The 56,254-nt window shown below is 68.6% G+C and carries 49 protein-coding genes (1 of these 49 cut by a window edge); 21 read left to right on the top strand and 28 right to left on the bottom strand.

The window, feature by feature from the left end; translation table 11 throughout:
* Positions 1 to 383: the 5' portion of an endonuclease/exonuclease/phosphatase family protein gene (locus tag L0977_RS03950; RefSeq protein ID WP_234263433.1), read on the bottom strand. 673 nt of this gene lie to the left of the window's left edge; only the first 383 of its 1,056 coding nucleotides appear in the window; its start codon is at positions 381 to 383; its stop codon lies beyond the left edge, outside the window.
* Between the two features lie 186 nt (positions 384 to 569).
* Between L0977_RS03950 and fdhD the strand changes: the two genes are divergently transcribed.
* Entirely contained in the window at positions 570 to 1,418 is an 849-nt protein-coding gene (fdhD, locus tag L0977_RS03945) for a formate dehydrogenase accessory sulfurtransferase FdhD (RefSeq protein WP_234263432.1), read from the top strand.
* Positions 1,419 to 1,523: 105 nt separating this feature from the next.
* Here the strand turns inward: fdhD and L0977_RS03940 are convergent, their stop codons facing one another.
* A complete protein-coding gene (locus L0977_RS03940; protein WP_234263431.1) occupies positions 1,524 to 3,278 on the bottom strand; it encodes a DEAD/DEAH box helicase in 1,755 nt (584 codons plus the stop codon).
* 278 nt (positions 3,279 to 3,556) lie between these two features.
* Between L0977_RS03940 and L0977_RS03935 the strand changes: the two genes are divergently transcribed.
* Both L0977_RS03935 and ettA read left to right on the top strand, forming a co-directional pair.
* Positions 3,557 to 4,141 (top strand): hypothetical protein, encoded by a 585-nt coding sequence (locus L0977_RS03935; protein ID WP_234263430.1) that lies wholly within the window; start codon positions 3,557 to 3,559, stop codon positions 4,139 to 4,141.
* Positions 4,142 to 4,244: 103 nt separating this feature from the next.
* Positions 4,245 to 5,909 carry an energy-dependent translational throttle protein EttA gene (gene ettA / locus L0977_RS03930; protein ID WP_234263429.1) on the top strand — a complete coding sequence of 555 codons (1,665 nt, stop codon included), beginning with the start codon at positions 4,245 to 4,247 and terminating at the stop codon, positions 5,907 to 5,909.
* Positions 5,910 to 5,915: 6 nt separating this feature from the next.
* Here the strand turns inward: ettA and L0977_RS03925 are convergent, their stop codons facing one another.
* Entirely contained in the window at positions 5,916 to 6,599 is a 684-nt protein-coding gene (locus L0977_RS03925; protein WP_234263428.1) for a sigma factor, read from the bottom strand.
* Between the two features lie 27 nt (positions 6,600 to 6,626).
* Between L0977_RS03925 and L0977_RS03920 the strand changes: the two genes are divergently transcribed.
* On the top strand, positions 6,627 to 7,181 hold the full coding sequence (locus L0977_RS03920; RefSeq protein WP_234263427.1) for a DUF1415 domain-containing protein: 555 nt from the start codon (positions 6,627 to 6,629) through the stop codon (positions 7,179 to 7,181).
* A gap of 120 nt (positions 7,182 to 7,301) precedes the next feature.
* Positions 7,302 to 9,389, top strand: coding sequence for a DUF1631 family protein (locus L0977_RS03915; RefSeq protein ID WP_234263426.1), 2,088 nt, complete (start codon positions 7,302 to 7,304; stop codon positions 9,387 to 9,389).
* A 14-nt stretch (positions 9,390 to 9,403) separates the two neighbouring features.
* Here the strand turns inward: L0977_RS03915 and L0977_RS03910 are convergent, their stop codons facing one another.
* The 4 genes from L0977_RS03910 to L0977_RS03895 form a co-directional block, all read right to left on the bottom strand.
* On the bottom strand, positions 9,404 to 10,732 hold the full coding sequence (locus L0977_RS03910) for a TAXI family TRAP transporter solute-binding subunit (protein WP_234263425.1): 1,329 nt from the start codon (positions 10,730 to 10,732) through the stop codon (positions 9,404 to 9,406).
* Between the two features lie 69 nt (positions 10,733 to 10,801).
* A complete protein-coding gene (locus tag L0977_RS03905; protein WP_234263423.1) occupies positions 10,802 to 12,382 on the bottom strand; it encodes a methyl-accepting chemotaxis protein in 1,581 nt (526 codons plus the stop codon).
* 133 nt (positions 12,383 to 12,515) lie between these two features.
* A complete protein-coding gene (locus L0977_RS03900; protein WP_234263422.1) occupies positions 12,516 to 12,992 on the bottom strand; it encodes a DUF411 domain-containing protein in 477 nt (158 codons plus the stop codon).
* Positions 12,993 to 13,035: 43 nt separating this feature from the next.
* Entirely contained in the window at positions 13,036 to 13,335 is a 300-nt protein-coding gene (locus L0977_RS03895) for a hypothetical protein (protein ID WP_234263420.1), read from the bottom strand.
* Between the two features lie 167 nt (positions 13,336 to 13,502).
* Between L0977_RS03895 and L0977_RS03890 the strand changes: the two genes are divergently transcribed.
* Together L0977_RS03890 and L0977_RS03885 are read left to right on the top strand one after the other, a co-directional pair.
* Positions 13,503 to 15,197 (top strand): long-chain fatty acid--CoA ligase, encoded by a 1,695-nt coding sequence (locus L0977_RS03890; protein ID WP_234263635.1) that lies wholly within the window; start codon positions 13,503 to 13,505, stop codon positions 15,195 to 15,197.
* A 57-nt stretch (positions 15,198 to 15,254) separates the two neighbouring features.
* Entirely contained in the window at positions 15,255 to 15,524 is a 270-nt protein-coding gene (locus L0977_RS03885) for a hypothetical protein (RefSeq protein WP_234263419.1), read from the top strand.
* 7 nt (positions 15,525 to 15,531) lie between these two features.
* On the opposite strand, the gene L0977_RS03880 is transcribed toward L0977_RS03885, so the two are convergent.
* Both L0977_RS03880 and L0977_RS03875 read right to left on the bottom strand, forming a co-directional pair.
* Complete coding sequence (locus L0977_RS03880; protein ID WP_234263417.1) at positions 15,532 to 16,413, bottom strand: DUF2189 domain-containing protein; 882 nt, start codon at positions 16,411 to 16,413, stop codon at positions 15,532 to 15,534.
* Between the two features lie 88 nt (positions 16,414 to 16,501).
* Entirely contained in the window at positions 16,502 to 16,945 is a 444-nt protein-coding gene (locus tag L0977_RS03875) for a bacteriohemerythrin (RefSeq protein ID WP_234263415.1), read from the bottom strand.
* Between the two features lie 144 nt (positions 16,946 to 17,089).
* Here L0977_RS03875 and L0977_RS03870 point away from each other — a divergent pair, with 144 nt between their 5' ends.
* Positions 17,090 to 17,833, top strand: coding sequence for a 2OG-Fe dioxygenase family protein (locus tag L0977_RS03870; protein WP_234263413.1), 744 nt, complete (start codon positions 17,090 to 17,092; stop codon positions 17,831 to 17,833).
* A gap of 45 nt (positions 17,834 to 17,878) precedes the next feature.
* Here L0977_RS03870 and L0977_RS03865 read toward each other — a convergent pair whose 3' ends face one another.
* From L0977_RS03865 to L0977_RS03850, 4 genes are all read right to left on the bottom strand, one after another.
* On the bottom strand, positions 17,879 to 18,154 hold the full coding sequence (locus tag L0977_RS03865) for a DUF1232 domain-containing protein (protein WP_234263412.1): 276 nt from the start codon (positions 18,152 to 18,154) through the stop codon (positions 17,879 to 17,881).
* A 155-nt stretch (positions 18,155 to 18,309) separates the two neighbouring features.
* Positions 18,310 to 19,494 carry a beta-ketothiolase BktB gene (bktB, locus tag L0977_RS03860; RefSeq protein WP_234263410.1) on the bottom strand — a complete coding sequence of 395 codons (1,185 nt, stop codon included), beginning with the start codon at positions 19,492 to 19,494 and terminating at the stop codon, positions 18,310 to 18,312.
* An 88-nt stretch (positions 19,495 to 19,582) separates the two neighbouring features.
* Positions 19,583 to 20,332, bottom strand: coding sequence for a FadR/GntR family transcriptional regulator (locus L0977_RS03855; protein ID WP_234263408.1), 750 nt, complete (start codon positions 20,330 to 20,332; stop codon positions 19,583 to 19,585).
* On the bottom strand, positions 20,329 to 21,270 hold the full coding sequence (locus L0977_RS03850; protein WP_234263406.1) for an NAD(P)-dependent oxidoreductase: 942 nt from the start codon (positions 21,268 to 21,270) through the stop codon (positions 20,329 to 20,331). The genes L0977_RS03855 and L0977_RS03850 overlap by 4 nt, the downstream gene beginning before the upstream one ends.
* Before the next feature lie 63 nt (positions 21,271 to 21,333).
* Here L0977_RS03850 and L0977_RS03845 point away from each other — a divergent pair, with 63 nt between their 5' ends.
* The 3 genes from L0977_RS03845 to L0977_RS03835 all read left to right on the top strand — a co-directional run bounded on the left by L0977_RS03845 (position 21,334) and on the right by L0977_RS03835 (position 24,368).
* Positions 21,334 to 22,119: an HpcH/HpaI aldolase family protein gene (locus tag L0977_RS03845; protein ID WP_234263405.1), complete on the top strand. Its 786-nt coding sequence runs from the start codon at positions 21,334 to 21,336 to the stop codon at positions 22,117 to 22,119.
* Between the two features lie 222 nt (positions 22,120 to 22,341).
* Positions 22,342 to 23,334, top strand: a complete 993-nt coding sequence (denD, locus tag L0977_RS03840) for a D-erythronate dehydrogenase (RefSeq protein ID WP_234263403.1) — start codon at positions 22,342 to 22,344, stop codon at positions 23,332 to 23,334.
* A gap of 47 nt (positions 23,335 to 23,381) precedes the next feature.
* Positions 23,382 to 24,368 carry a Bug family tripartite tricarboxylate transporter substrate binding protein gene (locus tag L0977_RS03835; protein ID WP_234263402.1) on the top strand — a complete coding sequence of 329 codons (987 nt, stop codon included), beginning with the start codon at positions 23,382 to 23,384 and terminating at the stop codon, positions 24,366 to 24,368.
* A gap of 46 nt (positions 24,369 to 24,414) precedes the next feature.
* Here L0977_RS03835 and L0977_RS03830 read toward each other — a convergent pair whose 3' ends face one another.
* The 5 genes from L0977_RS03830 to L0977_RS03810 are packed head-to-tail and all read right to left on the bottom strand — an operon-like array spanning position 24,415 to position 27,548.
* Complete coding sequence (locus L0977_RS03830) at positions 24,415 to 25,182, bottom strand: SDR family NAD(P)-dependent oxidoreductase (protein WP_234263400.1); 768 nt, start codon at positions 25,180 to 25,182, stop codon at positions 24,415 to 24,417.
* A 22-nt stretch (positions 25,183 to 25,204) separates the two neighbouring features.
* Positions 25,205 to 25,855, bottom strand: a complete 651-nt coding sequence (locus L0977_RS03825; RefSeq protein ID WP_234263398.1) for an RluA family pseudouridine synthase — start codon at positions 25,853 to 25,855, stop codon at positions 25,205 to 25,207.
* Positions 25,855 to 26,355 carry a HugZ family pyridoxamine 5'-phosphate oxidase gene (locus tag L0977_RS03820; RefSeq protein WP_234263396.1) on the bottom strand — a complete coding sequence of 167 codons (501 nt, stop codon included), beginning with the start codon at positions 26,353 to 26,355 and terminating at the stop codon, positions 25,855 to 25,857. Before L0977_RS03820 ends, L0977_RS03825 begins: the two co-directional genes overlap by 1 nt.
* 8 nt (positions 26,356 to 26,363) lie before the next feature.
* Positions 26,364 to 26,969 carry an OmpA family protein gene (locus tag L0977_RS03815; protein WP_234263395.1) on the bottom strand — a complete coding sequence of 202 codons (606 nt, stop codon included), beginning with the start codon at positions 26,967 to 26,969 and terminating at the stop codon, positions 26,364 to 26,366.
* A 51-nt stretch (positions 26,970 to 27,020) separates the two neighbouring features.
* Positions 27,021 to 27,548 carry a FecR family protein gene (locus L0977_RS03810; protein ID WP_234263393.1) on the bottom strand — a complete coding sequence of 176 codons (528 nt, stop codon included), beginning with the start codon at positions 27,546 to 27,548 and terminating at the stop codon, positions 27,021 to 27,023.
* A gap of 156 nt (positions 27,549 to 27,704) precedes the next feature.
* Here L0977_RS03810 and L0977_RS03805 point away from each other — a divergent pair, with 156 nt between their 5' ends.
* Both L0977_RS03805 and gshA read left to right on the top strand, forming a co-directional pair.
* Complete coding sequence (locus L0977_RS03805; protein WP_234263392.1) at positions 27,705 to 28,670, top strand: tRNA dihydrouridine synthase; 966 nt, start codon at positions 27,705 to 27,707, stop codon at positions 28,668 to 28,670.
* Between the two features lie 179 nt (positions 28,671 to 28,849).
* Complete coding sequence (gene gshA, locus L0977_RS03800) at positions 28,850 to 30,415, top strand: glutamate--cysteine ligase (RefSeq protein WP_234263391.1); 1,566 nt, start codon at positions 28,850 to 28,852, stop codon at positions 30,413 to 30,415.
* A 16-nt stretch (positions 30,416 to 30,431) separates the two neighbouring features.
* Here gshA and L0977_RS03795 read toward each other — a convergent pair whose 3' ends face one another.
* Positions 30,432 to 30,719: a 2Fe-2S iron-sulfur cluster-binding protein gene (locus L0977_RS03795; RefSeq protein ID WP_442786607.1), complete on the bottom strand. Its 288-nt coding sequence runs from the start codon at positions 30,717 to 30,719 to the stop codon at positions 30,432 to 30,434.
* A 359-nt stretch (positions 30,720 to 31,078) separates the two neighbouring features.
* Here L0977_RS03795 and ylqF point away from each other — a divergent pair, with 359 nt between their 5' ends.
* Positions 31,079 to 32,062 carry a ribosome biogenesis GTPase YlqF gene (gene ylqF / locus L0977_RS03790; RefSeq protein ID WP_234263390.1) on the top strand — a complete coding sequence of 328 codons (984 nt, stop codon included), beginning with the start codon at positions 31,079 to 31,081 and terminating at the stop codon, positions 32,060 to 32,062.
* A 9-nt stretch (positions 32,063 to 32,071) separates the two neighbouring features.
* Here ylqF and L0977_RS03785 read toward each other — a convergent pair whose 3' ends face one another.
* The 3 genes from L0977_RS03785 to L0977_RS03775 form a co-directional block, all read right to left on the bottom strand.
* Positions 32,072 to 33,061: a transglutaminase family protein gene (locus L0977_RS03785; RefSeq protein WP_234263389.1), complete on the bottom strand. Its 990-nt coding sequence runs from the start codon at positions 33,059 to 33,061 to the stop codon at positions 32,072 to 32,074.
* Positions 33,062 to 33,065: 4 nt separating this feature from the next.
* On the bottom strand, positions 33,066 to 35,654 hold the full coding sequence (locus tag L0977_RS03780) for a circularly permuted type 2 ATP-grasp protein (RefSeq protein ID WP_442786606.1): 2,589 nt from the start codon (positions 35,652 to 35,654) through the stop codon (positions 33,066 to 33,068).
* A gap of 102 nt (positions 35,655 to 35,756) precedes the next feature.
* Entirely contained in the window at positions 35,757 to 39,263 is a 3,507-nt protein-coding gene (locus L0977_RS03775) for a transglutaminase family protein (RefSeq protein ID WP_234263387.1), read from the bottom strand.
* Between the two features lie 175 nt (positions 39,264 to 39,438).
* Here L0977_RS03775 and L0977_RS03770 point away from each other — a divergent pair, with 175 nt between their 5' ends.
* From L0977_RS03770 to L0977_RS03760, 3 genes are all read left to right on the top strand, one after another.
* Positions 39,439 to 41,892, top strand: a complete 2,454-nt coding sequence (locus L0977_RS03770) for a DNA internalization-related competence protein ComEC/Rec2 (RefSeq protein WP_234263386.1) — start codon at positions 39,439 to 39,441, stop codon at positions 41,890 to 41,892.
* A 130-nt stretch (positions 41,893 to 42,022) separates the two neighbouring features.
* Positions 42,023 to 43,471, top strand: coding sequence for a circularly permuted type 2 ATP-grasp protein (locus tag L0977_RS03765; RefSeq protein WP_234263385.1), 1,449 nt, complete (start codon positions 42,023 to 42,025; stop codon positions 43,469 to 43,471).
* Positions 43,472 to 43,474: 3 nt separating this feature from the next.
* On the top strand, positions 43,475 to 44,437 hold the full coding sequence (locus tag L0977_RS03760; RefSeq protein ID WP_234263384.1) for an alpha-E domain-containing protein: 963 nt from the start codon (positions 43,475 to 43,477) through the stop codon (positions 44,435 to 44,437).
* 78 nt (positions 44,438 to 44,515) lie between these two features.
* Here the strand turns inward: L0977_RS03760 and L0977_RS03755 are convergent, their stop codons facing one another.
* Genes L0977_RS03755 through L0977_RS03735 form a run of 5 tightly spaced genes read right to left on the bottom strand, consistent with a single transcriptional unit; the run spans position 44,516 to position 50,155 of the window.
* Positions 44,516 to 45,100 carry a DUF2062 domain-containing protein gene (locus tag L0977_RS03755; protein WP_234263382.1) on the bottom strand — a complete coding sequence of 195 codons (585 nt, stop codon included), beginning with the start codon at positions 45,098 to 45,100 and terminating at the stop codon, positions 44,516 to 44,518.
* 51 nt (positions 45,101 to 45,151) lie between these two features.
* Complete coding sequence (mltB, locus tag L0977_RS03750) at positions 45,152 to 46,261, bottom strand: lytic murein transglycosylase B (protein ID WP_442786605.1); 1,110 nt, start codon at positions 46,259 to 46,261, stop codon at positions 45,152 to 45,154.
* Positions 46,261 to 48,264 carry a transglutaminase family protein gene (locus L0977_RS03745; protein WP_234263380.1) on the bottom strand — a complete coding sequence of 668 codons (2,004 nt, stop codon included), beginning with the start codon at positions 48,262 to 48,264 and terminating at the stop codon, positions 46,261 to 46,263. The genes mltB and L0977_RS03745 overlap by 1 nt, the downstream gene beginning before the upstream one ends.
* Positions 48,258 to 49,238, bottom strand: coding sequence for a DUF58 domain-containing protein (locus tag L0977_RS03740; RefSeq protein WP_234263379.1), 981 nt, complete (start codon positions 49,236 to 49,238; stop codon positions 48,258 to 48,260). Before L0977_RS03740 ends, L0977_RS03745 begins: the two co-directional genes overlap by 7 nt.
* A complete protein-coding gene (locus L0977_RS03735; RefSeq protein WP_234263377.1) occupies positions 49,235 to 50,155 on the bottom strand; it encodes an AAA family ATPase in 921 nt (306 codons plus the stop codon). Before L0977_RS03735 ends, L0977_RS03740 begins: the two co-directional genes overlap by 4 nt.
* A gap of 27 nt (positions 50,156 to 50,182) precedes the next feature.
* On the opposite strand from L0977_RS03735, the gene L0977_RS03730 reads away from it, so the two are divergent.
* The 3 genes from L0977_RS03730 to L0977_RS03720 are packed head-to-tail and all read left to right on the top strand — an operon-like array spanning position 50,183 to position 53,290.
* Complete coding sequence (locus L0977_RS03730; RefSeq protein ID WP_234263375.1) at positions 50,183 to 51,136, top strand: histone deacetylase family protein; 954 nt, start codon at positions 50,183 to 50,185, stop codon at positions 51,134 to 51,136.
* Positions 51,137 to 51,188: 52 nt separating this feature from the next.
* On the top strand, positions 51,189 to 51,968 hold the full coding sequence (locus tag L0977_RS03725; RefSeq protein ID WP_234263374.1) for an enoyl-CoA hydratase: 780 nt from the start codon (positions 51,189 to 51,191) through the stop codon (positions 51,966 to 51,968).
* Between the two features lie 8 nt (positions 51,969 to 51,976).
* A complete protein-coding gene (locus tag L0977_RS03720; RefSeq protein WP_234263372.1) occupies positions 51,977 to 53,290 on the top strand; it encodes a mechanosensitive ion channel family protein in 1,314 nt (437 codons plus the stop codon).
* A gap of 3 nt (positions 53,291 to 53,293) precedes the next feature.
* On the opposite strand, the gene L0977_RS03715 is transcribed toward L0977_RS03720, so the two are convergent.
* A complete protein-coding gene (locus L0977_RS03715; protein WP_234263370.1) occupies positions 53,294 to 55,066 on the bottom strand; it encodes a TRAP transporter large permease subunit in 1,773 nt (590 codons plus the stop codon).
* 330 nt (positions 55,067 to 55,396) lie between these two features.
* Between L0977_RS03715 and L0977_RS03710 the strand changes: the two genes are divergently transcribed.
* Positions 55,397 to 56,152, top strand: coding sequence for an electron transfer flavoprotein subunit beta/FixA family protein (locus L0977_RS03710; protein ID WP_234263369.1), 756 nt, complete (start codon positions 55,397 to 55,399; stop codon positions 56,150 to 56,152).
* The last annotated feature ends 102 nt before the right edge of the window (positions 56,153 to 56,254 follow it).

Genomic DNA, 56,254 nt, shown 5'->3' with positions numbered 1-56,254 from the left:
TCGACCAGCGATTCGGTGTGCGCCACTTTCAGCCGGGTGGCCAGGCCGACGCGCGGCGTGCCCTGTGCACCGTGCTGCCCCGGACCGTTTTCAGCCCCGGGCACACCGACGAAGCCATATTGCAGCCCGCTGCGGGCGATGGCGGCGCGCAGGGCCACTTCGTCCCACACTTCCTGCACCGCCAGCACATCGGCATTGAGGGTGCGAAAGCGCTCGCCGAGCCAGTTCACCTTGCGCTCGAACTCTTCCTGCCGGTAAGGGCTCTGGCCATCGTAAAAGTGGCGCCCGGGCTGCGCCAGGTTGAGCACGTTGGCCGTGGCCACCATTAGGGTGGCCCAGCGAGGAGGCAGGGATTCGTCGGGGGTGGGGGTGGCAGCGGGCATGCAAAAGGTGGTGAAAAGGGGCGGCGGGGCAGGCCAGCGTGCAGGGGCACTGGGTTACCCTATGCCTCACCAGCATACACACCCGCACTTTCGTGCCGGCGCGGTGTGCATGGCGCCGGCCGGGCATCGTGAAGAAGCCGTGCGGCGATCCTGGCGAGTGTCCCCGCGTCGATCTCTGGAGACAGCATGACAACCCTTGAAGGCGCCCTCCCGGGCGAGAGCACGCCCGAAGGCGTCCGCGCAGCCCGTGTGGTTGCGTGGCGCGGTGGGCAGGCCGTTTCGCGCGGCGACTGGCTGGCCGAAGAGACGCCTGTGGCGCTGGTGTTCAATGGCATTTCGCACGCCGTGATGCTGGCCACGCCGGCCGATCTGGAGGCGTTTGCGCTCGGTTTCGCGCTGACCGAAGGGCTGGTGCGCGATGCGAGCGAGGTCTATGGCATCGAGGCAGAACCCACCTGTGATGGCATCGAGGTTCGGCTCGAGGTGGCTGCCGAATGCGAGTGGCGGCTCAAGGAGCGGCGTCGCAACCTGGCGGGCCGAACCGGCTGCGGCCTGTGTGGCACGGAAAGTCTGGACCAGGTCCGCCGCACGCTGCCAAGTGCATTGCCCCCTCTGGCGGTACCGCCCCAGGTACCGGGGCGGGCGCAGCGGTTGTTGCGCGAGCGCCAGGCACGCCAGGCGTTGACGGGTGCGGTGCACGCGGCGGCCTGGTGCGATGCCGAGGGCCACATCCTGCAGGTGTGCGAAGACATCGGTCGCCACAACGCGCTGGACAAGCTCGCCGGGGCGATGAGTCGCGCAGGCATCGACCCGGCCCAGGGCTGGGTGCTGGTGACCAGCCGTGCCAGTTTCGAGATGGTGCAGAAGACCGCCATGATCGGAGCCGGGCTGCTGGTGGCGGTTTCGGCGCCCACCACGGCGGCCGTGGACCTGGCCGAGCGGGCAGGGCTGGCGCTGGCTGGTTTTGCGCGGGGCGATGACTTTGTGGCCTACACCTACCCGGAGCGCTTCGGCCTGATGGCCGAGGCGGGTTGAGCGGCCAAGCCCGACGTTTTTTGGGGCGCCGTCAAGCCCTGGACCGAGATGGCCGGCGAGCGGCCGCCAGCAAAAAGCCCCGCGAGCGGGGCTTTTTGAAGGGGGTCAGCCGATGCGGCCGTAGCTGGTGCGCAGCGGATCGGCACCGCCGCCGTTGCCACCCTGGCCACCACCACGGGGGCCTTTGTTGTTCTTCTTGTGCTTGCTGGTGCGCATCGAGTCGATGCTGGTGCGCAGCGGGTCAGGCTGACCGCCGGGAGCGGCCGCGCGGGGGCGCGGGTCGCGGATGCGCAACTGGCCCAGGTGGGCGTTGGGTCCGGGCTGGCGCTCGGGCCGGCCGCCTTCGTCGTCGTGGTCGCGCGGCGGACGCGGGGCACGGTCCTGGCGTGGCGGGTGCTGGCTGCCGGCCTGGGTTTGCGGGCCCTGGCCCTGACCATTGCCTCCGCGGCGGCGACGGCGGCGGCGGCCTTCACCGCTGCCCTCGCCGTGTCCCTGCGGGCCCTGGGCATCCGGATGGTTTTCGGCCGCAGCCTTGGGCGGTCGTTGACCGCGGGGCTTGGGCTGGCCTTCGGTGGCTTTCTTCTCGCGGATGCGCTGCATCATGTCCTGGCGAGCAGCCTTGGCGGCCGCGGCCATCACATCGCGGCTGGGCGGCTTGCCGGCACCACCCCACAGGGTCTGGCGGCCCATGGCGATGGGCTCGGCGCGTTCACCCTCTTCGGGCATGAACTGCTCGAAGATCTCCACCGGAATCTCCTGCTTGGTGAAGCGTTCGATTTCCTGCATGAAACCTTCTTCGTCCAGGCAGACCAGGCTGACGGCCTGGCCTTCCTTGCCGGCCCGGCCGGTGCGGCCGATGCGGTGGACGTAGTCCTCGGGGACGTTGGGGATTTCGTAGTTGACGACGTGCGGCAGATCGTCGATGTCGATGCCGCGGGCGGCGATGTCGGTGGCCACCAGCGCGCGGATGTCACCACTCTTGAAACCGGCCAGTGCCTGGGTGCGGGCGCCCTGGCTCTTGTTGCCGTGCAGCGCCATGGCCTTGATGCCGTTCTTCGTCAGGTAATCGGCCACGTTGTTGGCGCCGAACTTGGTGCGGGTGAACACCAGCACCTGGCTCCAGTTGTGCTGCTGGATGATGTGGACCAGCAGTTCCTTCTTGCGGCCGCGGCCCACCGGGTGGATCACCTGGGCGATGCGCTGCACGGTGGTGTTGCGCGGTGTGACCTGGATGCTCTGCGGGTCGCGCAGCAGGCTGTTGGCGAGTTCGCGGATGTCGTCGCTGAATGTGGCCGAGAACAGCAGACTCTGCTTGTCGCGGGGCAGCAGCGCCAGCACCTTCTTCACGTCGTGGATAAAGCCCATGTCGAGCATGCGGTCGGCTTCGTCGAGCACCAGCACCTGCACGGCTGACAGGTCCAGGAAGCCCTGGTCCTGCAGGTCGAGCAGGCGTCCGGGCGTGGCCACCAGCACGTCGACGCCTTTCTTGAGGGCGTTGATCTGCGGGTTCATGCCCACGCCACCGAAAACCACGGTGGAGTTGAGCGACAGGTGCTTGCCATAGGTGCGCACCGATTCTTCGACCTGTGCGGCGAGTTCGCGCGTGGGGGTCAGCACCAGGGCGCGGACACCGACACCGCCGAAGCGGCTGGTGGCGCGCTCACCTTGCGACAGGCGTTGCAGCAGCGGCAGGGTGAAGGCGGCGGTCTTGCCGGTGCCGGTCTGTGCGCCGGCCAGCAGATCGCGACCGGAGAGCACGGCCGGAATGGCTTCGCGCTGGATGGGTGTGGGGGTTTCGTAACCCTGTTCACGGACCGCTTGCACGATGGCCGGGGCCAGGTTCAGTTCTTCAAAGTTCATTGGCAGTTGGGGCGCCCGTCCAGGGCGCTGGGGGGCATCGGCCACTTCCGCAGGCGGGCTGCGGTCCAGAACGGGCAGATGAGGTTCGTCGTATCGGCGGCCGCCTTGGGTGGGGCAGCAACCACAGCGTGTGCGCTGGCGCCAGGCCGACTGGAGGACCCGACAGGCGCTATTGTCGCACGGCTGGGGCCTTCCGGTCCGGCGCGCGTGTTTTTCGGCCTCTACACTGCGCTTCTGGACCACCGCATTGACCGGCTACCGGCAGAGAATTTCCCACCGTGACCACCACCACTTTCGGCTACGACGCCCTGCAGGACCGCATCTGGATGCGCTCGCACGACCTGGATCAGACGGTGTGGCTGACCCGCCGCATGGTGTCGAGCATGTTGGGCCCACTGCTCAAGGCGTTCGAGACCGCCACGCCCGGCCAGCAGGGGGGTGCACCGGCGGCGCAGCGGGTGGCCATTGAGCACCGGCTGGCGCTGCACGAGGTAGCGCCGGGTCAGCCGCCGGCGCGGCTGACGGCCTCGCGGGTCACGCCGGGTGCCAACGCCGATCCGCAGTTGCGCCTGTGCCAACGCATCGTCACGCGCTCGGGCAGCCAGTCGGTGTTCCTGCGTTTTGAAACCGGGGCCGAGCCGCTGGAGCTGAAGCTGGGGCGGCGTGGCATGCACCTGTGGCTGCGCGGCTTGGCCATGGTGCTGCGCCAGACGCAATGGGGCCTGCCCCCTTTGCCGGACTGGCTCCACGAAGGCGTGATGCCGCCAGCGTTGCAAGGGCTGGTCGATCGGGCCGGTCAGTCGGCACCTCCGCCCCCCGAGTCTGCGCCGCCTGCGGCCCCCGCGTCACCGGGCGATAATTGAGCCCAGCACGCCGGCACCGCCCGCACGGGTGGCGTCGCCGGACCGGCCGCCGGCCCCTTGGGCCCGGCTTCCTCGGCTTTCCGATTTCTCTTCTCAGACCGCCATGGCCCAATACGTCTTTTCCATGAACCGCGTCTCCAAGACCGTGCCGCCCAAGCGGCAGATCTTGAAAGACATTTCGCTCAGCTTCTTCCCTGGCGCCAAGATCGGCGTGCTCGGCCTCAACGGTTCGGGCAAGTCCACGCTGCTCAAGATCATGGCCGGCGTGGACAAGGAGATCGAGGGCGAAGCCATTCCGATGCCGGGCATCCAGATCGGTTACCTGCCGCAGGAGCCCCAACTCGACCCCGAGCAGACCGTGCGCCAGGCGGTGGAAGAGGGCATCGGCGGTGCGCTCAAGGCCAAGGCCCGCCTGGAAGAGGTGTACGCTGCCTATGCCGAAGAAGACGCCGACTTCGACGCGCTGGCCGCTGAACAGGCCGAGCTGGAGGCCATCATCGCGGCCAGCGGTTCCGAGAATTCGGACCTGCAGCTGGAGCTGGCCGCCGATGCGCTGAACCTGCCGCCCTGGGACGCGATGATCAAGAACCTGTCCGGGGGTGAAAAACGCCGCGTGGCCTTGTGCCGCCTGCTGCTGAGCAAGCCCGACATGCTGCTGCTCGACGAGCCGACCAACCACTTGGACGCCGAGTCCGTGCACTGGCTGGAGCAGTTCCTGCAGCGTTTCCCCGGCACCGTGGTGGCCATCACCCACGACCGCTACTTCCTGGACAACGCCGCCGAGTGGATTCTCGAACTCGACCGCGGCCACGGCATTCCCTGGAAGGGCAACTATTCGGAGTGGCTGGACCAGAAGGGCAAGCGCCTGGACCAGGAACAGAAGGCCGAAGACGCCCACCGCAAGGCCATGAAGGAAGAACTGGAATGGGTGCGCAAGAACGCCAAGGGCCGCCAGGCCAAGAGCAAGGCGCGTCTGGCCCGCTTCGAGGAACTGAGCGACGTCGAATACCAGAAGCGCAACGAGACCAGCGAAATCTTCATCCCCGTGGCCGAGCGCCTGGGGGCGCAGGTCATCGAGTTCAACGGCGTCACCAAATCCTTCGGCGACCGTGTGCTGATCGAAAACCTGAGCTTCAAGCTGCCGGCCGGTGCCATCGTCGGCATCATCGGCCCCAACGGCGCGGGCAAGTCCACGCTGTTCCGCATGATCCAGGGCGTGGAAAAGCCCGACGCGGGCGAGATCGTCATCGGCCAGACGGCCAAGCTGGCGTTTGTCGACCAGAGCCGCGAATCGCTGGAAGGCGACAAGAGCGTGTGGGAAGACGTCTCGGGCGGCCTGGACAACATCACCGTGGGCAAGTTCGTCATGCCCAGCCGCGCCTACATCGGCCGCTTCAACTTCAAGGGCAACGACCAGCAGAAGCTGGTCAAAAACCTCTCGGGCGGTGAACGCGGCCGCCTCCACCTGGCCAAGACCCTGGCCCAGGGTGGCAACGTGCTGATGCTCGACGAACCCTCGAACGACCTCGACGTCGAAACCCTGCGCGCGCTGGAAGAGGCGCTGCTGGAATTCGCCGGTTCGGCCATGGTGATTTCCCACGACCGCTGGTTCCTCGACCGCATCTGCACCCACATCCTGGCCTACGAGGGTGATAGTCAGTGGTACTTCTACGACGGCAACTTCACCGAGTACGAAGCCGACAAGAAGAAGCGCCTGGGTGAAGAAGGCGCGCGGCCCAAGCGCGCGCGCTTCAAGTCGTTGAAGTAACCGGCCTCAGCAGGCGACCGGCTGACGCGGGTCCGCCTCTTCCAGTGCCAGCGGCCAGGCCTGTCGCACCCTGCGGGGCACCGCCCGGGCGGTCACCGGCGACGCCAGGATGGCGTACAAGGGCGCCGGACTGTGCGTCTGCAAGGCCCGCAGGCACAGGGCATGGAGCGCGTCGGCGGTGGCACGCTCACCGGGCTCGTGCTTGCCAGGGACCGCTCGCAGGCGCGCCAGGGACCGGTGCACCGACTGCCGGCAAGCCGCCTCGTTTTTGCCGGTGCGTGCCGCGATGGCGGCATGGCTTTCGCCGAACACTTCCCGCAGCAGCAGGGGGCGGCGGCTGCCTGGTGTGCGTTCGGCCAGTTGCTGTGCCGACGGCGCCAGATCGGGCATGGCGGCGGCCACGGGCTGTCCGGTGTCGCGCTGGCGCTTGCGCGGGGTGTCGATGGCCACGTGCCTCAAGACGGCGGTGAGCCAGGCCAGCGGCACCTCGAGCTGGGCTGGCGCCGAGGTGAGGGCGCGCAGATAGGCTTCGTGCACCGCGTCTTCGGCGTCCGCCGGATGGCCCAGCAAGCCGCGGGCTATGTTCAGCAGGTGGCGGTGATCGTCTGCCGAGAGAGCGGCAGGGGCGGCCAACTGGTGTCGAGCATCATCGAGCGCCGCTCGGACCTCCGGCACGATGGGCAGTAACATTGCCTGCCCCATTTGTTGACTGGCCCCATGACCGCACCCGATGACACCCTTGTGATGGAAAACACCTGCCGCTGGATCGAAAAAGCGGTGATCGGGCTCAACCTGTGTCCGTTCGCGCGGTCGGTGTACGTGAAGAACCAGGTGCGCATCGTGGTCAGCCACGCGCGGCACCTGGATGCGTTTCTGGACGACCTCGACCGCGAGCTGGACTTGCTGGCTCACACGCCGGCCGAAGAGGTGGACACCACGCTGCTGGTGCACCCCACGCTGTTCCCGGACTTTTTCGTCTTCAACGACTTCCTGAACGTGGTCGACGATGTGGTGGCCGAGCACGAGCTGGAAGGGGTGATCCAGGTCGCGAGCTTTCACCCGGCGTTCCAGTTCGAGGATGCGGCCGCCGACGACATCGGCAACTTCACCAACCGCTCGCCCTATCCGACCTTGCACCTGTTGCGCGAAGACAGTGTGGAGCGCGCCGTGGCGTCCGAAGGAGGCGATGCCGATCAGATCGTGGCACGCAACCTGCGGACCTTGCAGACGCTGGGAGCGCCTGGCTGGGAGGCCTTGTTGGCCCGGGATTGAGCACCGAGCCTGCCCAAGGCGGCTCAAACTGCCAACTATTTGGTGATTTGTGGCAGTCTGGAGACGATTTTTGGTAAGAGTGTGAGAAGCTTCATGGTTTTGTGCTTGCCGCCATAGACCATGACCGCCTTGTCGCCCATTTACCAGAAGAGCCTCAACGAGGCGCTGGTGCTGGCGCGCGACTGGATTCCCGCCTGGCTGATGCAGTTGTATGCCGCGCTGGAGCAGCGGGAAGCGGCAACCGTTTCGCCTCTGGAGAAACAGCTGCTCGGTCAGTCCCGGCGGGCGCTGCAGCAGCACCGGGACATGGTCGCCACCCGTTTCCTGGAAGCCCTGGGGCGGGCACTGAGCGGCGAGCTGACCCCCCAATCCCTGCAGGGGCCGAGGAGTCTGCAGGCGCTCAGCTTCGACGAACTGGAGCTGATGGACGACCGGCAGGTCAACGACACGGTGGAACTGGCACGGGTGCAGCAACTTGTGCGCATGTCGGCCGACGAGGCGCTGGTCGCCCTGAGCGCCCGCCTGAGCGCGGCCCAGGGCCTGTCGGTCATCCGGCACGAGGCCAACCCCCTGCGGCCGGACGTGGTGGTGGCCGCGCTGATGCAGGCGTTGCGCACGATGCATCTCGACGAAGCGGTGCGCACGCGCTGGCTGCATGCCGGCGCGGTGTCGCTGGGGGAGCAGCTGCAGGCCTACTACCAGGAACTCTCGCGCCGGCTGGACCGCTGGGGCATCGAGCCCGCGAGTTACGCGGTCGTTCAGTCACCCGCGGCGAAGGCGGGTGTGGCGCGCGCCGCAGGCGTGTCGGCGAGCCCGCGCGCCGAGAGCGTGACGACGGCGGCCGTGCCGGGGCAGGCGCCGGTGCTGACCCTGGACCACCTGCACCAGTTGCTGGTGGGGAATCTGGAGCACCCAGACGCTGCGGGTGAAACCGGCAACGCCATGACGCGCACGCTCGCGGCCGAGGTGGTGTCGCAGCTGTTGCGCCGCATTGCCGATGACCACCGCCTGCTGCCACCGGTGCGCGAAATGATCGAGCGCCTGAAACCCGCCTTGCTGGAGTTGGCCCGCACCGATCCGCGGTTCTTTGCCGACCGCCAGAATCCGGCCCGGCGCCTGCTGGACCTGATCACCGCGCGGGGCCTGGCGTTCACCAGCGACCAGGATTCGACCTTCGCACCGTTTGCGCTGTCGGTCATGGCGGTGGTGCAGGGCCTGGAGGCGCCGGGAACGCAGCTGTCGCAGCGGTTTGCCCAGCAACTGCAGCAGCTGGAACAGGCGCTGGCTGCCGACGCAGGCAGCCGGGGGCGGGCCGTGCAATCGCTCGTGCGTGCCGAGCAACGCAACCTCATGGCGAAACGGGTGGCCCACGAAATCGAGGGGCGCAACGATTTCGCCCGCGCACCCGGGGTGGTGCGCCGTTTTCTGCAGGGCCCCTGGGCGCAGGTGGTGGCGCAGGCCCGTCTTGATGCCGAGATCGCCGGCGGTGCCTCGCCCCGGGGCGCCGCAGCGCAGCGCTACATGGACATCCTGCCCGATCTGCTGTGGTCGGCGCAGATCGTCCAGGCCAGCCGCAACCGGCCCCGCCTGATCAAGCTGATACCGGCGCTGCTGAAAACCTTGCGCGAGGGGCTGGAGAGCATCGACTACCCGCGGACGCAGTCCGAGGGGTTCTTCCAGGCGCTGATGGGACTGCACGAAGCGGCCTACAAGGCGGTGCCGACCGAGGCGGGCGACTCGATACAGAGCCGGCATTCCCACTCGGGCTATCCGGATGAAGCCTCCGCCTGGCTGCAGCCGGCCGAGGCCCGCGACACGGGGTTCATCGACGATCTGACCATCGAGACGCAGCCGGATTTCCTTGAAACCGAGCCCATGCCCATGCCGCGCGACCTGGCCGACGTCAAGGCCGATCAGGCGCGCGAACAAGGGCAGGTGCCACTGTCCGTGGGCGCCTGGGTCGATCTGCTGGACGGGGACCGCGTGGTGCGCTGCCAACTGACCTGGGCTTCGCCCCACGCCACGATGTTCCTGTTCCACGCGGTGGATGGGCGCACCATTTCCCTGACCCGGCGCGGCCTGGACCGCCTGCTGGCGTCCAGCCGCCTGCACGTGGTGGCCGACCACGGGGTGGTCGACGACGCACTGGACAACGTGGCGCGCCAGGCGGCGATCAATTCGGGGCAGTCGCGCAGCGGCCCGCACTGAGGCCGCGGCCTGCCTCAGGCCGGCGCCTGCTGCCGCAGCTTCTGACGCACCAGCTGGATGTTGTTGCGCAGCGCGTACAGCTCGTCGGCGTATGACAGGGGCACCACGATCTTGCCCACCCGCGCTTCCATTTCGGCCAGTTGTTCGAGCAAGGTGTCGGGTGCCGTTTCGCCTTCTTCGTGGCGCTGTTCGATGTCGCGCAGCTCGGCATACCAGCGGAACACCCGCGAGCGGATGCGGAAGGTGTAGAGCGGCGGCACGATGCGCGAGAGCGGTAGCGCCAGCGCGATGATCAGGCCCATGGCCACCCACATGCGTTCCACCAGATTGGCCAGCCAGAACGGCAGGTAACGCTGCAGGAACGGCGGGCCGTTGCGGATGGCGCGGACGGCCTCGGGCGAGAGCGGCACCTCGCTGTGTTCGAGGTTGGGGTACTCGCGGGCGCGGTTGAACCAGCTGCCCCCGCCATGCAGCGTGGTGGCGGTCTGCGCAAACAGTTGCAGGATCGCCGGGTGGGTGCGGGCCCCGGCCAGCAGGCTGGTGGTCGAGGCCACCAGGTGCATGTCCTGCGCCGGGATGTCTTTGGCCAGATCCACCACGCCCTGCGGCATGACCACGGGCGTCAGATAACCGAAGCGCCGGGCATAGGCTTCGCTCTGCGCGAAGTTGAGCAGCCGCACGCCCGGCGTCTGCAGCAGCATCTGCACCATGAGCGATTCGGGGGCCGAGGCGAACACCAGCGCGTCGATGCGCGCGTCCAGAAAGGCCACGGTGGCGGGGGTCTGCTCCAGCTGGCTGAGGGTCAGGTCGCTGCGGTTGATGCGGTTGACGTCCAGCAGCGTGCTGAACAGCCGGGGCACGCCGCTGCCCGGGGTGCCCACATTGACATGCCAGCCGCGCAGTTCGGACAGGTGGTCGATGGTGTCGGCGCCGTGCAGGCGCCGCGCGGCCTCTTCGCGGTAGAACAGCCACAGGGGTTCGACAAACAGGCTGCCCAGCGAAACGATGGATTCTTCGTCGTCATAGCCGATGTCGGCGCTGCCGCCCTGCACGAACCCGATGTCGGCCTTGCCGCTGCGGATCAGCTCCAGGTTGGCCGAGGAGCCCTCCGAGGGCATCAGCTGCACGTCGATGCCATAGCGCGCCAGCGCGTCGGCGTAGCGTTTGCCGAAAGCCTCGTACGCGCTTTGCTCCGGGCCGGTGGCCAGGATCACGCGCTTGGGCGGGTTGGGGTCCAGCCACGCATAGGCCAGAGCAAGCAGGGCCACCGTCAGCAGCGCGAACGGGCCGATCGAGATCAGCAGATCGCGCAGCGACAGCAGCGTGTAGCGGATGTGGGGCATGCGCGGACATTAGCACGCCCGCCTGTACCGGGCATGAACGGCCGGGTGGCGGCTTTGTGTCGGCTTGTGTCAGGCGCTGGCCCGGCGGGTTTCGAGTTTGAAGATGCCGACCGAAGCCTCCAGGTCGCTTGCCCGCTGCTGCAGCGAGCTGGCGGCAGCGGCCAGTTCTTCGACCATGGCCGAGTTTTGCTGGGTCAGGCCGTCCATTTGGCTCACCGCATGGTTGATCTGGGCGATGCCCTGCGCCTGCTCGTGGCTGGCATGGGTGATCTCGGCGATCCGCTGCTGCACCTGTTCAACCGCTCGCATCAGGCCGCCCATGGTCTGGCCGGCGCTGTCGACCTGGACCCGACCGCGTGCGACCTGGTCGGTCGACGTGTCGATCAGCGTCTTGATTTCCTTGGCCGCCGTCAGGGTGCGCTGAGCGAGCTGGCGGACTTCGTTGGCCACGACGGCAAAGCCGCGCCCCTGCTCGCCGGCGCGCGCGGCCTCGACCGCCGCATTGAGCGCCAGGATGTTGGTCTGGAACGAGATGCCGTCGATCACCTGGATGATTTCCCCGATGCGATGCGACGAGCGGCTGATGTCGTGCATGGTGTCGATGACTTCGCTCACCGCCTGGTTCGAGCGGTGGGCCACGTCGGTGGCCTGGCTGGCCAAGCGCGCGGCCTCGCCCGCGGAGACCGTGCTTTGCTGCACCGTGCTGTTCATCTCGTCCATGGACGCGGCGGTCTGCTCCAGGCTGGATGCCTGTGTTTCCGTGCGGGCCGAAAGATCGTGGTTGCCGGCGGCGATCTCGCTGGAGGCGAGCTGCATGCCTTCGACCTCCGTGCGCACATCCGACACCACGGCCTGGAGGTTCACATTCAGCTGGTTCAGCGCGCGTGTCAGCTCGCCGAGCTCGCCGGTGTGCCGCTGCTCCAGGCGCACGGTCAGGTCACCGGCGGCCATGCGGTTGGCGAAGGACACGGAGGCCTGCATCGGTTTGATCAGCAGGTGGCGCATGAATGCCGCGGCCATGACCGCCACGACGACCGTCCCGGCCATCAGTGCGTGGCGGGTCGCTGGGCCGCGTCCCGCCGCCATCAGGCCCAGCCACTGGGCACCCAGGGCCAGCGCCACAGTCGTCGCGCTCAGTTGCTGGATCAGCGCCGCGCGGCGCCAGCGTTCCAGCCGGCCGCGCCAGCCCGTGTGAACAGGCTGGCCCCGGTGCAAGGCCAGGCGGGGTTTGCGGCGATCGGCTTCTGCATGCAGCCGCGCATAAAGGGCTTCGGCGGCCCTGATCTGGGCCTGCGTCGGTTTGGTGCGCACCGACATGTACCCCACGGGCTGACCGTTTTCGATCACGGGGGTGGCATTGGCCTGGACCCAGTAGAAATCACCGTTTTTGCGCCGGTTCTTCACCGCGGCCGACCAGGGGTGGCCGGATTTCAGGGAGTTCCACATGTCGCGGAAGGCCTCGGGCGGCATGTCCGGGTGGCGGATCAGGTTGTGCGGCTGCCCGATCAGCTCTTCCCGCGTGAAGCCACTGACCGCGATGAAAGCCGGGTTGCAGTAGGTGATGACCCCGCGAAGGTTGGTTGTGGATACCAGCGTGGCGCCGTCGGGAATCTCGAATTCCTGCGTGGTGACGGGTAGGTTCTGGCGCATCGTGTTCCTCCTGGGATTTCTGGATACCCGCCTGGGCATCCGGGTATACCCATGTGAGCATCGTCACATTTGCACCAAAATTGAGTTTCTGGCGGACGTGCGGTATCCGCCAGAGAGGACCGATCGGTACCAGTCAGCCGCCTGTCGCGCGCTGGCCTGGATAGCGCCGGTAGATCCGGCCGCTGCCATCGGCCTGGACCAACACCACGTCGTAGGCGTCCTGCCGGCCGCCGTAGACGGCGCCGTCCATGCCAGGGCTGCCGATCGGCATGCCGGGCACGGCCAGCCCGATCGCACGGGGTTGCTCGGCCAGCAGCGCATGGATGTCCCGCGCCGGGACATGCCCCTCGATCACATAGCCACCGACGCGGGCGGTGTGGCAGGAAGCAAATTGGGCCGGCATGCCCAGGCGTTGCCGCATCGCGGTGTTGCCAGTTTCGAACACCTGGGTCTCGAACCCCGATTGCTGCAGGTGGGCGATCCAGTCCTCGCAGCAGCCGCATTGCGGATCCTTCCAGACCTGGATGGTGGGCCGCTGCTTCGGGGTGGCGGCGCAGACCGGGGCGGAAAGGGCACTGGCGAGGGCCAGGAGAAAAGGGCGTCGCTGCATGGGGTGCTCCGTGGGTTTTGAAAGGGGGGGGCGGACGGGTCGATCACGCCCCGGTCAACTGGTTCCGCGCCTTGTCCAGCCACAGTTGCAGGTTGTCTGCCAGATCACGTTGGCTGAACGAGCAGCTTTCTTCGGTGAAAAGGGCACCGGCTTCCAGGCGGTCGAGCAAGTGTTGCAGCACCGTATCGAAGCGTGCCGGCAGAGCAGCGCGCAGCGCGGACGATGCACGGGCCTGGTCGGTAAAGGCGTGGACCGGCAGATCGCCGGCCTGCAGCCGCTGCAGTGCCTGTTCGAGTTGCTGCCAGTCGTGCAACGCGGGCGAGATGGGTGGAGCCGTTTTCATCGCCCTGAGCGTAGCAGTTGGGGCCGTTCTGCGGCCCGATACCTGAGGGTCGAGAACGGCCGTCCCGGTGGCGACAAGGGCAGTTGGCCCGCAGAGGCACCCGGTCTATGCTTGATCCGCCTTCGGGCCTTGCAGAAATACCTATTAAGGAGACATCGCTCATGGACATGCCGGTCCGCGCCCATCACCGCTTCTGGCCCCTGCGACTGCCGCACGCCATCGAAACCCCGGCCACCTCGCTCTGGTTCAACCTGGCGGTGAGCGCACAGCGCTACCCCGACAAGCCGGCGCTGGTGTTCTTTGACCGGCAGACCTCCTACCGCGAGCTGCACGACCAGGCCGAACGGCTGGCGGCCCACCTGCATGCCCGGGGGGTGCAGGCGGGCGATCGCGTGATCCTGTTCATGCAGAACTGCCCGCAGTGGATCGTGGCCTACTACGCCATCCTGCGGGCCAACGCGGTGGTCGTGCCGGTCAACCCCATGAACCGCGCCGAAGAACTCAAGCACTACATCACCGACCCCGATGCGCGGGTCGCCATCTGTGCGGCCGATCTGGCGGGCGACCTGCTCAAGGCCAGTGCCGATCTGCCACCGGTGCAGCAACTGACCCACATGGTGGTGGCGCACTACCACGATGCCATCGGGCCGCAGGCCGACATTCCCCCGGCCTGGGCCGAGTGGCTCGGGACACGGCACCCACTCCCGTCGTGGACGGGTGGCAGTGCGACCGACTGGGCCGAGGCGCTCGCCTGCACCGAGCCTGCGCCGGTGCACGATCGCCAGCCGTCCGACCTGTGCGTGCTGCCCTATACCAGCGGCACCACCGGCCTGCCCAAGGGCTGCATGCACACACACGCTTCGCTCATGCACAACGCGGTGGCCTGCCAGCTCTGGACCGGTGGGTCGGCGGCCAACGTGTCGCTGGTGGTGGTGCCCATGTTCCACATCACCGGCATGGTGGTGGGCATGCACTCGGGCATCTACACGGGGGCCACCCTGGTGCTGATGCCGCGTTGGGACCGCGAACTCGCCGGCCGGCTGATTTCGGCCTGGAAGGTCACACACTGGAGCAACATCCCGACGATGGTGATCGATCTGCTGGCCAGCCCGCGCTTTGACCAGTACGACCTGTCCAGCCTGGTTTTCATCGGCGGCGGCGGTGCGGCCATGCCGCAAGCCGTGGCCCAGCGCCTGCTGGAACAGTTCGGGCTGCGTTACGCCGAAGGCTATGGCCTGACCGAGACGGCTGCCCCCTCACACAACAACCCGCCCGATGCACCCAAGCAGCAGTGTCTGGGCGTCCCGTTCCTGAGTGTGGACGCGCGGGTGGTGGACCCGGACACCCTGCAGGAGATGCCCGTGGGTGAAGCCGGGGAGATCATCATCCGAGGCCCCTCCGTCTTCAGCGGCTACTGGAAGCGGCCCGATGCGACCGAAGCCGCCTTCATCGAATTCGGCGGTCAGCGCTATTTCCGTTCGGGCGATCTGGGGCGGGTGGACGAGGATGGCTACTTCTTCATCACCGACCGCCTCAAGCGCATGATCAACGCCAGCGGCTTCAAGGTCTGGCCGGCCGAGGTCGAAGCGCTGATGTTCCGGCATCCGGCGATTGCCGAGGCCTGTGTCATCGGCACGCGCGACGCCTACCGAGGCGAAAGCGTCAAGGCCGTGGTGGTGTTGCGCGACGCGGCGCGGGGGCAGGTGACCGAGCAGCAGATCATCGACTGGTGCCGCGAGAACATGGCGGTCTACAAGATGCCGCGCGTGGTGCAGTTTGTCGACGCGCTGCCCAAGAGTGGCAGCGGCAAGGTCATGTGGCGCCTGCTGCAGGAGCAGGAGCAGGAGCAGGAGCCGGCCTGAGGCCGTGGCCCATCGGCGACCGCGACGGACGCTCGCGCCGATGGCGACAATCGGGGCATGTCCGAGCTGATCATTGCCCTGCGCCGCTTCTGGCAGCCCCGCCACCCGCTGTTCTGGCTGGCGGTGACGCTGCAGTTGCTGTCGTCCTTCATGACGACGGCGCTCTACGTCCGGGACATCGAGGGGCCGCTGCGCTGGGTGCTGTCCGTGTGTGCTGTGATCAACACCCTCGCGAGCTGGTGGCTGTTCGCGCGGATCTGGCGCGAAGCCGCGCCGCCTGCGGCTGAGTCCGGCATGGTGGAGCCGGTCGAACGGCCACTGCGATAAGGGCGGGTTACCGCCCCGGTGCTGAGCTGGTGGCGCCCTCGGACGGCACGATATGGCGGTAGGCATGCCAGGTGGCATGCCCGATCACCGGGCCGACGATGATCAGGCCCAGGAACGCTGGCAGCATGGCCAGGCCGATGCTCAGCGTGACCAGGGCACCCCATTGCAGCATCACGCCCGGGTTCTGCAGGCAGGCCCGGATGCTGGTCAGGCCAGCCGACACCGCATCAACCTGCCGGTCCATGATCAGGGGAATGGAGATCACGCTGGTCACGAAGATCAGGCCGGCGAAAACAGCACCCACCACGGCGTAGGTGATCAGGAAACCGATGTTTTCCGGGTCGACCAGCATGGCCAGCAGATTGGCTTTTTCCGGCATCGTGTTGAAGCTCACCGCAAACACCACCAGCGCCGCGCGGCCCCAGAGCATTTCCAGGATCAGCAGCACCCCCGCGAAAATGGCCATGGTGCCCTTGGTGGGCCGCCAGGCGGCGAGCGATGCCCGCAGCGATGGCCGGCGGTCGTGCGTCTGCATGGCCTTGCTGGCGTCGTACAGGCCCAGGCACAGGAACGGGCCCATGAGCAGGAACCCAGCACTGAGGGCCAGCACGTACTCGGGTGCTTTCTGGAACACCGCCAGCAGCGCGTGGCCCATGGCAAAAAAACACAGGCCGTAGAAAAGTCCGATACGCGGGCAGCGGCGAAAGTCTTCCCAGCCCAGTTGCAGCCACCGCCAGGGGTCGCTGGCGCGCAACTCGGCCAGCTTCCAGTGGAACACCGAGTTTTCGTCGACGGTGGGGGGGGAAGCCGGGTCGCTGGCGGGCCCGGGGACGACGGTGTCAGGTTCGCGATCGGGCGCGCCCGGCACGGCGTGGATGGCATCGGCCATGGCAATCTCCTCTTGCAGGAGCAATATAGCCAGCGGCGGAGCCGGGTTTCACATGGTTTTCCCCATGCCGAGAGCGAGCAGATAGCGGTCAGGCGGCGTCGCGCCAGCCCGGGTCTTTCGCCGGCGAGGCCTGGTTGACTTTTGGGGGCTGGACGCGGCGCATGTGCAGCGCCAGGGCGGCGTCCAGCGACTGGGTGTGTTTGGCGAACCAGACAGCCAGTTCGCCCGCCATTTCGCGCACCGATGCATAGTCGGCAGCGCGGGCCAAAGCGGTGCCCTCCCGCAGCACGTTGAGCACCACACGGTGCTGCACGATGTGGTTGTCGGCGTTGGGGAAGCGGGTGCGGCGCATCCAGTCGTCTTCCATCTTGAAATGCGCGGTGGTGTGTTCGACCACGGCGCTCCAGGTATTGACCAGTTCATCATCCGGGGCCGCCTGGGCGCGCGCGAGCAGGTCCACGAACCCCCGGTGGACGGTGTCCATCGGTTCGTATTCCAGCAGCAGGGCATCGGTCCATTGCACGGTGTTCATGGCAGTCTTCTCTCGGTACGGCCCCAAGCTTGACAGCGGAGTGCTGTTGCGCTTTTGATCCAGCGCAGAAACTGCGTTCTGAAGGGCCGGTACCGGAGAGGACCCGGTCTGCGGGGGCGCGAAGCCGTCGGTACACTGCAACACATGCACGCCCAAGAGTTCCAGCCACCGTACACCCCGATCGCCTATGGCGTTACCACCCTTCGCCAGAATGGATATGCCTTGCTGCATGCTGCCGATGTCCAGGCGTGGCTGGCGGCGACCGCGGACGAACTGGGGGCGGTGCACGCGGGCTGGAACGCATTGCCGGCCGATGCCTATCTCAAGGATGGGGGGCGCTACCGCCGCCGCCGGCACAGTTCGTTTGTGGTCGAGGGCGAGCAGGTTCGGCTGGTGCCACACCGGGCGCACTGGCAGCCGCTGGAATACAACGCCTTGCACGGCGGCATGCAGCGCTGGTTTGAACCCATGCTGCCGCAGACGGTGGCGTTGCCGGTCTGGTCGCGCTTGCTCGCGCGTGTCGGTGAAACCGTGTCGGCCCTGCATGGTGAGCGCCCGTGGTTTGTCGAGGCGCACACCTTCCGCATCGACACCGCAGGGGGCATTGGCCGGCCCACCCCCGAAGGGGCCCATCGCGACGGGGTGGATCTGGTGGCGGTGTTCATGCTCGACCGCCATGCCATCAAGGGCGGCGAGAGCCGGGTGTTCGAGGCCAATGGTCCGGCCGGGCAGCGGTTCACCTTGAGGGAACCCTGGTCGCTGCTGTTGCTCGACGATGCCCGCGTGATCCACGAAACCACGCCGATCCAGCCCCTGTCGCCGGATGAACTGGGCTGGCGCGACACCCTGGTGCTGACCTACCGGCGCGACGGCTTCCAGGAAAGCTGACGCCGCGGTTCCGGGCTGGCCGGAGCGCCCGCTTCGGGTCTTGGATCAGGCTTCGGGGGTGCTTGCAGCGGGCGCGACGATGTGCGCGGGCAGGCGTCCCAGCAGCCAGCGCAGGGCCAGCGGCACCAGGACCAGATCGTCCACCACCCCGATGACGGGCAGCATGTCAGGCAGCAAGTCCAGGGGCGACAACAGGTAGAGCACGGCGAGCACCACGCCCCCTTTGAACCAGGTGGGTGTGTCGGGATGGCGCAGCGCGCGCCAGAGCCGCCGGGCGTCGGCGCGCAAGGTCATGCCGATCAGCATCGCTCGTTTCCACATGGCAGGGTCTCCGTGATGTCAACCAGAGGTGGACGGTAGACCGTCCCTGCGAGAAGGGGTTCCTTCGGTGGCCGGTGGGAGCCGGGCGGGCATGAAAAAACGCACAGCGCCTTTCGGGGCTGTGCGTTCGTTGTCGGGCCGCGAGGGCCCTGGCCTTACAGGCGCTCGAAGATCGCTGCGATGCCCTGGCCGCCGCCGATGCACATGGTCACCAGCGCATAGCGGCCTTGCACGCGCTGCAGCTCGTACAGGGCCTTCACGGTGATCAGCGCGCCAGTGGCCCCGATCGGGTGACCCAGCGAAATGCCCGAGCCGTTGGGGTTGACCTTGGCCGGGTCCAGGCCCAGTTCTTTGGTGACGGCGCAGGCCTGGGCGGCGAAGGCCTCGTTGGCCTCGATCACGTCCAGGTCGTTGACCGACAGGCCGGTCTTCTTGAGCACGGCCTGGGTGGCCGAGATCGGGCCCACACCCATGATCTTGGGGTCCAGGCCGGTGTGGGCATAGCCCACCAGACGGGCCAGCGGCTTGGCGCCACGCGCCTGGGCCACTTTCGAATCCATCAGCACCACGGCGGCGGCGGCGTCGTTGATGCCCGAGGCGTTGCCGGCGGTGACGGTGCCGTTTTCCTTCAGGAACACCGGTTTGAGTTTGGCCATGTCTTCCAGCTTGCAGCCGGGGCGGAAATGCTCGTCGGTCGCGTAGGCCACCTCACCCTTCTTGCTCTTGAGCATGACGGGCACGATCTGGTCCTTGAAGCGGCCTGCGGCAGTGGCGCGTTCGGCGCGGTTGTGGCTTTCCACGGCCAGCGCGTCCTGCATCTCGCGGGTGATGCCGTATTTGGCGGCGACGTTTTCGGCGGTCACACCCATGTGGATGTTGTGGAACGGGTCGTGCAGGGCGCCGATCATCATGTCCACCATCTTGGTGTCGCCCATGCGGGCGCCCCAGCGCATGTTGAGGCTGGCGAAGGGTGCACGGCTCATGCACTCGGCACCACCGCCGATGGCGATGTCGGCATCGCCCAGCTGGATGGTCTGGGCTGCCGACACGATGGCCTGCAGGCCCGAGCCGCACAGGCGGTTGACGTTGAAGGCGGGCGTGCCTTCGCCAACGCCGCCATTGATGGCGGCCACGCGCGAGAGGTACATGTCCTTCGGTTCGGTGTTGACCACGTGGCCGAACACCACATGGCCGATGTCCTTGCCGTCGGTCTGGGCGCGGGCCAGCGACTCGCGCACCACCAGGGCGCCCAGCTCGGTGGGGGGGATGTCCTTGAGGCTGCCTCCGAAGGTACCGATAGCGGTACGGACAGCGCTGACGACGACGACTTCACGGCTCATGGCGGGCTCCTTGGATCGGGATGGGGAAACACGGTCGTGCTGCAGTGCACAACCCACAATGGTAAACCGCCCCCGTTCCCCGGACGCGTCAACTGCGCGATAGCGGGCGCTCGGGGGGCGCTGTGCTGGCAGCCTCGGCGGCCGGCAGGCAGCGGTGCAGGCAATGGTCCATGTGTGCCTGGGCTGCTGCCTTGGCACCTTCTGCATCGCGCCGGAGCAGGGCTTCCATCATCGCGCGGTGTTCGGCCATGACTTCGTTCCGGTGCGTGCTCCAGGCATCGCCTTCGCGGGACGCCTGGATGGTGCCCCGGATGTGTTCCGAGAGGAAGTCCAGGAAGCTGGCGAACAGTTCGTTGCCGGAGGCCTCGGCGATGCGGCGGTGGAACAGCACATCGGAGCCCACGCTGTCGTGGCCGGCGGCGATGTCGGTCTCCATGGCGCGGTAGGCCTCGGCGATGGCTTGCAGCTGTGCGTCGGTGGCGCGCTGCGCCGCCAGGAAGGCGGCCTGGACCTCGACGCCTGTGCGCAGTTCGAACAGCTTTTGCGGGCCGGGTGCCGCCGACGGGGCGTGCGTGAGCCGGAAAGGCCGCGCCATGGTGGTCGGGCTGACAAAAGCCCCCGAGCCTTGCCGGGTCTGGATGAGCCCTTCGGATCTGAGCGAGGACAGCGCTTCGCGCACGACGATCAGGCTGACGCCGAAGTGCCGGGCCAGCTCCTGCCCGGTGGGCAGTTGCTGGCCGGGCTTGAGCGCGCCGCTGCGGATCTGGTCACCCAGCCGCTGGGCCAGGCGATCGGTCAGGGTCAGCTTGGCGAGATCGTCGACGGGAAGTTCGTTCATTGTGTGGTGGATGATGCCACGCCATTTTCCCGGTCGGCCACGTCGAGCAGGTGGGGGACAAAGGCGTCGCCCAGTCCCTGTTCGTTGGCCAGGGTGTAGGCCGACAGGGCCGCCTCGCTGATCCGCCGGTTCGCGCCGGCGGCCTGCGCCATGGCGCCGTGGTAGCGCATGTCCTTCAGCGCGTTGGCCAGCGAAAAACGGAACGACCGGTCGTTGCCTTCTTCCACGTAGGGCCGCAGGCGCTGGAAGGCGGTGCTGTTGGCGCCGCCAGAGGCGATCACGTCGCCCAGCACGGTGGTGTCCACGCCGGTCTTGCGGGCCAGCGAGAAGGCTTCGGTCAGCACCGCGGCGTTGGAGAGCACCACGAACTGGTGCAGGAGTTTGACGGTGTGGCCGGAGCCGGTGGGGCCGCAGTGATAGAGGTTGCGGGCCCAGCAGCGCATCAGCGGTTCGAGCGCAGCCAATGGCGCCGGATCGCCCCCCAGCAGCAGGTTGATCGAGCCCGTTTCGGCGTCGCTCGGGGTGCCGGTCATGGCCGCGTCGACGAAGCAGGCGCCATGGCCGGCCAGTGCGCCGGCGCAGCGCAAGGTCGTCTCGGGCAGCGAGGTGGACAGGTCCACCACGGCCAGGCCGGGACGGGCGGAGCGGTGGATGCCCTGGTCGCCGAGCACGATGTCTTCGACCTGGGGGGCGCCGGTCACGCAGATCACCACCACGTCGCTCTGGGCCGCCAGTTCTGCCGGTGTCTGGGCCGTTTGGGCGCCCTGGGCCAGCAGGTCGGCCATGGCGACGCGGTCCTGTTCGCGGTGCACGAGCAAGGTCAGCGGGTACTTTGCCTGGAAGGTCTGGCGCGCCAGGGCGCCGCCCATCAGGCCCAGGCCGATGAAACCGACGCGCGGCAGGGTGGGATGGTGGTCGGGCTTGTTTTCGGTGGTCATGGTGAAATTTAAAGCATGTAACATGGTTATAATAAGACTAATTCGAGCCCACGGAGACACTTCATGCTCAACCGACTCAAACAAAAACTGCTGGCGCGCCAGGCGGGGCTGCTCAATGGCTGGCTGGTGCTGGGCAGTCCGGCTGTGGCCGAGGTGATGTCCCGGCAGCCCTGGGATGCTTTGACGGTGGACATGCAGCACGGCCTGTCCGACTACGAAACGACCGTGGCCATGCTGCGGGCCATGAACGGCAGCGACGTGACGCCCATGGTGCGTGTGCCCTGGCTGGAGCCCGGCATCATCATGAAGATGCTGGACGCCGGGGCGCTGGGGCTGATCTGTCCCATGATCAACACCCGTGAGCAGTGCGAACAGTTCGTGGCGTGCTGCCGCTATGCACCGGCCGGTGCGCGCAGTTTCGGCCCGACCCGGGCCCCGCTGGCGCACGGTGCGGACTACTGGAAGCACGCCAACGAGCAGGTGCTCACCTTCGCGATGATCGAAACCGAGCAGGCGGTGAACGACATCGAATCGATCCTGTCGGTGCCCGGCCTGGACGGGGCCTACATCGGCCCGTCGGACCTGAGCCTCACACTGGGTCTCGACCCGCTGATCGACTTGTCGCACCCCCAACTGCTGGCCGCGATCGGGCGCATCCGCGAGGCGGCCGACGCCCTGGGTAAGTTCACCATCATGCATTGCTCACCAGTGGACTACGCGCTGAAGATGGCCGGTGGCGGCTTCTCCATGCGCACGGTGTCCAACGACGGGCGCCTGCTTGCACAGGCCGCGGCCGACCTGTTTCGCCAGGTCCGCGAGCCGTCGGCCAGCGGCAGCGCCGGCCACTGACGCCGGGCGACCACGTAATGGCTGCAACGCGCCGGGTGCTGGGCATCACCACCGACATGTTTGCGCGCGTCTCGAACCTGGGGCGCCTGGTGGTGCATTTTCAGACGCGTTTGCAAGGGCTGGCGCGTCGGGCTACGACGGCTTCGTCGGATGTGAATACCGCCCACCCGTCAGCAACGCTGTCGGGCCGAGGTGGTTGAGGAACTGAAAAGAGGGACAAGCATGAAGATACTGATCACGGGTGGTGCCGGCTTCCTGGGCACCCGCCTGGCCAACGCCTTGCTGGACCGCGGCGCCCTGGGTGGGCGGACCATCGAATCGCTGGTGCTGGCCGACCTGGTGGCGCCCCGCGACCCCCGCCTGCTCGGGGATGCCCGCGTGCGGGGTGTGAGCGGAGACCTGCTCGGGCAGATTCCGGCGCTGTTCGGGCAGCCGTTCGATGCGGTGTTTCATCTGGCGTCTGCCGTGTCCGCCGAGTGCGAGGCCGATTTCGAACTGGGTCTGCGGTCCAACCTCGACAGCACCCGCGCGCTGCTGGACGCTTGTCGCCGCCAGCGCACGGGTGGCGGGCCGGCACCGCTGTTCTTCTTTTCGAGCTCGGTGGCGGTCTATGGCTCCGATCCGGCGCTGCCGTTGCCGGTCGTGGTGGACGACCGCACCCTGCCGACGCCGCAGTCGAGCTATGGCGTGCACAAGTTCGTCTGTGAGCAACTGGTGGCCGACTACACCCGCAAGGGCTTCATTGACGGGCGCACCGCCCGCCTGATGACGGTGTCCGTGCGGCCGGGCAAGCCCAATGGCGCGGCGTCCAGCTTCCTCTCGGGCATCATCCGCGAGCCGCTGGCCGGGTTGGTATCGGTCTGCCCGGTGGCGCCCGAGACCCCGGTGGCGCTGGCCTCGCCCGACACCACGATCGCGGGCATCCTGGCTGTGGTCGAAGCCACGCGCGAGGCTTTCGGTGGCCGTACAGCCATCAACCTGCCGGCCCTGACCGTGACCGTGCAGCAGATGCTCGACGCGCTGGGCCGCGCTGCGGGTGCGGAGGCGGTGGCACGGGTACGTTTCGCGCCCGATGAGGCCATTGCCCTCATCGTCGGGGGCTGGCCCTCGCGTTTCGAGAGCGCGCGGGCCAAGCGCCTGGGCCTGCCCCGGGACGCCGATTTCGACGCGGTCATCGCGCAGTACCGCGAACAGGTGGCCCGCGCCGCGGTCTGACCGCGCCCGTTCCTTTCCCTTTCCGTTCCACTCCAGGAGACATTGACATGCACGCTTCGCTTCCCCGCATTGCCCGCCGCGCCCTGCTTGCCGGCGTGGCGGCCCTGGCGGTTTCGCCGGTTTTCGCGGACAACTACCCCTCGCGGCCGGTGCGCCTCGTGGTCCCGTTCCCGCCCGGCGGCGCGGTGGATCTGTATGCGCGCCATGTGCAGCCCGAGCTGCAGAAGCGCCTGGGGCAGCCCGTGATCATCGACAACCGCACCGGGGCCAGCGGCATGATCGGTGCGGAAAACGTCGCCAAATCGGCACCGGACGGCTATACGCTGCTGCTGGGCAACATCGCGGTGCTGGCCATGAACTCGGCCACGCTGCCCAAGGTGCCCTACGACCCGCTCAAGGACTTCACGCCGGTGATGCAGACGGTGATGGTGCCCTACGTGCTGGTGGTCAATCCGTCCACCCCGATCAAGACCGTGGCCGACCTCGTGGCACAGGCCAAGACCGCGCCGGGTCAGCTGACCTATGGTTCGTCGGGTGCCGGCAGTGCGCAGCACATGGCGGCCGAGTTGTTCAAGTCGCGCACCGGCGCCGAAATGACGCATGTCCCCTACAAGGGCGTGGGGGCTTTGGTCACCGACCTGATTGCGGGCCACGTCCAGGTGGCGTTTGCCGATCAGGCCAGCATGATGCCCCACGTGAAGGCCGGCAAGCTGCGCCTGATTGCCGTGGCCCGGGCCACGCGGGTGCCGAGCCTGCCCGATGTGCCCACCATCGCCGAAGCCGCCAACCTGCCGGGGTTTGAAATCACCGGTTGGCAGGGGGTGGCAGCGCCGGCCGGGACGCCCGACAGCGTGGTGCGCAAGCTCAACACGGCGTTCAACGAGGTGCAGGCCTTGCCGGCGATCAAGGAGGCCATGGAAGCGGCCGGCCTGACCCTGGTCGGTGGCAAGCCCGAAGATCTGCGCCAGCACATGCAGAAAGAGATGGATCTCTGGAGCAAGGTGGCGCGCGACACGGGCGTCAAGACCAACTGATGCCGCCATCAGGCCGGAAGCCGCGGGTTGGCCGCCGCGGCCGCGGTCACTGACGCACGTCGGCGACCGGCTCCTGGCCAAAGTCGGGGCGGTGCAGCCAGCCCAGCACCTGGCTTGCTGCTTCGTCGGGGCTGCTCAGCAGGCCGCGGTCCTTCAGGTCCAGGAACCGCTGCAGGTCCGGGAAGGCGCCGGCGTCACCGGCCCGCAGATGCCCCTGCATGTCGGTGTCGACCACACCCGGTGCGAGCGACACCAGGCGGGCGCCTTGGGGGTATTGGGCTTCTTCCAGCGCGCAGCAGCGCGTGAAGTGGTCCATCCCCGCCTTGGCGGCGCAGTAGGGCGCCTGCGCCGCCATGGGGCGGCGTCCCAGCCCGCTGGAGATGTTGAGGACCTTGCGCGGCCCTTGCCAGCCGCTGTCGACCCAGGTCCGTGTGGCGTGGAGGAAGGCCGCGGTCAGTTGCATGGGGGCTTCCAGGCCGACGCGCAGCGCCTGTGCCAGTTCGCCGGGCGGGCAGTTGGCCAGCGGCGCGATGCGGGGAATCACGCCCGCGTTGTTGATCAGCGTGGCACTGGCGATGCTCGGCGCATCGAGCTGCCCGAGCCAACGCGCAAGGCGGTCCGCCACCGGAGCGGGTTCCGCCAGATCCACTGGCCAGTGCAGCAACGTGGCGCGCCGTGCCACAGCCAGTTCGGCCAGACCCTCCCCCCCGTTTCGCGACAGGCACAGTAGCACGAGACCGGGGGCGAGCAACTGGCGCGCCATGGCCAGGCCCAGTCCGCGTGAAGCGCCGGTGAGGATGACGAGGTCGTGCATGGACTGGGGTCTCGGGTCAGAGTCAGAAGGGGCAGGGGGCCGCGAAGCGCAGGGGCTCGCCCGTGACGGGGTGGGGGATCTCCAGCGTCAGGGCATGCAGCAGCAGACGGGGCACGAGGGCCTGCTGGGTTGGTGTGGCGTACAGCGGGTCGCCGAGGATAGGGTGGCCGATGGCTTGCAGGTGCACGCGCAACTGGTGCGAACGGCCGGTGACTGGCTCCAGGTCGAGCCGGGTGCCGCCGGCGGGGGTGGGGCCATCGCCGAGCCGCCAGCGGGTCAGGCTGGGTTTGCCCAGTTCGGGGTGCACGATGCTGCGCGGCCGGTTGAGCCAGTCCACCAGCAACGGCAGGTCGATGGTGTTCCAGCCGTTGTCGGGTTGCGGGTTGGGCAGGGTGCCGGCGACCACGGCCACGTAGCGCTTGTGCACCTGCCGGCGCTCGAACGAGCGGCTGAGGGCGCGCTGGGCCTCGATACCGCGCGCCATGACGACCAGGCCCGAGGTGGCCATGTCCAGCCGGTGCACCACCAGGGCGTCGGGCCAGGCGGCCTGGGCGCGGGTGCTCAGGCAGTCCTGCTTGTCCTCGCCGCGCCCGGGCACGGCCAGCAGGCCGGCCGGTTTGTCGAAGACCAGCATCGCGTCGTCGGCATGGAGGAGGTTCAGGACCGGTGTCATCAGGAACCTGCGTCGGGGGTGGGGCCCAGGGCCTGCAGCAGTTCGGCGGTGTCGAGGCTGCGCGCCGCCCCGAAGCCGGCGATCTGGCGGGCCTGCTGCACCCGCACGCGCACGAAGCGGAAGTCGCCCAGTTCGGTCATGGGCTGGGCTTCGGGGAAGCGGGCGAGGTACACGGCGCAGCAGGCGGCGGCATCGGCCTCGTCGGGGTCGACGAAGCGGGCCTGGCCCTGCAAGGTCACACGGGGCAGGGCGTGCACGGGTTCACCCGGCTGTTCCGGCTCGGCCACCAGCAGCGAGACCTGGGAGTGCCGCCGCAGGTTGCGGGTATGGGCGGCAAGCCCGCTCACGTGCAGCACGAGTTCGCGGGTGTGCGGATCGATGGCAAACGGCACGCGGGAAACGAAGACCGAGGCGTCGGCCTCGTCCAGCGTGCCCAGGGCAGCGGTGCGCTGGTGGTTCAGGAGGCCGCGCAGCGCCCGCGTCAGGCTGTGCTCTCCCATCGCCGTGATCAGCGGACGATGATGTCGGCGCGCCGGTTGCGGGGCTCGCTCACTTCATCGTCCGTGGGCACCAGGGGTTCGCGCTCGCCCCGGCCGACGGGCTCGATCCGGTCGCCCTGGAAGCCCTGTTCGATCAGCAGGTCTCGGATGGCGTTGGCGCGCTGCAGCGAGAGGCGGTCGTTGGTGTCGGCCGGGCCCTGCCGGTCGGTATGGCCCACGACGATGATCTCGCCACCCGCGCGGGAGCGGGCCGTTTCGATCACGGTCGGCAGCAGGGCACGCGACTCGGGGGTCAGCTCGGCGGTGCCGGTCTGGAAATGCAGGGTGAAGGTCTGGCCGGCTGCTGGCTGGAGCCGGAGCAGGGCCGGATAGTCCTCGGCCACTTCGGCCGCGGTGGTGAGGCCGCTTTCCACGCTCCCGCGGGGCGACACCGCGACGGTCTGATAAGGCCGGTTCAGTTCATTGACCTGCTGGCCCATGGTGACCGTGACCGCGCTGGGCCGACCGCCCTCCTGGGGCAACAGCACCACCTTGCTGGCCGGCGCGCAGGCCGTCAGCAGAGCAAGCAGGGCGACAGGGAAGGGCCGGAACAGCCAGGCAGACAGGGGTGTCAACGTTCGACAGCGCAAGCGCGAAAAAATGCGCGCGAACGTGGTGCGCGCGCGTCACCGGCGAAGTCTACTATGGTCCTTGTAGTGTTTGCGCAGGTAGACGTGCAGCGGCTCGATCGGTGGGTTGGCTTCCACAATGAAGTCGGTGCCCCGCACGCCCACCACGGACGTGGGGGTCTGCACCTTGAAGCGCTCGGGGTTGACCTTGGCCAGCAGCCCGGTGACGACCCGCACCGATCCCTGCAGCAGGTCGAGCAGGAAGTTGCCTTCCTGCGTGGTGCTGTCGTACTGGAAGCGGCTGAGGTCCATCACGGTTTCAGGGCCTGCGGTCAGCACGGTGCCGTCCTTGAGGATCACGCTGGCCGCGCCGCCCGGGCCGGTCTGGATGCGGCCGGCCTCGGTAACGGGGTCGCCCGAACGCACCGGCGCGCGCACCCCGTCGCGCACCAGCCAGACCTCGCCTTCGATCTGCTTGAACGTGCCGACGCGTTGGCCCGTCGGCTCGGCCCAGGCGCAACCCAGGGCCAGGCCTCCCGACAAAACAAGGGTGGTGGCCAGATGGCGAAGGCGAAAGGCAGACATGGCAACTCCGGATGGACGGCTGGGGCAGGGCACGACATGGTAGGCGGGTATCGCAGGGTCCCACAAGGGAGCGGCGGCCGTTCTAGAATCCCCGCGTTAAATCCATCATCTCCCGTGCCGGGTTGTTTGGCACGGCGACAACACCGCCACCCCTTGATGACTTTGCTGCTGGCGCCCATGGAGGGCTTGCTCGACGCGACCCTGCGCGACGTGCTGACCCGCACCGGAGGCCTGGACCGCTGCGTGAGCGAGTTCATCCGCGTCACAAACACGCTGCTGCCGGATCGGGTGTTTCTGCGCGTGGTGCCCGAGCTGCTCCAGGGCGGGCGCACGCTGGCCGGCGTGCCGGTGCGGCCCCAATTGCTGGGGTCCGACCCGGTCTGCCTGGCCGACAACGCGGCCCGCTTGGCCACGTTGGGACCGCCCGGCATCGATCTGAACTTCGGCTGTCCGGCCAAGACGGTGAACAACAGCCGGGGCGGTGCCGTGCTGCTCGATGAGCCCGAACTGGTGGGCCGCATCGTGGCCGCGGTGCGGCGGGCCGTGCCGGCGCATGTGCCCGTGTCGGCCAAGATGCGGCTGGGCTTCAACGACGACCGGGTGGCCGAAGACTGCGCCCAGGCCATCGCCGAGGCCGGTGCCGACGAATTGGTCATTCACGCCCGGACCAAGGCGCACGGCTACCGGCCGCCGGCCTACTGGGAGCGCATCGCCCAGGTGCGCGAAGCGGTGCCGGCGCTGCGCCGCATGCCGGTGATCGCCAACGGCGAGATCTGGAGCGTGGCCGACGCCCGGCGCTGCCGCGAGGTGACCGGCTGCGACGCGCTGATGATCGGACGCGGCATGGTCAGCGACCCGGGGCTGGCGCTGGCCATTCGCGGGCAGGATGGCGTGCCCTGGTCACAGATCGAACCGCTGCTCGGCCTCTTCTGGGACCGCGTGAGCGCACGCGTGGAGCGCCGCCACCGCGCGGGCCGGCTCAAGCAGTGGCTCAACTACCTGCGGCGCACCTATCCCGAGGCGCAGGTCGCGTTCGACCAACTGCGCCTGCTGCACGACCCGGTGCTCATCGAGGCCTGGCTGGCACCCCGGCGCGCGCCGGCCTCGCCGCAGCCGGCCTGAGCGGGCGCCGTTTCGGACCGGTGCCGTCCGGCCGGTTCCCCTGCCTGCCTGCTTTCCCGGTTTTCTGCCGCCGGCCCGCACGGAGGGCCGGCGGCGGCAGGGCTGTGCGGTGCGCGCCAGCACAAACACGCCAGCCGTGTTAAGTTCCGGCCCCAAAAAGACCCCTCCCCGACGCCCCTATGAGCACACTGGAACAACGGCTGAGCGCCCTTTCGAAAGAGCGTTTGAGCGGCATGCGTCGCGGCCTCGAAAAAGAAAGCCTGCGCGCACAGCCCGACGGCAAGCTGGCCCTGACCCCGCACCCGCCGGCGTTGGGCAGTGCGCTTACGCACCCGCACATCACCACCGACTATTCGGAATCGCAGCTGGAACTCATCACCGGCGTGCACGCGTCGGTGGACCAATGCCTGGCCCAGCTCACCGAAGTTCACCAGTTCACCCTGCGCAGCATCGCGGCGCAAGGTGGCGCGGCCGGCGAAGAGATGCTGTGGGCGTCCAGCATGCCCTGCGGGCTGCCCACCGACGAGACCATTCCGCTGGGCCGCTACGGCAGCTCCAACGTCGGCCGGGCCAAGAGCGTCTACCGCATGGGCCTGGGCCATCGCTACGGCCGGCGCATGCAGACCATCAGTGGCATCCACTACAACTGGTCATTGCCCGGCATCGACAACGAAGGCTACTTTGCGCTGATCCGCAATTTCCGCCGCCACGCTTTCCTGCTGCTGACCCTGTTCGGCGCTTCGCCGGCCGTGTGTTCCAGCTTCGTCGAGGGCCGGCCGCACGCGCTGCAGCCGCTGGGCCAGGGTGGCACGCTGCACATGCCGCACGGCACCAGCCTGCGCATGGGCCGGCTGGGTTACCAGAGCGAGGCGCAGGCCACGCTGGCGGTGAGCTACAACAGCCTCGAAGGCTACGCCGCCTCGCTGCACGACGCGCTCACGCGGCCCTGGCCGGCCTATGAGGCGGTGGGCATCCGCAATCCGGGGGGCGACTACAACCAGCTGGCCACCACGCTGCTGCAGATTGAAAACGAGTTCTACGGCACCATCCGGCCCAAGCGCGTGATCTTCCAGGGCGAGCGCCCGCTGCACGCGCTGCGCGAGCGCGGGGTGGAGTATGTGGAAGTGCGCCTGCTCGACCTCAACCCCTTCGAGGCGGTTGGCGTTGACGCCGCCACGCTGCGCTTCATCGACGTGTTCCTGCTGCACTGCCTGCTGGCCGACAGCCCGCCCGACACGCCCGACGAGATCCGCGAAATCGCCCAGAACCAGCACATGACGGCTGCGCGCGGGCGCGAGCCTGGTTTGCAGCTGCTGCGCCAGGGGCAGTCGGTGGCGCTGGCCGACTGGGGGCTGGACATCATCGATGCCCTGGTGCCGATCGCCGCCGCCCTGGATGCCACCCACGGTGGCCACGAGCACCGCGACGCCGTGGCGGCGGCCCGTGCCGCGCTGCTGGCGCCCGACACGCTGCCGTCGGCCCAGGTGCTGGCGGCGATCCGTTCGCAGCACGCCGACTCCTTCGTGGCCTTTGCGCGGGAACGCTCGCAGCGCATCCGCGACCACCTGCTGGCGCTGCCCTGGGAGGCCGACGCGCAGGCCCGCTACGAAGCCATGGCCGCCCAGTCGCTGCAGGACCAGCGCGCCATCGAAGCGGCCGACACCATGCCCTTCGAGGTCTACCGGCAGGAGTACGTTTCGCCGGCGCGCCTGGGCCAGCCGCGCGCCGCGACTGCCGCGCACTGAACCGCCAGCGGCGGCATCAACCGTCGACCGGCGGGGCGAGCGTCACGTCGCTCGCGGGGTGCGCCACACAGGGCAGCACCGCACCACTGGTTTTTTCTTCCGGCAGCAGGCCGGGCCAGGCCACGCTGTAGCGCACGGCACCGTGGACCAGTTGGCCGATGCAGGTGCGGCAGGTGCCATTGCGGCACGACGCAGGCCAGACCTGCCCGGCCGCGTGCAGCGATTGCAGCAGCGTGCGCTCGGCCGGCGCAGGCACGGTTTCGCCCGAGTCCGCCAGATGCAGTGCAAAAACTGCCGGATTCACGGCATTTCCCGCGGTATCTGGTCGCTGCGGGAAGTGTTTTCCCACTGCCTGTTGAATAAGCAGGTCAAAGAACGTCCTTTGGAATCAATGGGTTACGGTGTTCGTACAGACATGGTCATGGGTTATGCACAAAGTTGTCCCGGATTTCGAGGGAAAAGTGGACAACTTGGGATCCCGAGTGCCGGTTTTTTGGGCAGGTTGTTGAACAGCCTAGGGCCACAAGCACTTGCGCACGCCGTACAGACATGCCCCGGAATTATTCACAGGGTTGTCCAGAGAAGCTCGGGACAACCGCGAGCGCCGGAAAGCGGGCGGACTTTGGGACAATGGCAGATGGTTTTTTCTCAAGCGATCGTTTCATGAGCATTCAATGGTTTCCCGGTCACATGCACCTCACGCGCCAGGCGATCGCCGAGCGCGTGAAGGCCATCGACGTGGTGATCGAGATGCTCGATGCCCGTTTGCCTGGCTCCAGCGCCAACCCGCTGATGCGCCAGCTCACCAGCGGCAAGCCGACGCTGAAGATTCTCAACAAGCAGGACATGGCGGACCCCGAGCGCACCGCGCTCTGGCTGGCGCACTACAACGCCCAGCCGGAAACGCAGGCGTTTTCGCTCGACGCCAGCGTGCCGGCGCCAGCGCGCGCGCTGATTGACGCCTGCCACCGGCTGGCGCCACACCGGGGTGGCATGTTCAAGCCCATGCGCGTGCTGATCTGCGGCATCCCCAACGTGGGCAAGTCCACGCTGATCAACACGCTCAAGGGTCGCAAGGCGGCCAAGACCGGGGACGAGGCCGGCGTCACGCGCACCGAAGCCCGCATCGTGCTGGCCGACGATTTCTATCTCTACGACACGCCCGGCATGCTGTGGCCGCGCATCATCGTGCCCGAGAGCGGCTACAACCTGGCCGCCAGCGGGGCGGTGGGCAAGAACGCCTACGACGAAGAGGAAGTGGCCTACGAACTGCTGGCCAAGCTCAAGACGGACTACCCGGCGCTTATGGAGGCACGCTACCAGGCCGGCCTGTCGCCCGAAGCCTGGGCGCAGGCCACGGACGACGCCCTGCTCGACGCCATTGGCCGCAAGCGTGGTGCGCTGGCCGCTGGTGGCAAGGTCAACATCCAGAAGGCGGCCGAGCTGGTGATCGCCGACTTTCGCGCCGTGCACATCGGCCGCATCACGCTGGAAACGCCCGAACAGTTTGCGCGCTGGCTCAAGGCCGGCCAGCAGGCCGACAAGGAACGGGCTGAGCGCAAGAAAGCGCTGCGCGAAGCGGGCCTGATCGGCCCGGCCCGGGGCGGTGCCCGGCGCCCGGGCAAGCCGCGCCCGCCGTCGCGCTGAAGGGGCGCCTCAGCCAGCTTCGGGCTGTTGCAGCGCTTCCAGCTCCTGGGGTGGGGCGACGGTGACCGCCACGTCCAGCGCATGGCCGCTGCTGCCCTGGATGACGCCGCGCATGGGCGAGACGTCGGCGAAGTCTCGCCCGGTGGCCAGGGTGATGTAGTCCTCGCCGGGGCTGCCCCAGCCGCAGCGGTTGTTGGTGGGGTCGAAGTCGAACCAGGCGCCCAGCGCGGGTGCCGTTTCGGGCGTGTCGCCGTCGTCGGAGCGGACGCCGGAGTCGGGCGGCAGTGGCACATAGACCGACACCCAGGCGTGCGAGGCATCGGCGCCGATCAGGCGCGGCCGGCCCGGTGGCGGTTCGGTCAGCAGGTAGCCGCTGACATAGCGCGCGGGCAGGCCCAGGCTGCGCAGGCAGCCGATCATGATGTGGGCGAAGTCCTGGCACACGCCCTTGCCCTGTTCCAGTGCCTGCAGCGCGGGGGTGTTGACCTCGGTGCTGGCGGTTTCGTAGGTCAGCCCGGTGTGGATGCGTTCCATGAGCGCCCGAGCGGCCTGCAGCATGGGCAGGCAGGCGGCGAACGCCGGCCGCGCGAAATCGGCGAAGGCATCGTCGCGCGGCACGTGGGGCGAGGCGAACAGGAATTCGCAGGCTGGGTCGTAGGGCGCGCCGGCGCGGTAGTGGAAGCGACGGCGCACGTCTTCCCAGCCCAGGCGTTGCCACGCCGGGCTGTCGGGCAGGGGGGCGGGCGCGCTGGTGCGCACCAGGCTGTCGGCTTCGACGGTGAGCACTTCGTGCGGGGTCTGCAGCGAAAAAAAGGTGCTCTGGTTGCCGAAGGCGTCGACCCGGCGCGTGCAGGTGGCGGGTTCGGGGTCGATGCGCAGCGCATGGGCCACCAGGGTCTGCGAAGCGGTGTCGGCGGGCGTGAGGTGGACCATGTGCTGGGCCAGGTCGACGTTGCCGTGGTAGCGGTAGGTGGTGGCGTGCAGGACGCGCAGCAGCATGGTGTCAGGCCCCGAGCGAACGCCGCCGCTGGTCGGCGTGGCTGAAGTGCAGCCGGGTGATTTCGTTGGACAGGTCGGCAGCGGCCAGCTCGCAGCCGTCGAGCAGCTGTGCCAGTTCGCCATAGACGAGCTGGCCGTCTTCTTCGCGCCGCTGCCAGTGGCACAGCTCGGTGAGCACCCAGATGTCGGGATCGGGCAGGCCCATGGCCAGCACGGCGTCGCGCGGGGTGGCGCTTTGCGACAGCTTGGCCAGGCGCGAGCGCAGGGTCTGTACCACCCAGGCCAGCGAGCGCGGGTTGTCGCGGTCCATGACCAGCAGGTCGATCAGGGCCACCATGTCGCGGCGCTGCTGGTACATGGCGTGGAAGGTGATGGTGCTGTCGAACAGCGCGACCATGGCCTCGAACCCGGCGGGATCTTCCATGCAGCGGTGTTCGAGCCCGAGTTCGAGCGCGCGCGCGAGCGTGATCAGGCGTTCGATGTGCCGGCCCACGGAAAGCAGTCGCCAGCCGTTGTCGCGCACCATGCGGTCGGTCTGTGAGCCGGTGATGGCGGCCAGCAGCTCGCTGGCGTTGTGCAGGGCGGCGAGCGCCTCGGCGGTGCCGTATTCGGCATCGGCCGCCATCGCGGCGCAGTCGCGGGCGAACTCGGCCTCGGTGCGCTCGATCAGGTTCCAGTGTTCGGGCGAGAGCCGGTCGCGCACCTGGGCGGCCGCGTTCTTGAGGGCGCGCAGGTTGTAGCCGACGCTGAAGCTGCGCGCATGCAGGGGAGAGTCGGGCGCGGGCGCCAGACCGGCCATGAGCGAGCGCGCGAACACGCGTGTCGAGTGTTCGGCGGAAGGCACGTCGGCCAGCACCAGCGCGTGTTCGCGCGCCAGCTCCGACAGCCAGGCCAGCAGCGGGCGCGAACTGGGTTCTTCGCCTCCCAGGTGGTCCAGCACGATGCGGGCAAGCCGGATGCCGTTTTCCGCACGTTCGGTGTAGCGGCCGAGCCAGAACAGGTTTTCTGCCGCGCGGCTGGTGACGGGCCGTTTCTGGTGGGCCAGCGCCAGGGTGCTGGGCGCCGACTGCAGCAGGCTGGTCTTGTCGACCTCGCCATCGGTGCGTACCCAGCAGTCGGCGCTGCTGCCCCCACGCTGCATGGAGGCCATGAGCTGGCCACGCGGGGCCAGCCGGACCAGGCCGCCGGGCAGCACGCGCCAGGTGCCGCTGCCGTCGGCCAGGGCGAACACGCGCAGCATGGCCGAACGGGGGATGAGGTGTTCACCCGTCCAGGTCGGGGTCTGGGACAGCGGCAGCCAGTCCTGCACGGTGTAGTCGTCGGGGTGGCGCGCCATGCGGCCCGACCACTCATCGAGTTCGCGGGCACCGAGGCTCTGGCCCATGACGGTTTCCAGGCCGGAGCGGGGATAGGTCGGGCGGATCACGCTGCCCTTGAGCAGGGGCAACACTTCGCGCAGCGCGGCGTCTTCGCCGCACCACCAGGTGGGCAGCGAGGGCAGGCTGAGTTCTTCGCCCAGCAGGTGCCGGCCGATGGCCGGCAGGAAACCCAGCATTGCGCTCGACTCCAGCGGGGCCGAGCCGGGGGCGTTGGCCAGCAACAGATTGCCAGCCCGCAGCACCTGCAGCAGGCCCGGCACGCCCAGGCTTGAATCGGGGCGCAGCTCCAGCGGGTCGAGCCATTCGTCGTCGACGCGTTTGATCAGCGCGTGCACCGGTTCCAGGCCTTTGAGGGTCTTGAGGTACAGGCGCTGGTCGCGCACCGTGAGGTCGTTGCCTTCGACCAGGGTCAGGCCCAGGTAGCGGGCCAGGTAGGCGTGCTCGAAGTAGGTTTCGTTGTACGGCCCCGGCGTCAGCAGGGCAATGCGGGCGTGTTCGCCTTCCGGCGCCTGGGCCTTGATGCCGTCCATCAGCGCGCGGTAGCTGGCCGCCAGCCGCTGCACCTTCAGGCCGGCGAAGGCCTTGGGGAACTGGCGCGAGATCGCGATGCGGTTTTCCAGCAGGTAACCCAGGCCCGAAGGCGCCTGGGTGCGCTGCCCCACCACCCACCACTGGCCGTCGGGGCCGTGCGCGAGGTCGAGCGCGACGATGTGCAGCCAGGTGCCGCCGGCCGGTTGCAGGCCCTGCATGGCGCGCAGGTAACCGGGGTGGCCGTGCACCAGGGCCGAAGGCAGCAAGCCCTGGCGCAGCAGGGTCTGCGGGCCATACAGGTCGGCCATCACCGCGTTGAGCAGGCGGGCGCGCTGTTGCACGCCGGCTTCGATCCGGGCCCATTCCTCGGTGCTCACGAGCATGGGGAACAGGTCCAGCGCCCAGGGCCGTTGCAGGCCGCTGGCGTCGGCGTAGACGTTGTAGGTGACGCCGTTGTCGCGGATCTGGCGCTGCAGGTTGTCGGCGCGGCGGTTCAGGTCCGCCAGGCCGTCGGTCCCGACATGGCCGAAAAAGTCGTCCCAGTCGGGCACCAGGGCGCCAGCCGGATCGCGCATCTCGTCGAGATGCCCGGGGCTGGCGGCCAGGGCGAGGGACAGCGCCCATTCACCGGGGTGGGCGGGGCTGGTGTCTTCAAAAAGGGAATGGGGCGCTTCAGGGCTCACGGCACCGGAGTATGCCCGCGGAACCCGGGTGGGCGGCGGGGTAGGGGTGTTCGGTGGGGGTGGGCCCTGTTGCATCCTTCACGGTCCGGCGGCGCGTGCGCCTCAGGTTCGCAGGTCCAGCGTGAACGGGAATTCACGGCTGGATTGCGGATCGGTGGCCGACAACTTGCCCGGGGTGTGGCCCATCTGGAAGAAGCGCGCCAGGCGGCGGCTTTCGGCCTCGTAGGCGTTCACCGGGAAGGTGTCGTAGTTGCGGCCGCCCGGGTGCGTGACGTGGTACTGGCAGCCGCCGAGCGATTTCTGCATCCAGTTGTCGACGATGTCGAAGGTCAGCGGGGCGTGCACGCCGATGCTCGGGTGCAGAGCGCTGGGCGGGTTCCAGGCCTTGTAGCGCACACCCGCCACCATTTCACCGGCGGTGCCGGTCGGCTGCAGCGGCAGGGCGCGGCCGTTGCAGGTGATCACGTAGCGGCTGTCGTTGTAGCCCGAGACCTTGACTTCGAGCCGTTCCAGCGACGAGTCCACGTAGCGCACGGTGCCGCCGACGGCGCCTTCTTCGCCCATCACGTGCCAGGGTTCCAGCGCGTTGCGCAGCGTGAGTTCGATGCCACGGGCGGCCACCTGGCCCACCAGCGGGAAGCGGAACTCGAAATGCGGTTCGAACCACGCCCGGTCGAACTGGTAGCCGAAGTCGGCCAGCTCGGCGAGCACGTCTTCGAAGTCCATGCGCACGAAGGTTGGCAGCAGGAAACGGTCGTGCAGCTCGGTGCCCCAGCGGGCCAGGCGGCCGGTCCAGGGCTGCTGCCAGAAGCGCGCGACGAGGGCGCGCAGCAGCAGTTGCTGCGCGATGCTCATGCGGGCGTGCGGTGGCATTTCAAAGGCGCGCAGTTCCAGCAGGCCCAGGCGCCCGGTGGACGAGTCGGGCGAGAACAGCTTGTCGATGCAGAACTCGCTGCGGTGCGTGTTGCCGGTGACGTCGACCAGGATGTTGCGCAGCGTGCGGTCGACCAGCCAGGGCGGCATGTCCTGGCCGTAGACGGCGCGGTTCTTTTCGATCTGGTTGAGCGCGATTTCCAGCTCGTAGAGCTGGTCGTTGCGCGCCTCGTCGACGCGCGGGGCCTGGCTGGTCGGGCCGATGAACAGGCCCGAGAACAGGTACGACAGCGAGGGGTGGTTGTGCCAGTACGCGATCAGCGAGCCCAGCAGTTCGGGTTTGCGCAGGAAGGGCGAGTCGGCCGGGGTGGCGCCACCGAGCACGAAGTGGTTGCCGCCGCCGGTGCCGGTGTGGCGGCCGTCGGTCATGAATTTCTCGGCGCACAGGCGCGTCTGGTAGGCCGCGTCGTAGAGGAATTCGGTGCGTTCGACCAGTTCGTCGAAGCTGCTGCTGGGGTGGATGTTGACCTCGATCACGCCCGGGTCGGGGGTGACCTGCAGCATCTTCAGACGTGGATCGCGCGGCGGCGGGTAGCCTTCGAGCACCACCTTCATGTCCAGCCGTTCGGCGGTCGCTTCGATGGCGGCCAGCAGGTCGAGGTAGTCCTCCAGGCGGGGCAGCGGGGGCATGAACACGTACAGATGCTGGCTCTTGCCGCCGCTGTGCGTTTCGGCCTTGGGGCCGTTGGCGCGCTGCGGGTCGCGGGCTTCCACGCACAGCGCGGTGCGGGTGAGCCAGGCGGCCGATTCGCCGCGCTGCGGGAAGCGGGCCGACAGGGCCTGGGCCGGCGCTGCGCCTGGCAGGGGCTGGCCGGGGCGCAGGCCCAGGGCGGCGGCTTCGCCGTCCTCGAACCAGTCGGTGCCCTGCAGCGAAACGGTGCCACCCTCGGCAAAACCACCGCCCACGGTGTGCGGGTGCACCTGGTGGCGCAGGGCCGTGCCCGAAGGCAGCGGGTCGCGCGCGGAATGCGGGTCCTGCTCGATGTGATAGGGGTAATCGCCCTTGGAGACCCAGGGCAGCGAGTCCAGCGGCAGGCGGTAGCCCATGGGCGAGTCGCCCGGGATCAGGTACATGCGCTCGTCGCGGAAGAACCAGGGCCCGGTCGACCAGACGGTGCCGGCGACGCGGTGGAACTGGCTCTTGCCGTTGCTGGAGAGGGTGCCGTGGCCCGATGCCTGCAGCGGCAGCACGTAGCCGACCACGGCTTCCAGGCCCTGGTCGAAGACGCGGCGCAGGCGCACACGCTCCAGCTCGTCGTCGAGCTTGCTGTTGAACGGGTCGACGTTGACCGGCAGGCGGCGCTCGCGCCAGAGGTAGTACCAGGTGTCCTCGTAGCCCGGGGTGATGTACTGGGTCGACAGCCCCAGCCGGCGTGCCAGTGCCTGCGTGAAGCGGCGGGCGTCGTCGTCGGTGTAGTGGGCGTCGTCGCGCTCGTCGGCCAGCAGCGCCGGGTTGAACCAGCACGGCTCACCGTCGGCGCGCCAGAACACCGACAGCGCCCAGCGCGGCAACTGTTCGCCCGGGTACCACTTGCCCTGGCCCATGTGCACGAAGCCGCCGTCGCCATAGCGCTCGCGCAGGCGGCCCAGCAGTTCGGTGGCGTAGCCGCGTTTGGTCGGGCCGAGTGCGTCGGTGTTCCATTCGGCCGCGTCGCGGTCGCTGGTGGCCACGTAGGTGGGCTCACCGCCCTGGGTCAGGCGCACGTCGTGCTGCATCAGATCGGCGTCGACCTGCGCGCCGAGCTTGAGCACGTCGGCCCACTGGTCTTCGGTGTAGGGCTTGGTCACGCGTGGCGATTCGTAAACACGCGTCACGCCCATGTGGTGCTCGAACTCGACCTCGCACTTGTCCATCGCGCCTTCCACCGGCGCGGCGCTGGAGGGCGTCGGCGTGCAGGCCAGCGGGATGTGGCCTTCGCCGGCCAGCAGGCCCGAGGTGGGATCGAGGCCGATCCAGCCGGCACCGGGCAGAAACACCTCGCACCAGGCGTGCAGGTCGGTGAAATCGACTTCGGGGCCGCTGGGGCCGTCGATGGCCTTGACGTCGGGGGCGAGCTGGATCAGGTAGCCCGAGACGAAGCGCGCGGCCAGGCCCAGGTGGCGCAGCAGTTGCACCAGCAGCCAGCCGGAATCGCGGCAGGAGCCGCTCTTGAGCGTGAGGGTCTCTTCGGGCGTTTGCACGCCCGGCTCCATGCGAATGGTGTAGGCGATGTCGCGCTGCAGGCGCTGGTTGATCGCCACCAGGAAGTCGATCGTGCGCTGCTCGTTGCGGTCGGTTTCGTCCAGGTACTGCTTGAGCAGCGGCGTGAGCGGCGCGGCCGCAAGGTAGGGTGCCAGTTCCTGCTTCTGCGCCTCGTCGTAGGTGAACGGGAAGGTTTCGGCGCGCGGTTCGAGGAAGAAATCGAACGGGTTGTAGACCGCCATTTCGACCACGAGGTCGATGGTGACCTTGAATTCGGTGGTGGGTTCGGGGAAGACCAGGCGGGCCTGGTAGTTGGCGAAGGGGTCCTGCTGCCAGTTGATGAAGTGGTTACCGGGCTCGATCTTCTGCGAGTACGACAGCACCTTGGTGCGGCTGTGGGGGGCGGGGCGCAGACGCACGACCTGCGGGCCGAGTTTGACCAGGCGGTCGTACCGATAATGGGTGATGTGGCTCAGGGCAACGTGGATGGCCATGCTCGGGCTTTCAACAGGGAGAACAACGATGACACCGCAGAATTTCCGGAGGCTGCCACGGTGCTTACGCACCCTAGCAAGTCCCGCGCCATCATCGCATGCCGGCGTGACAGCCGGGCGTGTTACCTGCCGGTCGAGATGGCCGACCCTGCGCTAGGGGCCGGCCTTGCGGTGGATGGCCGTCTGGCCCCTGGCCGCGCTGGCGGGGGTGCTGGGTGTCTGGGTCCAGCTTCAGCAGGCGTCGCTGAACCCGGTCGGAATCTGGGCCGCGGCGGCGCTGGGTGGCGTGTTGGGGCTGGCCGCGTTGCGCGGCTGGGCGCGTGTGCCGGTGCGCCGGTATCGCCGCCAGGTGCTGATCGTGGTGAGCATGATCGCCGCCGCGGCGCTCGCGTTCGGCTGGACCGGGTGGCGGGCGCTGGCGCAGGAAGCGCAGCGGCTCGATCCGTCCCTGCAGGGACAGGATATTCGGGTCACGGGGCAGATCGAAGGGCTGCCACAGCGCGGTGAGCGCGGGCCGCGCTTCGTGCTGCTGGTCGAGTCGGCCACGCCTGCCGGGGATGCCCGCGCACTGGTGCTGCCCGAGCGCCTGCTGCTGACCTGGTACCCGACGGAGCCGGTGCCGGCGCCCGATCTGCGCGCCGGCGACCGCTGGCGCCTGACGGTGCGGCTGCGCAGCCCGCACGGGGCGGCCAACCCCCATGGGTTCGACCGCGAGCGCTGGTTGTGGGAACGCGGCATCGGGGCCACGGGGTACGTGCGCACCGGCGCCCGGGTCGAAGCGCCGCAGCCCTTGCCTGGCGGCGCGTGGCACCCGGTGGCTGTGGCCCGGCAGGCGGTGGCCGGGCGCATCGCAGACGCCGTGCCCGACCCGCGCCGCGCGGGGGTGCTGGCGGCCCTGGTGGTGGGTGAGCAGAGCGCCATCGACCGCAATGACTGGGCCCTGTTCCGGGCCACGGGTGTCGCCCACCTCATGAGCATTTCGGGCCTGCACGTGACGGTGTTTGCCTGGCTGGCGACGCTGTTGATCGGGGCACTCTGGCGCCGCCTGGCGCGCTGGCGTCCCCAGGTGTTGCTGGCGGTGTCGGCGCCGGTGGCCAGTGGCCTCGGCGGCTTGGCGCTGGCCTGGGGGTATGCGGTGTTCTCAGGCTGGGGCGTGCCGGCCCAGCGCACGGTGCTGATGCTGGCGATCGTGGTCGGCCTGCGCCTGCTGGGGCGGCAATGGCCCTGGCCGGTGACCTGGCTGACGGTGATGGTGCTGGTCCTGCTGATGGACCCGATGGCGCTGATGCAGCCGGGCTTCTGGCTGAGTTTCGTGGCGGTGGCCGTGCTGTTTGCCACCGACCCGGCCGGCGGGCGCCGCGCCGGGCCGAACGATGCGAACACCGGGGGCTGGCGCGCGGCTGCCCGGCGGGTGGGGACGCTGGTGCGCGAGCAGGCCGTCATGACGGTGGCGCTCGCCCCGCTGACGCTGCTGCTTTTCGGGCAGTTCTCGGTCGCGGGCCTGCTGGCCAACCTGATCGCGATTCCCTGGGTGACGCTGCTGGTCACGCCCCTGGCGCTGCTCGGTGTGGGGCTGCCGCCCCTGTGGTCGCTGGCGGCCTGGGGTGTGCAGATCCTCGACCTCTGGCTGCAGTGGCTGGCGGGCTGGTCCTGGGCGGTGGTGTACCGGCCCATGGTGCCCTGGCCCCTGGCGCTGGCGGCTGTGGCCGGTGGCGTGCTGCTGGTGTTGCGCTGGCCGCCCTGGTTGCGCCTGGCGGGTTGCCTGCTGCTGTGGCCGGCGCTGACCTGGGCGCCGGCCCGCCCGGCGCCGGGCGGATTCGAGCTGCTGGCGCTGGACGTGGGCCAGGGCGGCGCGGTGCTGGTGCGCACGGCCTCGCACAGCCTGCTCTACGACACCGGGCCGCGTTATTCGCCGGGCAGCGATGCCGGCGACCTGGTCATCCTGCCCACGCTCCGCGCGCTGGGCGAGCAGCCCGAACGGGTGGTGGTCAGCCACGGCGACAGCGATCACGCCGGCGGGGCGGCCTCGCTGGCCCGGGCCTGGCCGGCGGCGCAGTGGCTTTCGTCGGCGGCACCGCATCCGCGCTGCGAAGCCGGCCAGCGCTGGGAATGGGACGGGGTGGTGTTCGAGGTTCTGCACCCGCGGGCTGCGCTCTATGGCGATCCGGCCGGGGGGCGGTCTTTGTCTTCCAACGCGCTGTCCTGTGTGCTGCTCGTGAGCAATGGCCGCCAGGCCGCGCTGCTGGCCGGTGACCTGGATGCCGCGCAGGAAACCCGCCTGGCGCTGGCCCGGCCGTCCTTGCGGGCCGACGTGCTGCTGGCTCCCCACCACGGCAGCCGCAGCTCATCGAGCCCGGTGCTGCTGAACACGCTGCGGCCCGCCTGGGTGCTGGTGCAGGCCGGTTATCGCAACCGGTTCGGGCACCCGGCGCCCGAGGTGCTCGACCGCTACCGGGCCCGGGGCATCCGCTGGGCGGCCACGCCCGAATGCGGCGCCATCACCTGGCGCAGCGACCACCCCGACGGCGTGGCCTGCGAGCGCGCCCGGGCACCCCGCTACTGGCAGTACCGCGCGGAGCCGACCGATCCGGCGGGCGCCACGGCTGTGCCGGAAGGGGACGCGGGTTGAGGCGGTGCGAAGGCGCTGGCGCGCGGTGGCCACGCGCCTGTCCACTTTTCGACGCGAAGGCCCTCGGCATGGGGGTGGTAGCTTGCGGCTGGCCCGGTCCTTGCTATGCTGTGGTCAGGAGAAAAAGCCCATGAGCCGACCGATGTTTGACGAAATGAACGCCTCGCCCAGCGAGGTTCGGGCCCACTACCTGAAATACGCTCGGTGGCTGTCGGAACAACCGGAAGAGGTGATGCTCTCCCGGCGCGAAGAGGCGGAAATGATCTTCCGCCGCGTCGGCATCACCTTTGCCGTGTACGGAGCCAAGGACGAAGACGGCTCCGGCACGGAACGCCTGATTCCCTTCGACCTGATTCCGCGTGTGATTCCCGCGCACGAATGGCGGCGCATGGAAGAGGGCCTGGTCCAGCGCGTCACGGCGCTCAACCGTTTCATCCACGACGTCTACCACGACCAGGAAATCATCAAGGCCGGCATCATCCCGGCCGACCAGATTTTCCAGAACGCGCAGTTCCGCCCCGAGATGATGGGCGTGGACGTGCCCCAGCAGATCTATTCCCACATCTCCGGTATCGACATCGTGCGCGCGCCGGTGCCCGGCGGTGACGGCACCGAGGCCGAGTACTACGTGCTCGAAGACAACCTGCGCGTGCCCTCGGGCGTTTCTTACATGCTCGAAGACCGCAAGATGATGATGCGGCTGTTCCCCGAGCTGTTCACCGAAAACCGCGTGGCGCCCGTGGCGCACTACCCCGACCTGCTGCTCGAAACACTGCGCGCGGTCAGCCCGGCCACCACGGCCGAGCCCACGGTGGTGGTGCTCACGCCCGGCATGTACAACAGCGCCTATTTCGAGCACGCCTTCCTGGCGCAGCAGATGGGCGTGGAACTGGTCGAGGGCCAGGACCTGTTCGTCAAGGACAACTTCGTCTACATGCGCACCACGCGCGGCCCCAAGCGCGTGGACGTGATCTACCGCCGCGTGGACGATGATTTCCTCGATCCGCTGGTGTTCCGCCCCAATTCCACGCTGGGGTGCGCCGGCCTGCTCAGCGCCTACCGCGCCGGCAACGTGGCCATCTGCAACGCCATCGGCACCGGCGTGGCCGACGACAAGTCGATCTACCCCTACGTGCCGAAGATGATCGACTTCTACCTTGGCCAGAAACCGATCCTGAACAACGTGCCCACCTTCATGGGCCGCGACCCGGAAGACCTCAAGTACATCCTCGCCCACCTCAAGGACCTGGTGGTCAAGGAAGTGCACGGCGCCGGGGGCTACGGCATGCTGGTCGGCCCGGCGGCCACCGCGGCCGAGATCGAGGAATTCCGCCAGGCCGTGGTGGCCAAGCCGGAGGGCTACATCGCCCAGCCGACGCTCAGCCTCTCGACCTGCCCGACCTACGTCAAGAGCGGCATCGCCCCGCGCCACATCGACCTGCGGCCCTTCGTGCTCAGCGGCAAGGAGGTGCAGATGGTGCCCGGCGGGTTGACCCGGGTGGCGCTCAAGGAGGGCTCCCTGGTCGTGAACTCGTCACAGGGTGGTGGCACAAAAGATACCTGGATCCTGGAGAACTGAAGCATGCTCTCGCGTACCGCCGATCACCTTTTCTGGATGTCCCGCTACACCGAGCGGGCCGAGAACACCGCGCGCATGCTCGATGTCAACTACCAGACCTCGCTGCTGCCGCAATCAGCCGCCGTGGCCCAGGTGGGCTGGGAAGGCCTGCTGACCATCAGCGAACTCATGCCGGCGTTCCGGGCCAAATATGGCGAAGACGGTATGACGCCGCGCAACGTGCTCGACTTCATGGTGCGCGACGAGAACAACCCCTCGTCCATCATCTCCTGCCTGCGCGCGGCGCGCGAGAACGCCCGTGCGGTGCGCGGCGCGCTGACCACGGAACTGTGGGAGACCCAGAACCAGACCTGGCTGGAGCTGACCCGTGTGCTCAAGAGCACCGGTTTCGAGCGCGACCCGAGCGAATTCTTCGAGTGGGTGAAATTCCGCTCGCACCTCTCGCGCGGCGTGGCCATCGGCACGATGCTGCAGGACGAGGCTTTCCACTTCTACCGCATGGGCACCTTCCTGGAGCGCTCGGACAACACCGCGCGGCTGCTGGACGTGAAGTTCCACGCCGTGCAGAGCGACTTTTTCGGCGCCGCCAGTGAGGAAGACCAAGAGTACGACTTCTACCACTGGAGCGCGATCCTGCGGTCGGTCTCGGCCTTCGAGGTCTACCGCAAGGTCTATCGCGACGTGATCACGCCCGAGCGGGTGGCCGAGCTGCTGATCATCCGGCCCGACATGCCCCGCAGCCTGGCGGCCAGCCTCAACGAAGTGGTCAACAACCTGGCGGTGGTGGGCAATGACCATTCGCAGGAAACCCAGCGCCGGGCCGGCAAGCTGCGCGCCGACCTGCAGTTCGCGCGCATCGACGAAATTCTGGCCACCGGCCTGCATGCGTTCCTGACCCAGTTCCTGGACCGCGTCAACGATCTTGGCTGGCGCATCAGCCAGGACTTCCTGGTGCCGACGCACTGAGCGCCGAACGCTGATCGTCCGCAAATGCCACCGGGGCCCCTTGAGGGCCCCGGTGCTTTTGGGCGGGCAGCGAGGGGGTCAGGCTTTGGCCGTGCCCAGGCGGGCCGAGACACGGGCACTGCGCTGGCGGCGCACGCGCCAGGCGAGCACGGCGCTGCTGAGCCAGTACGTGAGCAGCCCGAAGGAAAAAGCCAGCACCGCCAGTCCCAGGATCAGCGGTTTGCCCACCGTGGTGGCGTAGTCGACCACGGCGCCCAGGGCCGACAGCCAACCGGTGCCGGACGGGTCGGCGGCTTCCAGCGGCACGTCCATGGGTGGAACCTCGTCGTCGGCGTGGGCCGGATCGCCCAGCATCCAGCGGCCGAGGCGGTAGGCGGCGTAATAAATGGGGCCGAAGGTGACCGGGTTGGTCACCAGGGTGCTGGCCACGGCGGCAGGCAGGTTGGCGCGCAGGACGATCGCCGCGGCGGCGGAGCAGGGAATCTGCGCCAGGGGGATCAGCAGGCCGAAGAACACGCCGAGCGCCAGGCCGATGGACGTGCCCCGGCGGCTGAATCGCCACAGGCGGGGCTGCAGCAGGGCGGGGCCCATCCAGCGCAGCCAGCGGTTGTGCTGGAGCTGTTCAGGTCGGGGCAGAAGGCGCTTGAGTCGGTCCATCAACATGGCGCAGAAAGTTCGGCTTGAAGCTATGGAGTCGCGGAGCCGGCGCCAGGTTCACGGCGGCGGCAGCGACGCTTCGATCGCCTGCCCCAGCTCGATCACGGCCAGCGCGTAGTAGCTGCTCCAGTTGTAGCGGGTGACGACGTAGAAATTCTCGGTGCCGGCCACGTAGCTGCGTGGGGCTTGGCCATTCTCCAGTTCCACCAGGGCCAGCTTGCCGGTGTGGCGGGCCGCGCCGACGTCGACCAGCGCGCCCTTGGCCGCGAAGCTGTCGAGGCTGAAGCTGGGCAGGATGTCGGGCGCCAGCAGGGTGGACAGGTCCAGCCGGCTGTCGTCGAAACGCACCGGGTAGTGCGTGGGCAGGCCGGGCTGCCAGCCAAAGGCCTGGAAGTAGTGGGCCACCGAGCCGATCACGTCCGCCGGGCTGTTGAACAGATCGATGCGGCCATCGCCGTCGAAGTCGATGGCGTAGCGCGCCCAGCTGCTGGGCATGAACTGCGGCCAGCCCATGGCCCCTGCGTAGCTGCCGAGCAGGGCCTGCGGGTCCATGCCCGTGCGCTGGGTCAGACTCAGGAACTGCTCCAGCTCGCTGCGGAAAAATTCGGTCCGCGCCGCAGCGCGCGGGTGCTGGGGCGGGAAGTCGAAGGCCAGGGTGGTGAGCGCGTCGATCACGCGGAAGGTGCCGGTGTGCTGGCCGTAGAGCGATTCGACACCGATCACGCCGACGATCAGGCTGGCGGGTACGCCATAGGTCTGCTCGGCCCGTGCCAGGGTTTCGCGGTGTGCGAGCCAGAAGGCCTGGCCCGCGCGCAGGCGCACCGGTTCGATGAAGCGCGCCCGGTAGGCGGCCCAGTTCTTGGACGTGCCGCCGGGCGCCGGCTGCACCAGGCGGATCGCACCGGGCAGGCGCTGCGCGGTGCCGATCTGCGCCCGCACCCAGGCAGGGTCCAGGCCGCGTCGCTGGGCCAGGTCGTCCGCGAAGGCCATGGCGGCTTCGTGGTGGTCGTAGGTGAAGGTCGCGGCCACCGGCGTCTTGCCGGCGCTGCCGCGCGGCGTCTGCGCCTGCGAAGTGTGACCGGTGAGCGTCAGCAGCAGGGCCAGCAGGCCGGCCTGGGCCGGCCGCCAGGCGGGAAAGGGGGGCAGGGAAGCGGACAGGGTTGGCATCAGTCGGGGGCCTGGGAAGGCCAGACGATCTGGCGGTAGGCCTGGCGCAGTGTACCGAGCGAGTCCGCGCTCTGCGGGGCATAGCGCAAGGCCTCCAGGCGCATCAGCCATTGCGTCACGCTGCGGCTGAAATCGGTGTCGCCAAAATGCCGCGCCACCAGTTGGGCGATGGTGCGCGGGGGCATGTGGTCGGCCGTGTCCAGCCCGAGCCGCTGCAGGCGCTGGCGCAGTTGGCGCAGCAGGCGCAGCCAGGGGTCATGCTGCTGGCGTTCCCAGAGCTGCCAGCCGGCGCCGGCCAGCGACACCAGCACCAGCAGGCCGGCGAGCACCGTCACGAGATCCTGCCAGTTCGGGGTCTTGAAGCCGAGCTGGCGCAGCAGGTCGAGCTGGCGGCCCTGGGTGTAGTTGAGCACCCACTGGTTCCAGCGGTTGTTGACCGCTTCCCACATGTTGCGCCACTGGGCGGCCAGGGTGGGGTTGAGACTGCGCAGCGCGCCAGTGAAGGCGTTTTCGGGGGCCAGCAGGCGGTCGAAGCTGCCGGTGCGACCGGGCGCGACCGCGCTGGTCGGGTCCACGCGCACCCAGCCGCGGCCGGATTCCCAGACCTCGGCCCAGGCATGGGCATCGCGCTGGCGCACCGTGAAGTAGCCGTCCACGGTGTTGATCTCGCCGCCCTGGTAGCCCGTGACGATGCGGGCCGGAATGTCCAGCGCGCGCATCAGGATCACGAAGCTGGAGGCGATGTGCTCGCAGAAGCCGGCCTTGCGGTCGAACCAGAATTCATCGGCCGTGTGGGTGCCGTAAACCCCCGGTTCCAGGGTGTAGGTGTAGCCGCCCGTGCGCAGGTGGTCCATCACGGCGGCCACGGCGCGGCGGCTGAAGTCGGGGCCCTTGCCCACTTGTTCGCGCAGCGTCTGGGCCCAGGCCAGGGTGCGCGGGTTGTAGCCGGGAGGCAGCTCGACAAAGGCTTGCAGCCCTAAGCTGGCCTGCAGGGGGCCGTGGCGGAAATCGGGGTAGCTTTCTGCCCGGTAGCGCAGCCGTTCCATGACGGGGCGTTCGGTGACCCATTGCAGGCTGTGCAGCATGCGGGCCTGGTCGCCTTCCAGGGTGGGGGCTTCGGGCGTGGCCTCCAGCACGAACAGCCAGGGGCGCTGGTGGGGTTCGAGCGTCACCTCGTAACGCACGGGCGGGCCGCTGACCTGCAGATCGGCGGCGGCCGGGGTTCGGGCCGGGAAGGGCATGCGCAGCGCGCGCCAGCGTTGGCCGTCGAAGTCGCTGAGCACCGGGCCGCGGAAATAGAGCGCCTGCTGGGGGGGCGGCCGGCCGTCAAAGCGGATGCGGAAGGCGATGTCGTCGTTGAGCGCCAGGCTGGCGACCTCGCCGACCCGCATCTCGCCCGACAGGCCGCTGCGCCCCGTCATGGCGTCGTTCGGCATGCCCCAGAGTGGTGCCATGCGCGGAAACAGCAGGAACAGCACGAGCATGATCGGGGCGCCGAGCAGCGCCATGCCGCCGGCCGTGCGGGCCGATTGCCACAGCGGCGGACGGCCCACCGGCAGGTGCGCATTGACCAGGGCCGTCAGCAGACCGAGCAGGGCGATGAGGATGCCTGCCGCTGTGAGCAACGACTGCGAGTAGAAGAAGTGCGTCAGCAGCGTGAAGAAGCCCAGGAAGAAGACGACGAAGGCGTCGCGGCGGGCGCGCAGTTCCAGCGTCTTGAGCGCCAGCAGGGTCACGATCAGCGTGACGCCGGCATCGCGCCCCAGAAGTGTGCGGTGCGTCCACCAGGTCGCGCCCAGAATCAGTGCGAGCAACAAGACGCGCCAGGTCCAGCGTGGCAGGGGGCGCTGGTACCAGGTCAGTACCGCGCGCCAGACCAGCACGCCGGCGGCAATGGTGGAGGTCCACCAGGGCAGGTGGGGCACCTGCATGAGAACGATCCAGCCGATGACGGCCAGGATGAAAAGCGTATCCCGGGTGTCGCGGGGAAGCAGTTTCAGCACAGCGCCAGCGCCTCCAGGCAACGGTTGCGGTGGGGGGTGCCCTGGCCTGGGGGGATTTCCCGGCCGGGGATGCGCAGGCCGTAGTCCAGCCCCAGGCGGTCGGCCAGCAGCACCCAGGCGGTCAGGCGCGAGAGGCGGGCTTCGAGACCGGCCGCGCCGCACTGCTCGCTGTCCAGCCACAGCTGGTGCTGCTGGCTGGTCTGGGCGTCGCGGCTGACGAGGTCGTTGCGGCCGGCCGCAAACGACTGGGCGGCTTTTTTCCAGACCACGGTTTTCAGCGGGTCGCCACGCCGGTAGGCCCGCACGCCGTCGAATTCGCCGGCCGGCTGGGCGTGGGTGCTGCCACTCTGGCCGGGCTGGGGCAGGCTGGGTGGCAATGGCGGGGGATGGGCTTCGGGCGCCGGGTAGACGAGCACGGGCGACGCCGGCCGCCAGACCGTCCAGACGCGGAAAGTGCCGAGGGGAAACAGGGTGATCGCGGTCAGGGCCGGCAGCGGCTGCCAGCCGCGTGCGGGGGTGGGCCAGGCCACCTGGAGCTGGGCGCTGCCCTGGGCCGGCACGTCGATCCAGGCCCAATGGTCGCGGGTGGCGTCGTCGCTCACGCCCAGCGCGATGCCGGGGCGCGGGCTGCGGCGGTCGTTGGTCAGGCGGATGTCCAGCAGCGCCGCCTGGCCGGCGTGCACCGCGGCGGGCGGTTGCAGGTGCAGGGTCAGTCCGCGCAGGTTGCTGTGGGTCACGTGCATGGCGACGGCGGCGCAGCCGGCCAGCAGGAAGGTCAGCAGGTAGCCCAGGTTGAGCTGGTAGTTGATGCTGCCGATCAGCAGCAGCACCAGCGTCAGGGCCAGCATGCCGCCGGCCCGGGTGGGCAGGATGTAGACCTTGCGCTGCGTCAGCGTCAGCGTGTCGGTACGCGGCAGGCGTTCGTGGAACCAGGCGCGCAGGCGCGCCCGCCAGGCAGGCCGGGGCAGCTTCACGGCAGGGGGACCGCCTCGATCATGGCACGCACCTGTTCGAGGGCGCCGCGCCCGGCGTCGCTGACCGGCACCAGCCGGTGCGCCGTGGTCTGCGGCAGGATGGCCGCGATGTCGTCGGGGGCCACATAGTCGCGCCCTTGCAGGAAGGCCTGCGCCTTGGCGGCCCGCATCACGGCGAGTGCCGCCCGCGGCGACAGACCCTGGACGAACCAGCGGCCGCTGCGGGTGGCGTTGACCAGATCCTGCAGGTAATCCAGCACCGGATCGGCCGCGTGCACCGCCAGCACCTGCTGCTGCAGCCGGGCCAGCTCCGCCGGGGTCAGCACGGGCGGTAGGCGGTTCAGCAGTTCGCGCCGGTCTTCGCCCCTGAGCAAGGCCCGTTCGGCGGCGCGATCGGGATAGCCCAGCGACAGCCGCATGTGGAAGCGGTCGAGCTGCGATTCGGGCAGGGCGTAGGTGCCCAGCTGATCCTGCGGGTTCTGCGTGGCGATGACGAAAAACGGCTCGGGCAGCGGGCGCGTTTCGCCTTCCACCGTCACCTGCTTTTCTTCCATGGCTTCGAGCAGCGCGCTCTGGGTCTTGGGGCTGGCGCGGTTGATCTCGTCGGCCAGCAGCACCTGGGCGAACACTGGCCCCGGATGAAAGACAAAACCTTCGCGTCCGCGTTCGTAGATCGACAGGCCCACCAGGTCGGCCGGCATCAGGTCGGCGGTGAACTGCACCCGGGCAAACTGCAGGCCGAAGCTGCGCGCCAGGGCATGCGCCAGGGTGGTTTTGCCCACGCCGGGCACGTCTTCGATCAGCAGGTGGCCGCCCGCCAGCAGGCAGGCCACACAGTCGGCCACCTGCGCTGTTTTGCCCACAATCACCGTGTTAAGCTGGCTCAGGAGATTGCGGATGTTGTCGTTGGCGGTCATGGCTGCCAACCTTACCTGAAAACGACCATGGGACAAGCAACGGGCTACTACACCCACAAGGATTGCTGGCGTCATGAGATGGGGGCCGGTCACCCGGAATGCCCCCAGCGGCTGGACGCCATCGAAGACCGCATCCTCATCACCGGGCTGGACGCCGCGCTGGAGCGCCGTGAGGCCACGCCAGCGCCGCTGGCCGACCTGGAACTGGCGCACGGGCGCATGCATCTGGCGGCCTTGCGCGGGTTGTGTGAAGCGTTGAAGGCGGACATCAATGCCGGGGGGCCTCCGCATGCGCACATCGATACCGACACCTCGGTCAACGTGCATTCCTGGAACGCCATCCTGGCGTCAGCGGGTGCCGCCATCGATGCCACCGACGCGGTGATCGCCGGCGAACTGGCCAACGCCTTCTGCGCCGTCCGGCCGCCCGGCCACCATGCCATGCGCGACAAGGCGATGGGCTTCTGCTTCGTCAACAACGTGGCGGTGGCGGCCAAGTACGCGCTGGAGCGGCACGGCCTCAAGCGCGTGGCCATCATCGACTTCGATGTGCACCATGGCAACGGCACCGAAGACATCGTGGCCGGCGACGATCGCATCCTCATGTGCAGCTTCTACCAGCACCCGTTCTACCCGGAATGCGAGCACTCGAACGCGCCCAACCTGGTGAACCTGCCGGTGCCGGCCTACACCCGGGGCATGGAGATCCGGGAGCTGATCGACATGATGTGGTTGTCGCGCCTGGATGCCCACCGGCCCCAGATGCTGTTCATCAGCGCGGGCTTCGACGCGCACCGCGAAGACGACATGGGCCAACTGGGCCTGGTCGAGAACGACTACATCTGGATCACCGAGCGGCTGATGGAGGTGGCGCGCCGCCATGCCGGAGGGCGCATCGTCAGTTGCCTGGAGGGTGGCTATTCGCTGAGCGCGCTGGCGCGCAGCGTCGAGGCCCACCTGCGGGTGCTGGCCGGAGTCTGAGCGCCGGCGGGCATCGGGCGCCGTTTCTCTGTCTGCCGTGGAAACCGAACGCATGAACGACGACATCCTGCTGCACACCCGCGATTCGCGGGGCGTGCACACCCTGACCCTGAACAACCCGCGTGCCTTCAACGCCCTGTCCGAGGCCATGATGGCAGCGCTGCAGCGGGCGCTGGACGCGGTGGCGGCCGATCCGCAGGCGCGGGCCGTGGTACTGGCCGCCAGTGGCCGTGCTTTCTGTGCCGGGCACGACCTCAAGGAGATGCGGGCTCGGCCCGAACTGGCCTATTACCAAGCCCTGTTTGCCACCTGTTCGCGCCTGATGCTGACGATCCGCAAGCTGGAAGTGCCCGTGATCGCGCAGGTCCATGCGCTGGCCACCGCGGCCGGCTGCCAACTGGTGGCGCAATGCGATCTCGCGGTCGCGGCCGATGGTGCCACGTTTGGCGTGAACGGCATCGACGTGGGCCTGTTCTGCGCCACGCCCGGGGTGGCACTGTCGCGCAACATGGGCACCAAACAGGCGATGGAAATGCTGCTCACGGGCGACTTCATCAGTGCCGAGCAGGCCCGGGAGCGCGGCCTGGTCAACCGCGTGGTGGCGGCCGATGATCTGGCGGCGGAAGTGGAACGGCTGGTGGTCCGCCTGCTGGGCAAGCCGCGTGAGGCCCTGGCCATGGGCAAGGGGCTGTTCTACCGCCAGCTTGAAACCGGCCTGGAGTCGGCCTACCAACTCGCGGGTCAGACCATGGCCTGCAACATGATGCACGCCGTGGCGCAGGAAGGTGTGCAGGCCTTCATCGACAAGCGCGCGCCGGCCTGGAAATCCTGAGAACGCCCATGCCCATGACCGATTCGCCCATGCTGGCACCGCGCCCCATCGACGACCTGCAGGGCTGGTTGCTGGCCTTTGGACAACCCACGGTGCTGATCGAACTGGCTGCGCTGGCGGTTTGCGCGCTGCTTGCCTGGGGGCTCGCGCGCGTGCTGCGCGGCGCCCTGTCCGAGCGGGAAAGCCGCAATTCCGTGCTGTTCGGGCGCCGCATCGTGGACGGCGCGCTGTTCCCGATGCTCTGGCTGCTCTTCGGCTACATGGCCCGCGCGGCCCTCATCGCCCACCTGCCGCTGGCGGTGTTCCGGGTCGCGATGCCCGTGCTGGTTTCGCTGGTGATCATCCGCGTGGGGGTCAAGGTGCTGCAACTGGCCTATCCGGCCGCGCCCTGGGTGCGGGTGCTCGAGCGCACCCTGTCCTGGATGGCCTGGGGCTCGATGGTGCTCTGGGTCAGCGGGCTGTTGCCGCTGGTGCTGGAAGAAATGGAGCAGATCACCTGGAAGCTCGGCACCAGCACCATCAGTCTGCGAACCCTGGTGGAAGGGGTGGTGACCGCCAGCGGCGTGCTGATCCTGGCGCTGTGGCTGTCTTCGGTCATCGAGGCGCGGCTGCTGCGCACGGCGGTGGGTGGTGACCTCTCGCTGCGCAAGGCGCTGAGCAACGCGACGCGGGCGTTGCTGCTGTTCATGGGGCTGATCATTGCGTTGTCGGCGGTCGGTATCGATCTGACGGCGCTGTCGGTGTTCGGCGGGGCGCTGGGGGTCGGTATCGGCCTTGGGCTGCAGCGCTTGGCCGCCAACTACGTCAGCGGCTTCGTGATCCTGGCCGAGCGCAGCATGCGGATTGGCGACAACGTGCGGGTCAGCGATTTCGAAGGCCGTATCACCGACATCAAGACGCGCTACACCCTGGTGCGCTCCGGCTCGGGGCGCGAAGCCATCGTGCCGAACGAAATGCTGATCACCAACCGGGTCGAAAACCTCTCGCTGGCCGACCCGCGCGTGTGGCAGTCCACCGTGGTTTCGGTGGGCTACGACAGCGATGTCGACCTGGTGCGGCGCCTGCTGGTCGAGGCTGCGCTGAGCCAGCCGCGCGTGCTGCGCGACCCCGGGCCGAGCGCAGCGCTGTCGGCTTTCGGCGCCGATGGCCTGGAGTTCACGCTGGGGTACTGGATGGCCGACCCCGAAAACGGCCAGCTCGGCCTGCGCTCGGGCATCAACCTTGCCATCCTGGCCGCGTTCCGCGAACACGGCATCGACATTCCGTACCCGCAGCGCGTGGTGACGACCAAGGTGATTGACGCGCCGGCGCGACCTGGCTGAGCTTCACGCCCGCAGGGCTGGCAGGTACAGCGCGAGCCATGGGCAGGCCAGCAGCCAGAAACCCAGCAGGGCCAGGGACAGGGCAAAAGGCCGCAGGCCCTGTTGCAAGGCGACCTGGCTCATGCCCGGCCATCGGCGCTGCAGCACTGCCGGAACCGGGCGACCCGGCGAGAGGACCGAACCCAAGGCCACCCAGGTGGCGAACAGCACGCCCAGCCAGACCGGGTGAGCGCCGGCAGCGGTCATCGCAGGGACCAGCAGGCCCAGACCGGCCAGAGCTTCGGCCAGGGGATGGCGCAGCCAGCACAGGGCGAATGCGGTCAGCAAGGCCACCAGCAAGGCCGCCGCCGTCGGGCTGGCGGCTGCCGACACGGTGTCGGCCAGCCAGTCGGGCAGGCCGGTGGCGGCCAGAAACGCCATCAGCCACAGGCTGCCCACCGCGAAGGTGAAGAGCACGGCCGTGGTCTGCACGCTTTCCAGCAGGCACTCCATGAGCCCCCGCGGCGTCATGCGCCTCCGCCAGGAGGCCAGCAGCAGCGCTGCCGCCGCGCCCAGTGCCGCCGCTTCGACCGGGCTGAACGTGCGGCTGAGCAGGCCGCCCATGGGCAGCACGAGCAGGACCAGCGGCGTCAGCAATGACCGCATGGTCTGCGCCAACGTGGCCGGCAGGCCGGGCAGTGCTGGCCCAGCGGAAGGGTCGCGCCAGACGAGGATCACTACCGTGACACACAGGCCCGCCAGCGCCAGCAGGCCAGGCACGAGCGCCGCCGTGAACAGCGCGTAGGGGGATGTGCCGGTGACCAGGGCGTAAAGCAGCAGGGTCGATGAAGGCGGCCACAGGCTGGCGATGGCGCTGCCCGATGCCAGGGCGCCAGTGGCCAGGCTCTCGCGATAGCCCTCGGCCTGCATCCGGGGATAGGCGGTCGCCGAGGTGGCGAGGGCGGTGGTCATGGAAGACCCGCAGAGACCACCGAAAGCCCCCGAGGCGAGAACGCCGGCCAGGGCGAGGCCGCCGGGCCGGTGGCCCAGACGGCCAGCGATGGCGGCGTACAGGTCGTCGGCCAGTCCCGCTCGTTGACACAGATGTCCCATGAGGCTGAACAGCGCGATGGCGGCGATCAAGGGATTCAGTGACGTGCCCATCAGCACCAGACCGATCTGCTCCGGCAGCGCCCCGGGCGTGATCAGCGCCAGGCCTGCCACCCCGGTCATCACCATGGCCATGGCCACGGGCACCCCGCAGCGGCTGAGCAGCAGCAGGGTCAGCCATCCCGAGAGGGCGAGACTCATGGTGCAGGGCCGTTGGCCGCATCGGGCAACGGGCGCGCAGGGGCGGCAGAACATCCGCACGGCGTGGACCCCGGCGGTCAGCAGCAGCCAGCCGGCCATGAACCGGGTCAGCGGTGTCAAGGCGAGCTGAAGAGGGAGCGCTGGTTCCATTGGCAAAGGGGTCTGGCGGACCAGGAGGACGGCCAGGGCCGCGAAGGTGACGGCGCTGGCGAGGTGGACCAGCCGGTCCATCACGGGGCGCAGCCAGATGGGCAGGCGGATGTGTGGGGCGGTGATGGGCTCACCATGCACCGACACCAGTGGCAAGGCCGAGAACACCACCAGCACCATCAGCAGGGCACCCAGTTCAGCGGCTCCCGGGAACGGTGCACCCAACCCCCTGCGCCCCGCTGCGTCGAACAGTGTCAGGCACAGGAAGGTGAACAGGGCGGTGGCGGACAACAGGCCGGATGACCAGCGCAGCCATCGGTCAAGGGGGTAGAGCATGGAGGGAGGGGTAGGAGGCGGAAGCCGGGCGGTGCAAGCAATCGGCGTACCGGATCAGAAGCGCCGTGACTGGCGCCAGACTTACGGACTCAGGGTGTGCCGGGTTATGCCATCGAGGCGGCGCACTGGTCGGCCACTGAACGCAATCACGCGGGCCACTTGTCTCTTATAATCGGAAAAAAGCACGATCGTTCTATTTTCTCCCGCGAAAGTAGCCGGTTTCTCCGAGGTGCGGCAGTCGGTCCCCCTACAATCGGTGTTGACGCGCACGTCAATTCGCCGGTGCCACAGGCATCGCCACAACCAGTATCGAAACAGGAGCAAGTCAACATGAAGGTCATCGTCCCCGTCAAACGCGTGGTGGACTACAACGTGAAAGTGCGCGTCAAGAGTGACGGCAGCGGCGTGGACATCGCCAACGTGAAGATGAGCATGAACCCGTTCGACGAGATCGCGGTGGAAGAGGCGGTGCGCCTGAAAGAAAAAGGCGTGGCCACGGAAGTGATCGCCGTCTCCTGCGGCGTGGCCCAGTGCCAGGAGACGCTGCGCACGGCCATGGCCATCGGTGCCGACCGCGCGATTCTGGTCGAGACCCCGGCCGAGCTTGACCTGCAACCCCTGGCGGTGGCCAAGCTGCTCAAGGCCCTGGTCGACAAGGAACAGCCCGGCCTGGTGATCCTGGGCAAGCAAGCCATTGACGACGACGCCAACCAGACCGGCCAGATGCTGGCGGCGCTGGCGGACCTGCCCCAGGCTACCTTCGCCTCCAAGGTCGAAGTCGCTGGCGACAAAGCCCAGGTCACGCGCGAAATCGACGGCGGCCTGGAAACCCTGGAAATCACGCTGCCGGCGGTGGTGACCACCGACCTGCGCCTGAACGAGCCGCGCTACGTGACGCTGCCCAACATCATGAAGGCCAAGAAGAAGCCCCTGGAGACGGTCAAACCCGAAGACCTGGGGGTGGACGTTGCTCCGCGCCTGAAGACCTTGAAGGTGACCGAACCCCCGAAGCGCGGCGCCGGCATCAAGGTGCCCGATGTCGCCACGCTGGTGGACAAGCTCAAGAACGAAGCGAAAGTGATCTGACCCCCCCGCGCCGCCTGCGGCGTCACCCCCCAGGGGGCGCGCCTGGTGACCCGGCGAAGCCGGCTCCACGGGCGCCTCGTCAAAGACCTTTTGCTCGATCCG

This window comes from Hydrogenophaga sp. NFH-34 (assembly GCF_021401345.1).
In the GTDB taxonomy this organism is placed as follows: Bacteria; Pseudomonadota; Gammaproteobacteria; order Burkholderiales; family Burkholderiaceae_C; genus Hydrogenophaga; species Hydrogenophaga electricum.
This window is presented reverse-complemented; position numbering and strand designations above follow the sequence as displayed.

Bases quoted from the DNA above. Each gene is read 5' to 3' on its own strand.
- fdhD (WP_234263432.1), top strand. From the start codon at position 570: ATGACAACCCTTGAAGGCGCCCTCCCGGGCGAGAGCACGCCCGAAGGC.
- L0977_RS03940 (WP_234263431.1), bottom strand. From the start codon at position 3,278: ATGAACTTTGAAGAACTGAACCTGGCCCCGGCCATCGTGCAAGCGGTC.
- ettA (WP_234263429.1), top strand. From the start codon at position 4,245: ATGGCCCAATACGTCTTTTCCATGAACCGCGTCTCCAAGACCGTGCCG.
- L0977_RS03925 (WP_234263428.1), bottom strand. From the start codon at position 6,599: ATGTTACTGCCCATCGTGCCGGAGGTCCGAGCGGCGCTCGATGATGCT.
- L0977_RS03920 (WP_234263427.1), top strand. From the start codon at position 6,627: ATGACCGCACCCGATGACACCCTTGTGATGGAAAACACCTGCCGCTGG.
- L0977_RS03915 (WP_234263426.1), top strand. From the start codon at position 7,302: ATGACCGCCTTGTCGCCCATTTACCAGAAGAGCCTCAACGAGGCGCTG.
- L0977_RS03910 (WP_234263425.1), bottom strand. From the start codon at position 10,732: ATGCCCCACATCCGCTACACGCTGCTGTCGCTGCGCGATCTGCTGATC.
- L0977_RS03905 (WP_234263423.1), bottom strand. From the start codon at position 12,382: ATGCGCCAGAACCTACCCGTCACCACGCAGGAATTCGAGATTCCCGAC.
- L0977_RS03900 (WP_234263422.1), bottom strand. From the start codon at position 12,992: ATGCAGCGACGCCCTTTTCTCCTGGCCCTCGCCAGTGCCCTTTCCGCC.
- L0977_RS03895 (WP_234263420.1), bottom strand. From the start codon at position 13,335: ATGAAAACGGCTCCACCCATCTCGCCCGCGTTGCACGACTGGCAGCAA.
- L0977_RS03890 (WP_234263635.1), top strand. From the start codon at position 13,503: ATGCCGGTCCGCGCCCATCACCGCTTCTGGCCCCTGCGACTGCCGCAC.
- L0977_RS03885 (WP_234263419.1), top strand. From the start codon at position 15,255: ATGTCCGAGCTGATCATTGCCCTGCGCCGCTTCTGGCAGCCCCGCCAC.
- L0977_RS03880 (WP_234263417.1), bottom strand. From the start codon at position 16,413: ATGGCCGATGCCATCCACGCCGTGCCGGGCGCGCCCGATCGCGAACCT.
- L0977_RS03875 (WP_234263415.1), bottom strand. From the start codon at position 16,945: ATGAACACCGTGCAATGGACCGATGCCCTGCTGCTGGAATACGAACCG.
- L0977_RS03870 (WP_234263413.1), top strand. From the start codon at position 17,090: ATGCACGCCCAAGAGTTCCAGCCACCGTACACCCCGATCGCCTATGGC.
- L0977_RS03865 (WP_234263412.1), bottom strand. From the start codon at position 18,154: ATGTGGAAACGAGCGATGCTGATCGGCATGACCTTGCGCGCCGACGCC.
- bktB (WP_234263410.1), bottom strand. From the start codon at position 19,494: ATGAGCCGTGAAGTCGTCGTCGTCAGCGCTGTCCGTACCGCTATCGGT.
- L0977_RS03855 (WP_234263408.1), bottom strand. From the start codon at position 20,332: ATGAACGAACTTCCCGTCGACGATCTCGCCAAGCTGACCCTGACCGAT.
- L0977_RS03850 (WP_234263406.1), bottom strand. From the start codon at position 21,270: ATGACCACCGAAAACAAGCCCGACCACCATCCCACCCTGCCGCGCGTC.
- L0977_RS03845 (WP_234263405.1), top strand. From the start codon at position 21,334: ATGCTCAACCGACTCAAACAAAAACTGCTGGCGCGCCAGGCGGGGCTG.
- denD (WP_234263403.1), top strand. From the start codon at position 22,342: ATGAAGATACTGATCACGGGTGGTGCCGGCTTCCTGGGCACCCGCCTG.
- L0977_RS03835 (WP_234263402.1), top strand. From the start codon at position 23,382: ATGCACGCTTCGCTTCCCCGCATTGCCCGCCGCGCCCTGCTTGCCGGC.
- L0977_RS03830 (WP_234263400.1), bottom strand. From the start codon at position 25,182: ATGCACGACCTCGTCATCCTCACCGGCGCTTCACGCGGACTGGGCCTG.
- L0977_RS03825 (WP_234263398.1), bottom strand. From the start codon at position 25,855: ATGACACCGGTCCTGAACCTCCTCCATGCCGACGACGCGATGCTGGTC.
- L0977_RS03820 (WP_234263396.1), bottom strand. From the start codon at position 26,355: ATGGGAGAGCACAGCCTGACGCGGGCGCTGCGCGGCCTCCTGAACCAC.
- L0977_RS03810 (WP_234263393.1), bottom strand. From the start codon at position 27,548: ATGTCTGCCTTTCGCCTTCGCCATCTGGCCACCACCCTTGTTTTGTCG.
- L0977_RS03805 (WP_234263392.1), top strand. From the start codon at position 27,705: ATGACTTTGCTGCTGGCGCCCATGGAGGGCTTGCTCGACGCGACCCTG.
- gshA (WP_234263391.1), top strand. From the start codon at position 28,850: ATGAGCACACTGGAACAACGGCTGAGCGCCCTTTCGAAAGAGCGTTTG.
- ylqF (WP_234263390.1), top strand. From the start codon at position 31,079: ATGAGCATTCAATGGTTTCCCGGTCACATGCACCTCACGCGCCAGGCG.
- L0977_RS03785 (WP_234263389.1), bottom strand. From the start codon at position 33,061: ATGCTGCTGCGCGTCCTGCACGCCACCACCTACCGCTACCACGGCAAC.
- L0977_RS03775 (WP_234263387.1), bottom strand. From the start codon at position 39,263: ATGGCCATCCACGTTGCCCTGAGCCACATCACCCATTATCGGTACGAC.
- L0977_RS03770 (WP_234263386.1), top strand. From the start codon at position 39,439: ATGGCCGTCTGGCCCCTGGCCGCGCTGGCGGGGGTGCTGGGTGTCTGG.
- L0977_RS03765 (WP_234263385.1), top strand. From the start codon at position 42,023: ATGAGCCGACCGATGTTTGACGAAATGAACGCCTCGCCCAGCGAGGTT.
- L0977_RS03760 (WP_234263384.1), top strand. From the start codon at position 43,475: ATGCTCTCGCGTACCGCCGATCACCTTTTCTGGATGTCCCGCTACACC.
- L0977_RS03755 (WP_234263382.1), bottom strand. From the start codon at position 45,100: ATGTTGATGGACCGACTCAAGCGCCTTCTGCCCCGACCTGAACAGCTC.
- mltB (WP_442786605.1), bottom strand. From the start codon at position 46,261: ATGCCAACCCTGTCCGCTTCCCTGCCCCCCTTTCCCGCCTGGCGGCCG.
- L0977_RS03735 (WP_234263377.1), bottom strand. From the start codon at position 50,155: ATGACCGCCAACGACAACATCCGCAATCTCCTGAGCCAGCTTAACACG.
- L0977_RS03730 (WP_234263375.1), top strand. From the start codon at position 50,183: ATGGGACAAGCAACGGGCTACTACACCCACAAGGATTGCTGGCGTCAT.
- L0977_RS03725 (WP_234263374.1), top strand. From the start codon at position 51,189: ATGAACGACGACATCCTGCTGCACACCCGCGATTCGCGGGGCGTGCAC.
- L0977_RS03720 (WP_234263372.1), top strand. From the start codon at position 51,977: ATGCCCATGACCGATTCGCCCATGCTGGCACCGCGCCCCATCGACGAC.
- L0977_RS03715 (WP_234263370.1), bottom strand. From the start codon at position 55,066: ATGCTCTACCCCCTTGACCGATGGCTGCGCTGGTCATCCGGCCTGTTG.
- L0977_RS03710 (WP_234263369.1), top strand. From the start codon at position 55,397: ATGAAGGTCATCGTCCCCGTCAAACGCGTGGTGGACTACAACGTGAAA.